At 49.1% G+C, this 57671-nt stretch carries 45 protein-coding genes and 1 tRNA gene (1 of these 46 running past the window's edge); 22 read left to right on the top strand and 24 right to left on the bottom strand.

Translation table 11 applies throughout. The features are described from left to right. The 10 genes from proA to OGY72_RS00990 all read left to right on the top strand — a co-directional run. A protein-coding gene (proA, locus tag OGY72_RS01035) for a glutamate-5-semialdehyde dehydrogenase (protein WP_279275160.1) crosses the window boundary here: on the top strand, positions 1-619 show its final stretch. The gene continues 632 nt to the left of window position 1, outside the view; only the last 619 of its 1251 coding nucleotides appear in the window; its start codon lies off the left edge, out of view; its stop codon occupies positions 617-619. 278 nt (positions 620-897) lie between these two features. Continuing rightward, positions 898-1617 (top strand): Crp/Fnr family transcriptional regulator, encoded by a 720-nt coding sequence (locus OGY72_RS01030; RefSeq protein WP_126319150.1) that lies wholly within the window; start codon positions 898-900, stop codon positions 1615-1617. A gap of 598 nt (positions 1618-2215) precedes the next feature. Continuing rightward, positions 2216-2803 carry a common pilus major fimbrillin subunit EcpA gene (ecpA, locus tag OGY72_RS01025; RefSeq protein ID WP_003830835.1) on the top strand — a complete coding sequence of 196 codons (588 nt, stop codon included), beginning with the start codon at positions 2216-2218 and terminating at the stop codon, positions 2801-2803. Positions 2804-2855: 52 nt separating this feature from the next. Beyond that, the gene (locus OGY72_RS01020) at positions 2856-3533 is read left to right on the top strand and encodes an EcpB family pilus assembly chaperone (protein WP_286546193.1); all 678 of its coding nucleotides are present in this window, start codon (positions 2856-2858) and stop codon (positions 3531-3533) included. Between the two features lie 58 nt (positions 3534-3591). Then, a complete protein-coding gene (locus OGY72_RS01015; RefSeq protein ID WP_286546191.1) occupies positions 3592-6084 on the top strand; it encodes a CS1-pili formation C-terminal domain-containing protein in 2493 nt (830 codons plus the stop codon). A 4-nt stretch (positions 6085-6088) separates the two neighbouring features. Next, positions 6089-7705 (top strand): fimbrial adhesin EcpD family protein, encoded by a 1617-nt coding sequence (locus tag OGY72_RS01010; protein ID WP_286546189.1) that lies wholly within the window; start codon positions 6089-6091, stop codon positions 7703-7705. Further along, a complete protein-coding gene (locus tag OGY72_RS01005; protein WP_286546186.1) occupies positions 7702-8397 on the top strand; it encodes a fimbrial biogenesis chaperone in 696 nt (231 codons plus the stop codon). Before OGY72_RS01010 ends, OGY72_RS01005 begins: the two co-directional genes overlap by 4 nt. 516 nt (positions 8398-8913) lie before the next feature. Next, the gene (locus OGY72_RS01000) at positions 8914-10362 is read left to right on the top strand and encodes an EAL domain-containing protein (RefSeq protein ID WP_286546185.1); all 1449 of its coding nucleotides are present in this window, start codon (positions 8914-8916) and stop codon (positions 10360-10362) included. 265 nt (positions 10363-10627) lie between these two features. Next, entirely contained in the window at positions 10628-10927 is a 300-nt protein-coding gene (locus OGY72_RS24745; protein WP_353655449.1) for a methyltransferase family protein, read from the top strand. A gap of 330 nt (positions 10928-11257) precedes the next feature. Beyond that, a tRNA-Thr gene (locus tag OGY72_RS00990) sits at positions 11258-11333 on the top strand. Positions 11334-11542: 209 nt separating this feature from the next. Here the strand turns inward: OGY72_RS00990 and OGY72_RS00985 are convergent. The 4 genes from OGY72_RS00985 to OGY72_RS00970 form a co-directional block, all read right to left on the bottom strand. After that, on the bottom strand, positions 11543-12724 hold the full coding sequence (locus tag OGY72_RS00985; protein ID WP_286546183.1) for a MalY/PatB family protein: 1182 nt from the start codon (positions 12722-12724) through the stop codon (positions 11543-11545). 12 nt (positions 12725-12736) lie between these two features. Next, positions 12737-14188, bottom strand: a complete 1452-nt coding sequence (gene nhaC, locus OGY72_RS00980; protein WP_286546181.1) for a Na+/H+ antiporter NhaC — start codon at positions 14186-14188, stop codon at positions 12737-12739. Between the two features lie 153 nt (positions 14189-14341). Further along, the gene (locus tag OGY72_RS00975; RefSeq protein WP_008783828.1) at positions 14342-15346 is read right to left on the bottom strand and encodes a LacI family DNA-binding transcriptional regulator; all 1005 of its coding nucleotides are present in this window, start codon (positions 15344-15346) and stop codon (positions 14342-14344) included. 167 nt (positions 15347-15513) lie between these two features. Further along, the gene (locus tag OGY72_RS00970; RefSeq protein WP_174785083.1) at positions 15514-15963 is read right to left on the bottom strand and encodes a GNAT family N-acetyltransferase; all 450 of its coding nucleotides are present in this window, start codon (positions 15961-15963) and stop codon (positions 15514-15516) included. A 124-nt stretch (positions 15964-16087) separates the two neighbouring features. Between OGY72_RS00970 and pdxR the strand changes: the two genes are divergently transcribed. Beyond that, positions 16088-17557 carry a MocR-like pyridoxine biosynthesis transcription factor PdxR gene (gene pdxR, locus OGY72_RS00965; protein WP_286546172.1) on the top strand — a complete coding sequence of 490 codons (1470 nt, stop codon included), beginning with the start codon at positions 16088-16090 and terminating at the stop codon, positions 17555-17557. Between the two features lie 192 nt (positions 17558-17749). Beyond that, positions 17750-18463: a GNAT family N-acetyltransferase gene (locus OGY72_RS00960; RefSeq protein WP_286546169.1), complete on the top strand. Its 714-nt coding sequence runs from the start codon at positions 17750-17752 to the stop codon at positions 18461-18463. A gap of 52 nt (positions 18464-18515) precedes the next feature. On the opposite strand, the gene cbdX is transcribed toward OGY72_RS00960, so the two are convergent. The 13 genes from cbdX to puuD form a co-directional block, all read right to left on the bottom strand. Next, complete coding sequence (gene cbdX, locus OGY72_RS00955) at positions 18516-18605, bottom strand: cytochrome bd-II oxidase subunit CbdX (RefSeq protein ID WP_003830863.1); 90 nt, start codon at positions 18603-18605, stop codon at positions 18516-18518. Between the two features lie 13 nt (positions 18606-18618). Beyond that, positions 18619-19755: a cytochrome d ubiquinol oxidase subunit II gene (gene appB, locus OGY72_RS00950; RefSeq protein WP_286546167.1), complete on the bottom strand. Its 1137-nt coding sequence runs from the start codon at positions 19753-19755 to the stop codon at positions 18619-18621. 11 nt (positions 19756-19766) lie between these two features. Continuing rightward, the gene (gene appC / locus OGY72_RS00945) at positions 19767-21311 is read right to left on the bottom strand and encodes a cytochrome bd-II oxidase subunit 1 (RefSeq protein ID WP_148362394.1); all 1545 of its coding nucleotides are present in this window, start codon (positions 21309-21311) and stop codon (positions 19767-19769) included. Between the two features lie 90 nt (positions 21312-21401). Further along, positions 21402-22259: a hydrogenase expression/formation protein gene (locus OGY72_RS00940; RefSeq protein ID WP_286546252.1), complete on the bottom strand. Its 858-nt coding sequence runs from the start codon at positions 22257-22259 to the stop codon at positions 21402-21404. Continuing rightward, positions 22259-22660 carry a hydrogenase-1 operon protein HyaE gene (gene hyaE, locus OGY72_RS00935; RefSeq protein WP_286546164.1) on the bottom strand — a complete coding sequence of 134 codons (402 nt, stop codon included), beginning with the start codon at positions 22658-22660 and terminating at the stop codon, positions 22259-22261. Before hyaE ends, OGY72_RS00940 begins: the two co-directional genes overlap by 1 nt. A gap of 5 nt (positions 22661-22665) precedes the next feature. Then, positions 22666-23247 (bottom strand): hydrogenase 1 maturation protease, encoded by a 582-nt coding sequence (gene hyaD / locus OGY72_RS00930; RefSeq protein ID WP_286546161.1) that lies wholly within the window; start codon positions 23245-23247, stop codon positions 22666-22668. Beyond that, positions 23244-23978 (bottom strand): Ni/Fe-hydrogenase b-type cytochrome subunit, encoded by a 735-nt coding sequence (hyaC, locus tag OGY72_RS00925; protein WP_032942451.1) that lies wholly within the window; start codon positions 23976-23978, stop codon positions 23244-23246. Before hyaC ends, hyaD begins: the two co-directional genes overlap by 4 nt. A gap of 18 nt (positions 23979-23996) precedes the next feature. Then, positions 23997-25790: a Ni/Fe-hydrogenase large subunit gene (gene hyaB / locus OGY72_RS00920; protein ID WP_032942453.1), complete on the bottom strand. Its 1794-nt coding sequence runs from the start codon at positions 25788-25790 to the stop codon at positions 23997-23999. After that, positions 25787-26914, bottom strand: a complete 1128-nt coding sequence (hyaA, locus tag OGY72_RS00915; RefSeq protein ID WP_174785074.1) for a hydrogenase 1 small subunit — start codon at positions 26912-26914, stop codon at positions 25787-25789. Before hyaA ends, hyaB begins: the two co-directional genes overlap by 4 nt. 208 nt (positions 26915-27122) lie before the next feature. After that, the gene (locus tag OGY72_RS00910; RefSeq protein WP_148362390.1) at positions 27123-28403 is read right to left on the bottom strand and encodes an NAD(P)/FAD-dependent oxidoreductase; all 1281 of its coding nucleotides are present in this window, start codon (positions 28401-28403) and stop codon (positions 27123-27125) included. A 2-nt stretch (positions 28404-28405) separates the two neighbouring features. Further along, positions 28406-29893 (bottom strand): aldehyde dehydrogenase PuuC, encoded by a 1488-nt coding sequence (gene puuC / locus OGY72_RS00905; protein ID WP_286546152.1) that lies wholly within the window; start codon positions 29891-29893, stop codon positions 28406-28408. Between the two features lie 138 nt (positions 29894-30031). After that, positions 30032-30589: an HTH-type transcriptional regulator PuuR gene (puuR, locus tag OGY72_RS00900; protein WP_003830877.1), complete on the bottom strand. Its 558-nt coding sequence runs from the start codon at positions 30587-30589 to the stop codon at positions 30032-30034. Positions 30590-30614: 25 nt separating this feature from the next. Beyond that, positions 30615-31379, bottom strand: coding sequence for a gamma-glutamyl-gamma-aminobutyrate hydrolase (gene puuD, locus OGY72_RS00895; protein WP_043015313.1), 765 nt, complete (start codon positions 31377-31379; stop codon positions 30615-30617). Between the two features lie 212 nt (positions 31380-31591). Between puuD and OGY72_RS00890 the strand changes: the two genes are divergently transcribed. Together OGY72_RS00890 and OGY72_RS00885 are read left to right on the top strand one after the other, a co-directional pair. After that, the gene (locus OGY72_RS00890) at positions 31592-33010 is read left to right on the top strand and encodes a glutamine synthetase family protein (protein WP_286546149.1); all 1419 of its coding nucleotides are present in this window, start codon (positions 31592-31594) and stop codon (positions 33008-33010) included. A 347-nt stretch (positions 33011-33357) separates the two neighbouring features. After that, a complete protein-coding gene (locus OGY72_RS00885) occupies positions 33358-34746 on the top strand; it encodes an APC family permease (RefSeq protein ID WP_286546147.1) in 1389 nt (462 codons plus the stop codon). Positions 34747-34907: 161 nt separating this feature from the next. Here the strand turns inward: OGY72_RS00885 and OGY72_RS00880 are convergent, their stop codons facing one another. The 4 genes from OGY72_RS00880 to OGY72_RS00865 all read right to left on the bottom strand — a co-directional run bounded on the left by OGY72_RS00880 (position 34908) and on the right by OGY72_RS00865 (position 45193). Continuing rightward, positions 34908-39236, bottom strand: a complete 4329-nt coding sequence (locus OGY72_RS00880) for an AAA family ATPase (RefSeq protein ID WP_286546145.1) — start codon at positions 39234-39236, stop codon at positions 34908-34910. Positions 39237-39242: 6 nt separating this feature from the next. Continuing rightward, entirely contained in the window at positions 39243-40832 is a 1590-nt protein-coding gene (locus OGY72_RS00875; RefSeq protein ID WP_232794624.1) for a hypothetical protein, read from the bottom strand. Between the two features lie 521 nt (positions 40833-41353). After that, on the bottom strand, positions 41354-43576 hold the full coding sequence (locus tag OGY72_RS00870; protein WP_174785069.1) for an EAL domain-containing protein: 2223 nt from the start codon (positions 43574-43576) through the stop codon (positions 41354-41356). Positions 43577-44080: 504 nt separating this feature from the next. Then, positions 44081-45193, bottom strand: a complete 1113-nt coding sequence (locus OGY72_RS00865) for an agmatine deiminase family protein (protein WP_286546133.1) — start codon at positions 45191-45193, stop codon at positions 44081-44083. 403 nt (positions 45194-45596) lie between these two features. Between OGY72_RS00865 and OGY72_RS00860 the strand changes: the two genes are divergently transcribed. Then, entirely contained in the window at positions 45597-46160 is a 564-nt protein-coding gene (locus OGY72_RS00860; RefSeq protein WP_003830885.1) for a DJ-1/PfpI family protein, read from the top strand. Positions 46161-46216: 56 nt separating this feature from the next. Here OGY72_RS00860 and OGY72_RS00855 read toward each other — a convergent pair whose 3' ends face one another. Further along, positions 46217-46963: an SAM-dependent methyltransferase gene (locus OGY72_RS00855; protein ID WP_286546130.1), complete on the bottom strand. Its 747-nt coding sequence runs from the start codon at positions 46961-46963 to the stop codon at positions 46217-46219. A gap of 12 nt (positions 46964-46975) precedes the next feature. Continuing rightward, positions 46976-47233 carry a YjhX family toxin gene (locus OGY72_RS00850; RefSeq protein WP_003021255.1) on the bottom strand — a complete coding sequence of 86 codons (258 nt, stop codon included), beginning with the start codon at positions 47231-47233 and terminating at the stop codon, positions 46976-46978. Between the two features lie 1321 nt (positions 47234-48554). Between OGY72_RS00850 and pepT the strand changes: the two genes are divergently transcribed. The 4 genes from pepT to OGY72_RS00830 all read left to right on the top strand — a co-directional run bounded on the left by pepT (position 48555) and on the right by OGY72_RS00830 (position 52456). Further along, on the top strand, positions 48555-49811 hold the full coding sequence (gene pepT, locus OGY72_RS00845) for a peptidase T (RefSeq protein ID WP_008783847.1): 1257 nt from the start codon (positions 48555-48557) through the stop codon (positions 49809-49811). After that, the gene (gene dcuC / locus OGY72_RS00840) at positions 49808-51169 is read left to right on the top strand and encodes a C4-dicarboxylate transporter DcuC (RefSeq protein WP_003830889.1); all 1362 of its coding nucleotides are present in this window, start codon (positions 49808-49810) and stop codon (positions 51167-51169) included. Before pepT ends, dcuC begins: the two co-directional genes overlap by 4 nt. Before the next feature lie 322 nt (positions 51170-51491). Next, positions 51492-52121, top strand: coding sequence for a DUF2913 family protein (locus tag OGY72_RS00835; protein WP_286546126.1), 630 nt, complete (start codon positions 51492-51494; stop codon positions 52119-52121). Between the two features lie 98 nt (positions 52122-52219). After that, positions 52220-52456, top strand: a complete 237-nt coding sequence (locus OGY72_RS00830; protein WP_003830891.1) for a hypothetical protein — start codon at positions 52220-52222, stop codon at positions 52454-52456. A gap of 101 nt (positions 52457-52557) precedes the next feature. On the opposite strand, the gene OGY72_RS00825 is transcribed toward OGY72_RS00830, so the two are convergent. Further along, the gene (locus tag OGY72_RS00825; RefSeq protein ID WP_063941265.1) at positions 52558-53187 is read right to left on the bottom strand and encodes a LysE family translocator; all 630 of its coding nucleotides are present in this window, start codon (positions 53185-53187) and stop codon (positions 52558-52560) included. Between the two features lie 109 nt (positions 53188-53296). Here OGY72_RS00825 and OGY72_RS00820 point away from each other — a divergent pair, with 109 nt between their 5' ends. The 3 genes from OGY72_RS00820 (at position 53297) to foxA (ending at position 57540) form a co-directional block, all read left to right on the top strand. Next, positions 53297-54202, top strand: a complete 906-nt coding sequence (locus OGY72_RS00820) for a LysR substrate-binding domain-containing protein (RefSeq protein WP_286546122.1) — start codon at positions 53297-53299, stop codon at positions 54200-54202. Positions 54203-54326: 124 nt separating this feature from the next. After that, positions 54327-55310 carry a helix-turn-helix transcriptional regulator gene (locus tag OGY72_RS00815; RefSeq protein WP_286546119.1) on the top strand — a complete coding sequence of 328 codons (984 nt, stop codon included), beginning with the start codon at positions 54327-54329 and terminating at the stop codon, positions 55308-55310. 121 nt (positions 55311-55431) lie between these two features. Further along, complete coding sequence (gene foxA, locus OGY72_RS00810) at positions 55432-57540, top strand: ferrioxamine B receptor FoxA (protein WP_286546117.1); 2109 nt, start codon at positions 55432-55434, stop codon at positions 57538-57540. Positions 57541-57671 lie beyond the last annotated feature (131 nt).

Here is a 57671-nt window from a genome sequence, read left to right as displayed (position 1 = left end):
GCAGTCGACTATCCCGGTCATCACCGGTGGCATTGGCGTATGCCATATTTATGTTGATGATACCGCGGAGATCGACCCGGCCCTGAAGATTATCGTTAACGCCAAAACGCAGCGTCCAAGCACCTGTAACACCGTAGAAACTCTGCTGGTGCATCAGGATATTGCTGAGCATTTTCTGCCTGCGTTAAGCCAAAAGATGGCGGATAGCGGTGTTACGCTGCACGGTGATGAAATCGTGATGCAGGTACTGCATGGCCCTGCCAAACTGGTGTCACTGAAACCGGAAGAGCTGGATAACGAGTTTCTGTCTCTGGATCTGAACGTTGTGGTGGTCGAAAATATGGATGGCGCTATCGCCCATATTCGCGAACACGGCACCCAGCACTCGGACGCCATACTGACGCGCACGCTCAGCAACGCCAACCGTTTCGTGAATGAAGTGGACTCTTCTGCCGTGTATGTAAACGCCTCTACTCGTTTTACCGATGGCGGCCAGTTCGGACTGGGTGCGGAAGTGGCGGTGAGCACGCAAAAACTGCACGCACGTGGCCCAATGGGACTGGAAGCACTGACCACATACAAGTGGGTTGGCTTCGGTGACGACACGATTCGTGCATAATTGAAACTGGGTGATGCAATAATAGCCATCTGATTTAAAAGGCTATAAAGGCATCACCCAGTTAATTCTAACCTTCATCCCGCTGCCGTATTTTTTATCCTGCGTTTTTAACATCATCCGCACCAGTCTGGTTCTGACCTATGCATTCTCTGGCGCCAGAAAGGCGGCGTATCACAGAATTTTCCCTGCCTGCATGAATTTTCCTGGTCTTCGTTTCACGTATTGTTCCTATGGCCCGATCTATTAGAATCAATCTCATTTTTATGAGGAGTTGTTGCGTGAAATCGGATATTCACAAACTTAGCATTCCTGTTGTGCCGCTTGGCAACCCGTTTCCTCCCCGTCATTGTTCGCTGTGCCCAAAGGGAGCGGCGATTGATCGTAATAATCAATACAAATTAATAGACAAAAGAAGGCGGTTTAAAGCTGGGGAGATACTCGCCCGACAGGATGAAACCGCGGATATGCTTTTTGTTATCCATGAGGGGTACTGCAAGTCCAGCGTGGAATGTGGCGATAACGTTTTTATCAGCCGCTTTTATGTTCCGGGAGATATCATGGCGCTGGATGCTGTCGAAGGGGGGAAGTACCTGACAACGATTAAGGCGGCAACGGCTGCGGAGGTTTGCCACATTGATATTGCGCGGTTGTTCAAGGTAGCAGAGAAGGAGCCTTCGGTTGCTGCCGCAGTCATCAAGTTTCTCTGCAGGGACAATGGATTCATTGTTGAAAAACTGCGGCGCTATGCGAATAAACATGCTGAGGCTAGGATCGCGGCTTTCCTGGTGGAATTTTACGAGATGCATTTGCGCATCGGCAGGCCAGAAACGACGCTTCGCTTGCCATTTTCTCGGGACGAAATTGCCAGTTATCTCGATCTTAAAATTGAAACCGTTAGCCGCTCATTAAAATCACTTGAACAGCAGAATCTGATTACCTTACATAGGGTACGTACCGTAACAATTAATAGTTATCTCGGTTTAAAACGTTTTATCTAATTTTCTATTTAACGATAATCATTATCTCTCCTGATAAGCCAGGAATATTCATTTTATATGGAAAATTCCTGGTTTTAATTTTGTCAAATAATTATCAATTAGAATGTAGTTTCTGTAGGTGAATGATTTTTTTATAAGAATATTCCCGCGCAAATGGATATATCATGAGAATTTTCTTGCGGCGTTAAAAATTTAGCATAATTGCAACAAATAATAAGCATTATAGAGAAACTATGGAGGTGTTAATTATCTTTATGTTTTGTAAGGGTTTTGCTCTCGTGGTATTTGTATGATCTTTTTGATATTTATCAAAAACATAAAAAAGATGAATTGTTTGATTTGCCTTATTTATTTGGGTGATAGTTCTGATTCACGGTGTTATTTAAGTAAATTAAACTTAGGAAACTTCTTAGATTATCGTTTTAGTGGGAAAATTCTTAGTCTTTTTGTAATTTTTGCGTTTCAGGGTTTGTTGAGATGTTACTTAATTCAAATGATAATTTTTGGGCGCGGCAATTCTGGCTCGCAATTAATGGAACCGCTGGAGTGACTTAATAATAAGACTCGGTGGTGAGTATGTTCTTAGGAGAAGATAAAAATGAAAAAATTATTATTAGTGACCTCTCTGGCGTCTGTATTTGTTGCGGCAAATGCAATGGCAGATGTCACTGCTTCTGCAACGGCCTCGTGGGACGCGACGGCAACAAAAGATACCACCAGCATGTTGGTCGTCACTCCGCTGAACTCTTTGACTTTCCAGTATGCGGAAGGTCTTAATGGCTTCAACTCCCAGGATGGCGCGTTTGATGTGACTATTCAGGGCCAGGAAACGGCAACTGATTTTGAACTGACCGCTCAGATTATTAGCAATACTCTGACCAACGCCAGTGGCGATGCGTCTACCCTGAACGTAGGGGTGGCATGGAATGGCACTGCGTTGACTAATTCATCAGATACTGTCCTGGTAAATTCCAGCTCGACTTCTGGTCTTGAAAGCCTGATGGCTGATGGCGCTTACAACGGTGCTGATCGCGTCAGCGATCAATCTAACTTCAAATTCACCATTGCGTCTGCGACTTCTGATGGTAGCACGCCGGTAACGGATTACTCTGCACTGCCAGACGGCTATTGGACTGGTGATGTAAAAGTACAGTTCAATGCAACCTGGACGACTCCGTCCGCCTAATAAATAAAGGTTCGGGTGGAGAAATTCTCCCGAATTTATCAGGAATGGTGTCATGAATAAATATTTACCGGCAGCAATGTTGGTAGGGTTGGTAATCTCTTTTTCCAGCTGGGCAATTAACGTCGGTGATATCACGTCGATAATGACTTCTACTGAGAGTTCATTATCGAAAGAAATCACTAATACGACAGATTCGGCTCGTTATGTCAGCGTATCGGTAAAACAACTGTCATCACCTTTAGCGGGCGGAGTCGAAATAAAACCCGTTAATTCCGGGGAATTACTCTCTACGCCTGCCAATCTAATTCTGCCTGGTCAGGCAAAGGATGTTTTTCGCTTCTTTTATAAAGGGCCAGTTGATGATGTCGAACGTTATTATCGTCTGCAATGGATAGATGAGCCGGTCACCGAGAGCGCGGAAACCCGGGCCAATAAATTGGCTGTTGCGACAGCGTCAGCAGAAATTGGCACGATTTTGGTCGTTGGGCCGCGAAAAGAGCGTTTTGAATATAACCGTAATGGTGATGTTATTAGCAATACTGGCAATGTTTCATTTCGAGTAATCGCCTATGGAGCTTGCAAAGATAATGCTCGCGATCAGGGACAGGGCTGTCGTGAACGTTATTACATTATGCCAGGTACAAAAATAAAACTGCAGTTCACCGACATTAGTAATAGCCGCTCACGCATCGGTATCTGGCACGGTAAGCAGTTTATTACAGTGAAGTGATGGTCAATAGCAGCCATCTGTACGGGATAAATAAAAATACCGGATTGTAAGGATGCATATGACAACAACATATATTGTTGGCGGTAGCATTTGTCTTTTTCTTGCGCTGACACCAGGAACTTCACATGCAGCCCCAGTAAAAGTGGGTAATTACGTTATTCCCAGTGCTTTCGCCCGTTCACTGGAGCAGGGAATGACGGTGCCGGTATATATACGTTACAACGAGACTGATGAGAAAAGTCAGCAAAAAATTGCCGATGCGGTGATTTCGCTTGTTGATGGCAATATTACAGTTAAAGCACTGACTCTTGCTGAATTGCCCAATAATGCTGTGTTATCCGAGAAAACCCGTGCGTTAGTGGAAAAAATCCGTGATGTAAAGTTTCACGATAATACGAATATTGAACTGTCAGATGATGCTCGACTGCAACTTAATGTCTCATCATTTCACCTGGAGATGATTGTCAGCAAAGATGCGTTAACTGAAGCGATTGTCGCGCGCAGTAGCTTGCTTGGACCTTCCAGCGTTGAAACTCTGTCTAACGTCCTGAACTACAACTTTGGTACCTACTACAACGATTACCGAAATGGCAGCAGTACCCGCAGCTATCTGACGATGGACAATACAACATCGCTGCGGGAGCACCACATTAATGTTAACGGTTCGTTTTACGGCATCGGTGACAGCAATGGTACCAGTAAACTTTATCGTGCGATGTATGAGCGCGATTATGAAGGGTATCGACTGGCGCTGGGGATGCTTGATACATGGAATGTCCAGTCTATTGCCAGCCTGAATGCGCTGAATGGTGGGAAAATTTACGGTGTGAGCTACGGGAACAAAGGAAGTACGGTTGTTGAGAATACCGCGCTTTCACTCACGCCGATTACCGTATTTTTGCCAGCCGCTGGTGAGGTTCATGTCTTCCGCGATGGACGTTTACTCAGCGTGCAGAACTTTAATATGGGCAGCTATGAAATTGATACCAGTCGCTTTCCGTATGGTGTTTACGACGTCACGGTAGATATCGTGGTCAATGGGCGGACAATTAATAGTCGTGTCAGCCGGGTTAATAAGATCTTCGCTCGCCAACAAGCTGCTGGAGTTGATCAGCTCTCGTGGCAGTTTTTTGGTGGTTCGCTGGATTATGATCGGGTGAGCTATAAGCGTAACCACTATCAGGATTTGGGTAATGAGCAGACCTGGATTGCCGGGGGGGCCGCATCGGTGACGCTGGCGATATTGTCGGGGCTGGGCCTGAAATCAACGATCTACGGTTTTGACAACAATGCGGTTAATGAAACGGATGTCACGCTGAATGTGAATGAATACGTCAGTATTGGCAATCAGATGTTGGTAGCGAACGATTCATCATGGCGAAACATCAGTAACATCAATCTCAATGTCCCTGAGGGATATGGTTCCCTTTGGGCATCTCGTGAAGACAGTAAAATTGGCGATCGCTTGCCCATGCAGGAACGTGATAACTATTCCATTGGCGGAACTCTTAACCTTGGAAAGTTTATTCCTCATGGCGGCTCGCTCACCGTGAGCCAGACGGAGAATCGTTACTCAGGCAATAAATACCGTAATCTGGATTACAACACGACCCTTTATTCAGGCAGGTATGCCACGGTTGGGTTGCGTGCAGGTATTCAGCGTTATTACTACAACAACCGAAATGACGATGGGCGACAGGAACGTTATGTCAGCCTGGACTTATCGTTGCCGTTGGCGACCTGGTTGAGCATGGGCGTCTCCCGAGATCGCTATGGTAGTACCCAGGGTAATCTCAGTGCACGAAAACAGTATGCTGAAGGGCCGATTAAATCGGTCGGATTATCGGCATCAACGCGTCTGAGCGGCGAACAGTATTATGACAATAATTATTCGGTAAACGGCAATTTGAGTTATGACACGAAATATAACGCCGGCACCGTATCGGTAACGCGTTCTGCTGACAACTCCACCAATATGAACTTCTCTTCCCAAGGTTCTCTGGCGTGGGCTGGTAAAGACTTCGGTCTGAGTAAAGAGAGGCAGCGTTCTGGCGTTATCGTAAAAACAGATTTGACCGGCGAGGGGAAACTGGCTGCGAAGATTAATAACCGCAATTATCTTCTCAGCGGTAAATCAAATTTCATTGCACTGCCACCCTATGCTCAGTACAAGCTGGAAATCCTCAATGATAAAAATTCTGAGGACAGCTTCGATATTGTTTCAGGACGCAAACAGGAGTTGACGCTATATCCGGGTAACGTGGGTGTTATCAACCCTGAAGTGAAAAGCATGGTCACCGTATTCGGTCGCATTCGTTATCCCGATGGACAATTGGCTGCAAATACCGATATCCATAACCACATCGGTAAAACGCGTACGGATGAAAAGGGTGAGTTTGCTATCGATATCGATAAAAAGTATCCGGTTATTACGTTAATTTCTGCCAACGGCAGGGTATGTGAAGCCGATCTTGATTTGGAAAAAGCACGCGGTGCAGCGTGGGTTGGTGATGTGAAATGTGCAACGCAAACCACGATGGCACAGAGGTAATAAAATGAAAGTATTGATTAAATTAGCTACTGTAATCTGTGCCGTAGGGAGTTTTTCACCTGTGCCTGCGTTGGCGTTGAATGCAATCTCTTCGGGATCAGTCAGTAATAACTATTTGTTTATCGAAAATGCCATTGATAGTGAATACTTTATTACCCCATCGGCACTTGATCCGCGTTTCAGCGGGTCAAATACGTGGATAAAATACGGTACCTCTCAGGTCAGTCTCGGGTATTTAGGTTTTGTCGGCTGGACTGCGCCTGGATATTATTATCAGGACATGTGGATTGATAACTCCCCGATTAACGGGCCTTTCCGGGGAATCCGTTGTTATAGTGGCACTCAATGCCCATCAACCGGGTTTATTGCCGGATTGGGCACTGACAAAAACGGTTTTTATCATGCGCAGGTCGGCTCTGTCGCAGGCGTTATTGGTGGCGCCTACGGATTCGCTTCCCTGACCGATACTGCTTATGAGTACTTCCGCAATGTGCCAACCGGTAGCAGCGAAACCTATGTGTTCAACCGCTGTTATACTTCTGTAAATTATGATTATTCTTCCGGGAAACGGTGCAAAGACCAATCGACAGGATCATGGAATTACGTCAATTACACGTTAACTAAACGCGGTCATCTGTCACTTGTCTCTACTAACGCATTTCAGGAGCTTTGGGTTGCCAGCGATGGTACGCCGAGCATCACCAAAGACTCTGGTTATTGTGAACTTGGCGTGGTGGGCGGTACTGACGGTGTGATTTGCAAAATGGTGAGCTATAACTTGCAACAAACGGCCAATCTGACCGCCTCCTTGACGTTTCGCGCTTTTGTCGACACGGCGATGCTTGGTTTTACGCCCGGAGCGGCCACCGTGAAATACTCTGGAAATGGTTCAAACTGGTATAACTATGGTACTTCAACTGCTTATTACAACGTTTTTACGACATCTGGAGAATACATTTATATTTTTCTGTCAAAAGCATTTTTGAAGAAGCTTGTTGATTCAGGGATCAGCATTACCAACAGTCAGCCGTTTACCTTCGGTTTTTATAATGGCTTAACACCAGAGTCAGGACACTACCAGTTTACCCCTTCGCTACAGCTCAATATTGTGCCAAAGGAATATGGGATCAGTATTATCTCATCGGATAACAGCACCTCGGCAAGCGGCAGCGGCACAATTGGCGAGACTGCTCCGATTGAGATGGATTACACCGTGACGGTTTCGGGGCCTCGTCAGGCTGATAGCATTACCGCACAAGTTATTGGGGAAAGTACGACGATAAACAATGTGCCTTATTGCCTGTTCACCTCTACGCAAGGTGGGTTAGCTGTCCCAATTCCCGCCTTTCTTCAGTACAACAGTCAGTCGGGTGGCGTGGTACAGAAACGAAATAGCTGTAGTGAAGCGGCGATCAGCATGAGAGATGCGCAATGGCAACAGACGCCCTGGGACGCAAATAATACAGATGATGGAAGCTACTTTGCGACTGATTTAAAATTGCTTTTCCCAATGAATGATTCGCGTTCGATGTTGACCGTTTCTGGTGCGGATTGGGAAGGTGTTGTCAGTGCCAGCGGAGAGATAAAAGTGACGGCGAATTGGGTGGGAGTGACGCCATGAGCCACTGTCGTTTGGCGCTAAGATGGATATTGGTCTTGCTTTCCGGGCTGACGGTGTTCTCTGCTCAGGCCGTCTACCTGGAGTCGACTATTTATGAGATGCCATCGGATAAATCATTTATCAGTAAAAGAATCTATAACGATAGCCAGAAACAGAACGTGTACAGTATTAGCGCAATTAAAATAGATAAACCGGGACCGGGAGGTGAAAACAGAAGTGCTATTGCCGAAGGCGAACTTTTGTTTACTCCGCTCAGTTTTTCACTGGCACCGCAGGCAAGTGAGTTTTTTAAGATTTTCTATCGTGGCCCGCAGGATGATAAAGAACGCTATTACCGAATACTGTTTCGTGAAATGCCGATAACGCTGTTTACCGAACGTAATCTAGGGAAAGGCGGACAGGCTCTCCCGGTGATCGCTATGGATACCATATTGGTCGTTCGTCCGAGGAAAATGAACCTGGCCTACACCATTGATGAGATAAACGGGACGTTGAAAAACACAGGGAATACTTTTTTCAAAATTATCGTACACCAGGGGTGTCACTCAACTGATGATGAAGCCACCATGCGTTATGTGTTACCGGGGGAAACCTGGCATAGTAGTGAGTTGAAAACAAAAAACCGGAAATTTATCGTAGCGTTACAGAAATATTTACCCGTGGGTCAGGGTTGCTCAAAAATTAATCATTAGAGGTGTTGGGTCTGAGCCAATATGCCCAGATTATATATTGGACCTATACTGTCACTAGCTTTATAAAACGTAGCATTAAGTTTAGAGTCGATGAAACAATATGTCGTGCATATTGCCGGAATGTTTATGAATACAAGATCTACGACATCCTCTCTTAGTTTGTCGGTCAGCATAAACTACGTTAATATGTCATTCTGTTAGTCATTGTAGTTATATGTTTTGTAAATTTTGTATTTATAGTTTTTTGTTTTGTAATGAAGTGAAAGTGAGTAAAGGGATTTGTACTGATTAAGAAATGGAGTTTTTTCTTTTTCAATTATTAAATGGAACTTACGATGTGATGGGAATACTCATATGGATAACTGTGATTATAAATTCTAAATTTACGTGATATGGCTTATGGATAAATTTATATCACGAACCGCCTTGTGATTATTGGAGGTCGAAGGTGTTGTATATTCTCTCGTGAATAGAGCGAGGGACCTGCTATGCCATAAATTTAAGTTGGTGATAACTATGAATACGAAAAAAATTTTTCTTCTCAGTTATGATACTTTCCTTTTTTCAGGATTAAAAGCATGGTTACCAAATCTGGTATTGATCGATGCACGGACATTTATTTCTGGCACGCAGTCAGTTATGTCACGATATCCGTCCTGCTTGCTGGTGATCGATAACCGGTTGCCATTATTATTGGTCAAAAAATGGCTTCAGAGAAACAGTACACAGTTCATCAACATACACTGTATTGTTCTGCGGATGTGCGAAACCCTGCCAGTTAATCGGGGATATGAAGAATATTCCTTTATCAATGGGGGGGAATTGTCGGAGCAGTTGATCGCTCAATTAAAAGAGAGTTTATTGGCACCTAACAAAGTTGTGGAAGTCAATAAAGATTCACCGATGTTTACTTTTAACTTGACTGAATTTGAAGAAGAAATGCTGTATTCATCATTCACAAAAGAAAAACTGCATGATTTCTGTATTGCTAATTCGCTAACAATTAAGTCAGTGTATCGATATCGGGATAAAATTACTGCTCGCCTCGGCTTTTCCAATTTTAATGAAACTGTTATCTTTTTAACCCGAAATAATTTATTAAATGAAGGTTCTATAATCAATAATAATGTGAATGGGGATGCGGTTTACACTGACGCATATGATGTTTCGGATACTAGTAGACTGAGTATGGCAATAAGGAATGAGGAAATCATTCCTTATTTTCAGCCCATCGTGAATATCAGGGGCGACGTTTGTGGAGTTGAGGTATTGGCTCGTTGGCCACAGGGACATAACTATGCTATTTCTCAGCGAGAGTTTATTCCATTGGCTGAAAAAAGTGGTTTAATCAAGGAGTTAACTAGCTATTTAATGACCGCTGTTGCGCGCAATCTGGTCTCTGGAGGCGCGAGTATTAATAAAACTCTGTTCGTTTCTTTTAATGTCAGTCCGTCAGGTTTAAATAATCCTGTATTCTATTGGGAATGCCTTAATTTTATGGAGATAACGCAAGGTCTTCCGATAAAATTGATGATAGAGATAACAGAGAACCAGACGTTCACGATTACTCCTGCAATCAAAGAACTTATTCGCTCGTTGCGAAATAAAGGTGTTTTGTTCGCTTTGGATGATTTTGGTACTGGATACGCTAATCTCTGCTATCTCAATGAGTTAGACCTGGATGTAATCAAAATTGATAAAAGCTTCATTAAGGAAATTAAAGAGGTTGATCAATATATCCCTATGCTCGAGTCAATTACTCACCTTTCAGGACTTCTGGGGTTACGTACGGTGGCAGAGGGTGTTGAAAATGACTATCAGCAACAATGGCTGGGAAAAAATAATGTTGACTATCTGCAGGGGTATCAGTTTCTACCCCCAGTGACATTTAATGATTTTATCCGGTATTACCAGCAGTCAGTAGATTTGTTTGAATCAGCGTCAGATTCACCTTTATCTACGTAATTCCTTTTTGACACGGTTATTACATATGAAGGGTAAAACCTTTAAACGAGTATGTGCTCTGAGCTGACATAGCCTGCAGCATGATTTTTTCCTGAACACCAGGGGCAGACGCCTCTGGTATGGGCGTCTTTGCATCGCTGCCTGTCTGTCTGATTAAGTAAAAAGTCCTATAGTGAGGTGTGCACCGTTTGTTTATGTATCATAAACGGGGTATTTATAGTGATATCAGCGTTAATCAAACAGGTACTGAGGTTTGCCCGTAGCCATGCGTCCTTTCCTGACAAAATTAAGAGTCTGGCTTCCACCACCTCTCATCCTGTTATTATTCCTCATCGCGGATGCGTTGACGGCGATACCGCGTTTCACATTTGGCGCGGTGACTATCGTGATAAGTGCATTGTTGGCTAGCGTCAGTCTGGCGATGATACTGCATACCGCGTGGAAGATGCGGAAGAAACGTACGACGCTAAACCCACTGCATGCAGAGAAATCGACCACGCTTGTTACTGACGGATGTTACGCCTGGAGCCGCAATCCAATCTATCTTGGAATGAGTGGACTTTAGTTAGCTTTTGCTCTTTACGTCGGTAGCTTGATTGGAATATTGGCTGCACCGCTGTTTATGCAGGTGGTTGCCAGATTACATATTGATTTTGAAGAGGAACAACTACGAAAACATTTCGGGCCGGAATGGATACGCTATGAGCAGCGTGTTCGCCGCTGGTTATAGAATTCCCTTGCCGCGTACCAGGAAGCCTGTGACGACACGATTTGTGCGTAATTGAATGCGGATGATGCAAAAATAGGCGTTTGATTCGCAAGGCCATTGACGCACAGTCCGGTTAGTTTTAACCTTCTACCCCGTGTTCACATTCATGGGCACGTCCTTATCAGGGCCGATATAGCTCAGTTGGTAGAGCAGCGCATTCGTAATGCGAAGGTCGTAGGTTCGACTCCTATTATCGGCACCATTTCAAACTCTTCCCAGGCCTACCGAAATCAACGCAAACCTCGTATACTGCGGTTTTCAGCGCGCATCTTATTTCCCGGGTAACCTGCACCACGTTCTCCGCATCGCCATTCTTGGTTGGTAGTTCAGAGGCCGTTCATCAGGCCTCGTCGAAATGGCTGATAATACCAGGCGGCCCTGCGCCAGGGCCGCTTCGTTTACTGAGCAGATTCAGCAGGATGTAAATGCAATTCGCTTCAACCCCTCAACCGCTTGTTCGAGGTAGGCGCGTGGACATCCCATGTTCAGGCGGATAAAACCTTTTCCAGCAGGACCAAAGCTATTTCCCATTGAAGGCGCAATACCGGCAACATCAAGCATTACCCATTTGAGCTGCTCATCATCCAGTCCAAGCACTTTGCAATCTATCCACAGTAGATACGTTGCCTGGGAAGGAACAACCCGAGCCCATGGGAGATATTCATCAATTTGTTGAATAAACCAGCGTCGATTTTCAGCCAGATAGCCAAGTAAATCGTCTAACCATGGTGCGCCATGTTGCCATGCAGCCGTACTCGCCTCGACGGATAGCGCATTGAATACATCCAGTCCATGCGCATCCAGACGGCGTAAAAAGTGTTCACGCAATGCCGGTGCCGGTATCAGAAAATTAGCAATACGCAATGTCGACAAACCAAACGTTTTACTGGCTGAAGTAGCTGAAATTACACGCGAATGCCAGCGTTCTCCCAGATGCAGAACTGAAGTAAATTGTTCTCCAGGAAGCAATAAATCTGCCCATATCTCATCAGACAGCAACGTCACATCATAGGTCTCGCATAGCGTAAGTAGCTGTTCCAGCTCTGGTGCAGTCCAACAACGACCGGTTGGATTATGCGGATTACATAAAATCATCAACGGCGGACGTTCAGTCCGGAATAACATTTCCAGGTGAGCAAAATCCATTTGATAACCGGTAGCCGGGTCCTCATTCAACGGATTTTCCAGCAGCTGTCTGCCGTTCAGAGAGATAATTTTAGCGAATGAACCATAATAAGGCCCCTGAACGACCACGCCTTCACCGGGTTGACTCAGCATTTGTACGAGTAGCGATAATCCTGGAACAACACCTTCAATACTGCAGATCCACTCTTGTTTGATTTCCAGCTGATGCCGGGTTGAGAACCATGAAATTAATGAATCAAAGTAGCTTTGTGGCCGTTCGCTGTAACCAAAAATACCGTGCCCTACGCGGTGAGTTAAAGCCTCCTGAACAGCGGGCGGGCAAGTAAAGTCAAAATCAGACACCCACATGGGCAACAGTTGATGTGTATCCTCGCCGAAATATCGCGCCATAAAGTCCCATTTCAGCGAGGCGGTATCGTGGCGATCGATAATCTTATTAAAATCCATTACATGCTCTCCCTATTCTGTTGCCGCGATATTTTTTTCTGTTTCTGTCACTGAAGGCGCCTTCGCAATACCGATTCCCGTGAAACCGTAAATCAAGGCGAAGAAGATTGCGGCATAGCACTGAATCGCCCATGGCAATAAATCCAGCGTGCTCACTCCTAATGTCGTGGCCATATAAACTCCGGCAGCTGTCCACGGCAACAACGGCTCAATAACGGTGCCAGCGTCTTCAATGGTGCGGGACAGATTTTTGGTATCCAGTCCCATACGACGGTATGCGTCTTTAAACAGTTCAGCTGGAACCAGAAGAGCCAGCTTGCCGTCGCTTGTTGCTCCGGTCACCAGAAGGGTGGTACCAATGGTTGCCGCAATTAACTGACCGACACTGTGAATGACCGTCAGTAAGCGGTTAATGATAATGTTGAGCGCGCCGGTTAACGTTAAGGCACCGGCAAAAGAGAATGCGCAAAATACCAGAAGGATAGTGCTCATCATTGAGAACATTCCGCCACGGTTCAGCAGGCGCGGAACATCAGCAATAATGCCCTCACTCCCTTGCGGGAACATAGTAATGTTGAACCCATCTATAAAGGCATCCAGTCCCTGCTTGATGCTGAGTCCTTGCATGACAACGCCCAGAATCAGGGCTAATACGCATGCACTTAGCATTAAAGGAATGACCGGTTTTTTACGAATCGCGCCCCACAACACAATAACCGGTGGCAAAATCAGAATGATATTGAAGTGGTATAGCGACTCCAGAGCGCTGACAATATCGGTAACCCGTTGCGGCGTGGCGACCTCGCCCAGCATATTGCTGTGGCCGGCAATAAGATAAACCACGGCGGCAAGCAGAAAGCTGGGAATAGTGGTCCACAACAAGTGCTGGATATGCTCGAAAAGGGTGGTATCTGCAACAATGGCCGCAAAGTTGGTGGAGTCTGACAGCGGCGATATCTTGTCACCGAAGTAAGCGCCAGAAACAACGGCACCTGCCGCTGCTGCCATCGAAACATCCAGTCCGGCGGCAACGCCCATCAATGCTACGCCAACCGTTCCGGCGGAACCCCAGGAGGTTCCGGTACACACCGATACGACGCTGGTCAAAAAGAAGGCGGCGATAAGAATGTATTCGGGGCTGATGAGTTTAAGTCCCCAGTACACCATGTAAGGGATGGTGCCGCTGAACATCCATGTACCAATCAGGCCGCCGACACAGATAAGAATCATGATCACCGGCATTGCTTTGGCGAGTTTATCAACTACCGAATTAATGATGTCTTCCCAGCAATACCCTTGCCACCAGGCCATGCCCGCGGCGACTGCAGCAGAACATAGCAACAAGGGCTCAATACGTAGCCCCATGATGCCGTAGCCAATAATTAGCAGCAGTAGCATGGCTAAAATAGGGATCACTGCCAGTCCAAATGAGAGTGTTTTTTTCTGATTTTGAGAGGCATTCATTCATGAATCTCCAGTCTGTAAGGTCGCTCAAGAGTAGAGAACACCCTTTTGCCTGACTGTGATCGCTCATTGGCCCTCATGTAAGCGATTACATGAAGACGTTAAACTTGAAGTCGGTCACAATTCAGGGGCTTGACGATTTACGCATTGATTTCAGAGAGAGGGGGGAAGAACAGAATCGCGGATCACTAAATCCGCAGTGAAACTATTCACGCTGGGACGCTGGGTTGCGCCCTTAAAAAGCTGTATCGCCAGCTGCGAAGCGCAGCGAGCCATGCGCTCAACGGGATAATGCATTGTTGTGAGTGCAGGGTAGAGATAGCGGGCCATCACCACATCATCGAACCCAACGATTGAAAGCTGTTGCGGAAGTGTAATTCCCTGCTGATGGAGGATGCGCATAATCCCGGCGGCCATCACATCATTGAACGTCACCGCTGCGGTGAAAGGAATACCGCAATTAAGCAGCTGATGTGCAGCGCGTTCGCCACCCTCTTCATTGAAGGGCACGCTAATCACCCAGTTTTTATCTGGCGTAATGCCATATTCAGCCAGCGCCTGGCGATAGCCTTCCAGCCGTTCACGGCGATCGATAATCGGTAAGTCACTTGTCACGCAGGCAATACAACGGTGCCCTTGTTCCAGGAGGTGTAACGTGGCTGTTTTAGCTGCTTGACTATTTTCCAGCCACACGCAGCGATTGGCCATCCCGGCAATATAGCGGTTCACGACCACCATGGCAGGAAAATGAGCGGCATATCGCAACAGTTCCTTTTCAGACAGCCTGCTGGCATGGACTACAATCGCTTCACAGCCCTGGTTTATCAGGAAATCGAGTCCTGATTTTTCCATTCCTTCATCGTGGCCACCGCTGCATACCATCAGGCGAAATTGCTGCTGGCGTGATACTTCTTCCACGCCCCGGGCAAGCCTGGCAAAAAAGGGATCGGCAAGATTGCCGGTCAATAACCCGAGCATGTCACCGCTGCGTTTCGCTAATGCAATAGCGGCGGCATTGCGATGATAGTTCAGTTCGCGCATGGCTTTTTCAACACGCTCACGCGTCACGGGTTCAACCCATGCAGTTTGATTAATAACACGTGAAACGGTTGCGGTGGACACTCCCGCTAACTCTGCAACATCCTTTATCGTTGCCATGCTGGCTCTTTACCTTTTTGATTCTTAAGAATTTGCTTATCGCTGGTTTTTTTCCTTATCTTATTCAGGTTGGGGAGATTTGTCACCGATGCATCCTCTGAGTATATCTACTCAGAGGTTTATTTTTAGTACTGAATAATTAAATACTATCCTGAGTATTATTATCCTTACATTTGATATTCGATCATCCCGCTCTTTTTGGCCACCCAGTCATACAGACGTTGTCCACGGAGATTGGTTTCATGCGTATGCCAGTATAATCTTGACGCGTGGTGTTTTTTGGCTTGTTGTTGGACATACTCGATAAGTTGTTTACCGATGTGTTGACCGCGTACATCTTCGCTAACAAATAAATCTTCGAGATAGCAATAATTTGATTCTGCCCAGGTTGAGCGGTGAAAGAGATAATGAACCAGCCCCACTATTTTCCCATTATATTTGGCCACAGCACAATAAACAGGTTCGCTCGGGGTAAGGAAACGCTCCCACGTTAATTTTGTTACTTTATCTGGAATTATAGTGCGGTAAAATGTTTGATAGTTTATCCATAAAGGAAGCCAGCTGGCGTAGTCTTTTTGTTCTGCACTTTCAATAGTAACGGCATTCATGTTAATCATATATATCCTGATATTTTGTGCGAGTAATGTGTTAGTATGATGATACTAAGAGCTTTATAAATTCTCGTAAAGAGACACTTTCGATATATTGATAGGATCCACTTTTAGTATAAAGGTTAATACAATGAAGAAAAACAATGCGCCTTTATTTCAAGGATTTGTTTTAGGAAAAGGCGCGGTTAAGGAGCAGGTTTACCACATCCTCCGCGATCACATCCTCGAAGGGCGATTGCCGCCAGGAACAAAAATGCCGTCAACCAGGGCATTGTCCGAGATGATGTCAATTTCACGAAACTCAGCGCTCGCCGGTTATGACAGGCTATTAGATGAAGGGTATATCCTGACCCGTAAAGGGTCTGGAACATATGTCTCACATAATATTCCGGATCGGAGTATCAGCAATATCTATCCAAAGATGGCGTCGGGGGACGTCGTCTCGCCTGGTGAACAGGTTCATAGCCGAAATAATCCTGTTCGCGATTTATGGTCAAATGAGTATGAAGGGCGCGGCATGAACCGCCTATTTGCGGTTGGTGTCGGGTGTACGGATCTCTTTCCGCATGCGTTATGGGGAAAGCTACTGCAACGTGTCTGGAGACAATCCCGGCATCAACTGGGGGCTCACACTCATCCTTGCGGGTACCTTCCTTTGAGAAAAGCGGTTTGCCGCTACATTAAAACAACGCGTGGAGTGAACTGTAACGAAGATCAAATAATCATCGTAAATGGTATTCAACAGGCACTGAACATTACTGCGCGAGCATTGCTAACGGCAGGAAGTGACGTTTGGCTGGACGACCCGGGTTACAAAGGCGCTCGCGGAGCCTTCATGTCTGTTGGCGCGATGGTGAGGCCGGTACCGGTAGATAGCGAAGGAATGAACGTCCGCTATGGTATTGATCATTTTCCTGACGCTAAGCTGGCCTATGTCGTCCCGTCGGATCAATATCCATTAAGTGGAACGTTGAGTTTATCCCGCCGTTTTGAGCTGCTGGAATGGGCGAAGTCGAATCAGGCATGGATATTTGAAGATGACTATAATAGCGAGTTCCGTTATGCCGACCGCTCTTTACAAGCCTTGCAAGGATTAGATCAGAATCAACGCGTAATCTATGCCGGAACATTTTCTAAAATGATGTACCCGGAATTTCGTTTAGGTTTTTTAGTTGTCCCGCCGGGTTTACAAGAACAGATTATGGTGACGAAATATTTTTCCGATCTTGGCACCAGTTATCTTGAGCAGGCTGTGATGGCGAGTTTTATAGAGGATGGTCACTATGCCAGTCATGTGCGCCGAATTCGTAAGGCATGCTATGAAAGAAGAACTGCGCTGGTCAACGCTATTCAAGAATACTTGGCTGATAAAATGATTGTGCAGCCTTCTGACTCTGGCGTCCATATTGTGTGCTGGCTACAAAACGGATTAACCGGAAATGAAGTTGAGGAGCAAGCCAGATTACTAGGGATGGGAATACTATCACTAAGTCGTTATTACCAGAGCGATGTCTCAAGACAGGGGATTTTGATTGGTTTTGCAAATCATCCGGTAGAGGCAATTGTTGATGGGATTCGCCGTTTGGCTCAGGTTATTTAAATTATAATTTATTCCGCTATTAGCATTAATGCAGTAAATACGTTTCTTTCGCTACGTGTAAAAATGCAGAGCCTGCTTTTTGTACAATTAAATAGTGTGGATCCGTTAAAAACACGCATTGTGGTTCTTTTGGGCCGCTCAGTTTGATCATACCCTGCGCTGGTTTAGTTCTGTTTTGTAAGGGGTACAGATATGCCGGGCGTCTTTAATCAATTCCAACAACCCGTAGGTATGACTTTGTCTGACTGGAAAGGTGCACCCTTTCCACAGGCTCAGCAAATTACAGGTCGCTATTGTAAGCTTGAACGCATTAACGCCAAACGCCATGCAAAAGAGTTGTATGAAGCGTACTGCGAAGCAAGCGATTGTCGTGACTGGACATATCTGGCGGTCGGACCTTTTGAAACTTTTGATGCCTTCCAGGTTTATTTAAAAAAGGCGGAAGAACAGACAGATCCGATGCATTTTGCCGTGATCGATTTAACCAGTATGAAACCTGTTGGTACGTTTGCTCTTATGCGGATTGATCCCGCAAATGGCGTGATCGAGGTTGGCCATGTTTCCTACTCCGTACGCATGAAACGTTCGCGAATCTCAACGGAAGTCATCTCATTGCTTTTAAAGTACGTTTTTGAGGATCTGGGCTATCGCCGTTTTGAATGGAAATGTGATGCCTTCAATGCGCCTTCCCGTGGGGCGGCGGAGCGCTTTGGCTTCAGTTTTGAAGGCATATTTCGTCAGGCTGTCGTCACGCGGGGTCGTAATCGAGATACCGCATGGTACTCAATCATTGATGGTGAGTACCCGACACTTCGACCAGCCTACGATCTGTGGCTCGATGAACGTAATTTCGATCACCAGGGGCGGCAGATTAGGCGCCTTGGCGAGCTGATGGAAAGGGGATAAAAAAGCTCCCCGAATAAACCGGGGAGCCAGAAAGCGTAGCGTACGCGCAGAATTATTTCTGCCGCGACTCCAGCCAGACCAGCGCCAGCGTGGAGAGTGCGCACATCAGCAGAATGCCGACAAACCAAAACAGATACCACATCTTACGGTCCTCCCTAGTAAAGTTCGTGATTGTGGCGGCGGATCGTTTCTACATTGATTCGTCCCAGCATTTTGTAATAACTCCACACGGTATAAAGCAGAACGATCGGTAGAAAAATCAGCACAATAACCAGCATGATACTGAGCGTCATCTGGCTGGAGGTACTGTCCCACACCGTCAGGCTGGAGAGCGGATACGCGCTTGAAGGCATCACAAACGGAAACAGGGTGATTCCGGCGGTGAAGATCACGCAGGCCAGGGTCAGTGAAGCGCACAAAAATCCCCATACGGCCCGACGTTGCCCGCAGGCATAGATCGCGAGCATCGGGAAAATCATGCCAAGCAGCGGAATAATTAACAGCAGTGGTGACTGATAAAAGTGCGCCATCCACGCGCCCGGTGAGGTAGTTACCATTTTTAATAGCGGGTTGGAGGGACCATTAGGATCCTGGCTAAGCAACACATAGCCATCGATCCCCGTCCATAGCCAGTAACCGGCTAACAGAAAGCAGAGCACGACCAGCATCGCGCTGCGACGGGTAGTAGAAAGCGCGCGTTGATGAAGAATGCCGTCGGTCTTCAACTGGAGCCACACGCCCCCTTGCAGAATAACCAGCATCAGGCTTAATGCGCCGCACAGCAGGGCAAAGGGTGAGAGTAACTGCCAGAAGGTGCCCAGGTATTGCACATGAAGCTGTGGTGTGAAGATAAAAGGCACGCCCAAGAACAGGTTGCCGATCGCGACGCCGAAGATAACAGGAGGGACCAGGCTCCCGATAACCAACCCGGTGTCCCACATAGCACGCCAGCGTGCATTGGCTATTTTGCCGCGATAATCAAAGGCCAACGGGCGAAAGAAAAGGGCGCACAGCACCAGGATCATCGCCACATAAAACCCCGAAAATGCGGCGGCATAGACCCGCGGCCAGGCCGCGAATAATGCACCGCCCGCCAGAATGAGCCACACCTGGTTACCTTCCCAGTGCGCCCCGACGCTATTGATTAACACCCGACGCTCATCATCGTTACGCGCGATCAGCGGCAACAGGCAGCCGACCCCCATATCAAACCCGTCAGTGACCATAAAGGCCACCAGAATGATGCCAATCAGCAGCCACCAAATGAGCCGCAACGTTTCATAATCCAACATGATTGTCTCCTTTATCCCTGTTGTTGCGCTGGTTGCTGGTTATGCATTGCATCTGGGCCAAGGCGCGCGTATTTCTGCATCAGGTAGACTTCAGCAATTAAAAACAGGGTGTAAAGCGTGAGAATTAGCCCCATCGAGAAGGCCAGCTGACCTGCGCTTAACGCGGAGTGGGCGTACCAGGTCGGCAAAATATCCTGAATCGCCCACGGCTGACGGCCAAACTCCGTCATAAACCAGCCCGCTTCGATGGCAATCCACGGGAGCGGCAGGCTCCACAGCGTCATGCGCAGTACCCAGCGATGCTGGTCGATACGCCAGCGTAAGGTCTGTATCAACGCAATCGCCATCACCAGTAGCAGCAGCGAACCGCATGCAATCATGATGCGAAAGCTCCAGAACACGGGGGCCACCTGCGGAATGGCGCCGCGTTGCGCGGCCTGATATTGCGCTGGTGTAACGTGGTTCATGTCAGGCGCGTAGTTCGCCAGCAGGATTCCGTAACCCAGATCTTTCTCCACAGCGTGAAAAGCGTTCAGTACCTGAGGTGTGCGGTTACCTTTGGCGATTTCCTGCATCAGCAGCCACGCCTCCCGACCCCGCTGCAGGCGGGGAAGTGCGTCCGCCATCAGGTTTTTCAGCCCTGGAACCGGCGTATCTAACGAGTGGGTCGCCAGAATACCCAGCAGGGCCGGTATTTTCACGGCAAAGGCGTTACGCTCTTGCTCCTGCTGCGGCCAGGCGATGACATGAAAGGGCGCGGGGGCTGGCTCGGTTTGCCATTCGCCCTCCATTGCCGCCAGTTTTACCGGCTGGAGCTGGGCGACCTCATAGGCTGAGCTATCACCCAGTTGTAGCGTGCCGAGGATAGCCAGCGTGCCAAAGACGGAACCCACCGCGAAGGAGCGCCGGGCGAACTCGCGATTGCGACCACGCAGCAAATACCAGGCGCTGATGGACATCACAAACATGGCGCCGGTGACATAACCGGACATCACGGTATGCACAAATTTCACTTGGCTGACGGGGTTAAAGACCAGCTCGCTAAAGCTGCTCATCTCCATGCGCAGAGTATCAATATTAAAGTGAGCGCCTGTTGGATATTGCATCCAGCCGTTGGCGTTGAGGATCCACAGGGCCGAGATATTGGAGCCAAACGCGACCAGCCAGGTCACCAGTAAATGCTGATACTTGTTTAAGCGCTGCCAGCCGAAGAAGAACAGTCCCACGAAGGTGGATTCAAGAAAGAAGGCCATCAAGGCTTCCATCGCCAGCGGGGCACCGAAAATATCACCCACATAGTTGGAATAGAGCGACCAGTTAGTACCGAACTGAAACTCCATGGTCAGGCCGGTTGCCACGCCGAGCGCAAAGTTAATACCGAATAGCTTTCCCCAGAAACGCGTCATGTCGCGGTAGACTGTTTTGCCGGTCACCACGAACAGGGTTTCCATGATAGCCAGCAAAAAAATCAGCCCCAGCGTCAGGGGAACAAACAGAAAATGGTACAGCGCGGTCAGCGCAAACTGCCAGCGCGATAGGTCAATGACGTCCCACATGCGAACTCCATCAGGCATTAGAGAGTGAATAGGTAAGGAAGAAAACGCCAGACCCGCAGTAGAAAAGTACGCGGGTCTTAAAGAGGGGGATCAGGCCGGCGGGCCGGATGCCAGCCAGCCGCAGACTTCATCCAGGCGCTCGAGCGAGTCGAGCAGATCTTCCGGCGCGGCCAACACCAGTTCCGGCAACGGACAGATCTCATAACTCTCAAGCAGAAGCCCTTTCAGGGTATCCAGACAGCGAACATGCCAGACGTGGCGCAGCGCCGTGGCGTCGATTTGGCTCTCGCCGTAGCCGATGGTGCGGATTTGAATGTGCCCTTTGCCGCACAGGCGGGCAAGAAACAGGCGATCCGCGTCGCTAATCGGCAGTTGGGTGAGGTTAATGCTATGGGGAAGTGTGGCCGGATCGCGCACGTGCGCCAGCAGTTCCTGGGCCAGCGTCAGGCCATTCATCAACCCATCTATAGGTGGAGGCAGCAGGCTATCGTCCGGCAGCGTATTGATTGTTGCCGCCTGCCACAGCGCCCGTGGTGCGCTGCCTGCTTCCAGATGTTCCTGCCATTGCCCCTTGTTATTCTGACTACGCACCCGCCAGATACCGCAGAAAATCGACTCCTGAATCTCGCTCGCCCTGCCGTCAGCATGCTGAATGCGCACGGAAACTTCGCCTTCGCCAAGTAGCGTATTCAGAAAGGTGAGATCGTCTGCATTGAGCGCGGATAAATCCCATCCCAGTACCTCCTTTTTGGTGGGAATTTTTTGGGCGAGCTGGTGGCGTACGTCGGCTAACAATGCCATCACCGCCGGGCTGTGCGGACAGTTTTCCAGTGTTGCCATGCTGGGGTCGCTGTTGACCTGGCAGGTGAGGGGCAAGGGGTTCATGCTGAAGCTGTCATCGCCCGGCTGTGTTCCCGGTCCCAGCAGATGAAAAAAGGAATCACTCATCATGCAGACTCCGGCGGTATACGTTCTTCAACGAAGGGACGCATCAGGTTGAGCAGGTCGGCCCACGGGTGGATACCGCTGAGAATGCCGCGCAGCTCACCCTGGGTAAACACCAGGGTAGCCGGAAAACGGAACACGCCAAAGCGATCGCCGATCGCCTCGCTGTGTTCAAGATCCGCCATGGCGATGTGCCAGTCAAACTGGGGAAACTCGCGGAGCAACTCGGCAATCATGACCGGGTTATCGCTGACTTCCGGTGTACGGCGAGGATCGCTACTGAGCAGGACCACGCCATCACGCACGCGGGTTATCCAGTCATCCAGTTCAGATGCGCTCAGCGGTTGCCAGCCCTTAGCCAGCATTCGCTGCCATAGCGCAGAAAACGGTTGGTCATTCAACATGTTAATTATCTCTCCAGCGTTACGCGATACTGGCGAATACGCACGCCTTCATAGTTTTCCATCGACAGACAGTCATAGTTCAGGCAACGTGTTTCATCGCTTGTTTGTGGCGCAATGCCCCACGCGGCCAGTTGCGTAAGCGCGGCCTGTTCTGCCGCCGGGAGCTGAGCGCGCGCGATGTCGGTCAGGCTGCCGCCATAGTCGTCCAGCTGTACCGGTTGTAGTCCCACCAGAGCGATGTGCGCGGGGAGATGGCCGCGAATATCCACCAGAGCCAGCACTTCAGAGAAGCTGTTCTGATGCAGACTCATTTTTTTGGCGCTGAGGTAACTCGGGACTTTGTCTCCGGCGTAAGTTTGCAGGGTGCCTGGTGCGAGCCCGTAGTCGATGGCGTCAAGCAGCAGCAAATGGCTGGCCTGCTCAACGTAGCCCAGCAGATTCAGTCCCTGCGTGCCGCCGTCAACAATCTCTACCGATTCTGGCCAGTGATAATGGGCGTACAGGCGCTCAGCGAGGCGAATACCAAACCCTTCATCTGCCCACAGCAGGTTGCCTAAGCCCATCACGATGACGTTAGGTTCGCTCATGACGCCTCCTTATCGTGCTGGCCTTTGGGAAATTTATGGCTACGAAAGCCGTTAATCATGGTTGAGATGACGGTCTCGTCAGACATGATGTCTTCACGAATCGCCATATACACATGACCTACGATGAAAGCGGCGATGAACCACATCCCCAACCGATGCCAGCTGTGGATATCGAGAGAGTTCCCGCCGGTCCAGTAGAAAAACTCCGTCACATAGCGGAAAGGGGTAAAAATGGCGTACTGGCTATGTTCGCTGTATAAGGCAAAACCGGTGAGGATCATAAAAACGGAAAGCAGGAAATAACCGCACATCGCCGCCTGCGCGATGGGGTTATGACCGATATCATCTCCCGGTTTTTTTTCCAGAAACAGATACCAACGCACCACAGAATACGCACCCTGCCACCAGCTGCGTCGCCAGACCGGCACGATAAACAGTTCGCGTGAATAGCGGTTACCGACGAAGGCCCAGTAAATGCGCATCAGCAGTATCACCGTGAATACCATGGCGGCGGCGAAATGCACCAGCCGGATGTCGCCCATGTAGAACAGATAAGTGGCCTCACCGCTGACCGACGGCAGCGGTCGGCCAATGAAGTATCCGGTCACCATCAACACCAACATGCAGCCCACCGTCAGCCAGTGCCACAAGCGTACTGGCGCTTCAAACACATAGTGGCTGGTGGCGGTATCACGCGCCTCCCCGACGCGTGGGGATGTTTTTCCAGTCATCGTTCCGTTCCTTAACGCTTAGCGAACCTGGACGGCGATAAGTTCGCTGCCGTCGTCGCCGAGTACGTGGGTTGAACATGCCAGGCAGGGGTCGAAGCTGTGCAAGGTGCGCAGGATCTCCAGCGGTTGATCCGGTATCGCCATTTGGGTGCCCATCAGCGCCGCCTCGTAAGCGCCAATTTGTCCCTTTGGATCGCGCGGGCTGGCATTCCAGGTGGTCGGCACCACGCATTGATACAGGTCGATCTTCTGGTCGCGAATCGATGCCCAGTGGCCTAATGCTCCGCGCGGCGCTTCGGTAAAACCGATCCCGCGACAGTGCTGCGGCCAGCTTTCAGGCTCCCACTTTTCGGTATTTGCGGTAGCCAGATTGCCGTTTTTCAGGTTGGTCATCAGCTTGTCGAAGAAATATTGCAGCTTGCTCACGGCCCACTGCGCTTCGTGCGCGCGACACAGAATACGTCCCAGCGTTGATTGCATACCCGACAGCGGCAGCTTGAGGGCAGACATCATGCGATCCACGGATTCAATCGTGGCGGCATCCCCTTTGTGATAGGCAATCAGCGTACGTGCCAGCGGCCCAACTTCCATAGCGTGTCCCCGCCAGCGCGGGGCTTTAATCCACGAATAGCGTTCCTGTTCGTTGAGCTGCTTGATATCGGTATCGCTGCCTTTGACATCGCCCGGGTTATACCAGGGTTCAGTAATCCCTTCGAACGGATGACGACCTAATTGATCGTCCGGATAACGATACCAGGCATGATCGACAAACTCCTGAATTTGCTGCTGATCGTCCAGGTCCACCGGCATGACGTTGTTAAAATCACCGTTAATCACCGCACCGCCAGGCATCAACAGGCTCTTCGCGCTGAAGTCATTGGCGATATCCGGGAACGCGCCGTAGCTTAAGACGCACTTATCAGAAAGCCCGGTGCCAATCTGGCTCCAGGGTTTATTGAACTGGCCGATAGCCAGCGCGTCAGGCACCATGACGTTGTTGATGAAGTCGGCGGTGCGGGTGATGATCGACTGCACCAGGTTCAGGCGTTCCATATCGACTGCGCCTACCGCGCCGCTCTGATCGATATTGATAGCGCACGGCATCCCGCCGACAATCCAGTTCGGATGCGGATTCTTACCGCCAAACACCGTATGGATTTTGATGATCTCGCGCTGAAAATCGAGCGCTTCCAGATAGTGGGCAAAGCCCATCAGGTTGGCCTCTGGCGACAGCTTGTACTGCGGATGTCCCCAATAACCGTTGCGGAAAATCCCCAACTGACCGCCTTCGACAAATTTCTTCAGGCGATTTTGAACGTCAAAGAAGTAGCCTGGAGAAGACATCGGCCAGGCTGAAAGGCTTTGTGCCAGCTGCGATGTGGCGCGCGGGTCTGCTTTCAGGGCATTCAGCACGTCAATCCAGTCCATTCCGGCTAACTGGTAAAAGTGCACCAGATGGTCGTGGCACCACAGCGTCGCCAGCATAATATTGCGAATGATGTTGGCGTTGTCGGGCACCTTGATGCCAATAGCATCTTCAATGGCATAGACCGAGGCGAGCGCATGTACGCCGGTGCACACTCCGCAAATTCGTTCGACAAATGCCCAGGCATCGCGCGGGTCGCGCCCCTGTAGAATGATCTCCAGCCCGCGGAACATGGTGCCGCAGGAAACCGCGTTGGTGATGATGTTCTGCTCATTAATGTTCACTTCACAACGCATATGGCCTTCAATGCGCGTGATGGGGTCGACAACCAGGCGGCGACCGGCATTATTGACCGTATATCCCTGGGTTTGATACGAATTGCTCATGCCTGTTTATCCTTATGGTCTGGCGACTGTTGTCCGGCGTCTTTTAATTGCTGTTTGTGGCGGTTGTGTTGATTGACGGCGCTGGCGACCGCGTGGACGCCGACACCGGCCGCCACGACGCCAAGCGCGGTGAGGCCCACGGTATCGGCGGTTGAATGCGTTCCCATCTGTGGAATATCGACCACGCGGCTGTAGAACGAACCGCGATCCCAGAAGCCGTTCTCCGAACATCCCAGACAACCGTGCCCGGACTGGATGGGGAAGGAAACGCCGCCATTCCAGCGGGTGGTGGAGCAGGCGTTATAGGTGGTTGGCCCTTTGCAGCCCATTTTGTACAGGCAATAGCCTTGGCGGGCGGCGTCATCGTCCCAACTCTCAACGAATTCCCCGGCATCAAAGTGGGCGCGGCGGTAGCATTTGTCGTGGATACGCTGACCATAGAACATCAGCGGACGCCCAAGACGGTCGAGTTCAGGCAGCCTGTCAAACGTCACCAGGTAGGTAATGATGGCGCTCATGACATCCGGAATCGGCGGGCAGCCGGGCACTTTCACGATCGGCTTATCGGTGATCACCTTATCGATTGGTGTCGCCTGGGTGGGGTTAGGCCGGGCAGCCTGCACGCAGCCCCAGGAGGCGCAGGTTCCCCAGGCGATAATCGCGCTGGCACCTGCCGCGGCTCTTTTTAGCTTTTCAATAAAAGGACGCCCGCTGCTGATGCAAAACATCCCTTGCTCGCCCAGTGGAGGATTACCTTCGACTGCCAGAATATATCGGCCGTGGTAGCGGCTCAGAATGTCTTCAAATACCTCTTCGGCCTGCGTTCCGGCGGCGGCCATCAGCGTGTCGTCGTAATCGAGGGAAATCAGGGAGAGGATGACGTCTTTGGCAAGTGGGTGAGAGGAGCGGATAAATGATTCGGTGCAGCAGGTGCATTCCAGCCCGTGGATCCAGACTACCGGGATCCGGGGTTTGTTCTCCAGCGCCCATGCAATTCTGGGCGTCATTCCGGCTCCCAACCCCAGCGATGTAGCGGCGAGGCTACAATATTTGAGAAAACTGCGTCTGCTTACGCCTTTGCGACGCATCGCCTGATAAAAGGTCTCCTCGTTATTCGTATTCATAACACGCGTTTCTTCCCCCGTTGAGTTCTGGCGCATGCCGCCAGCGATATCTAAAAAAGCGTATCCGATCGGAAGGGAGAAACAATGCAAAGAGTGTGGTTATGTCCTATTGCGGTATTTTCGTACCTGTTATCTGTTTTTCGCTTTCCAGGAATAAAAAAACGCACAGGGGGGACCGCCCTGTGCGTCGGGTTTATCGCGGAAGAACTTAAACCCCAAGGCGATCGCGTAAGCTGTAATATGCTGCCCCCATGGCGGTAAACGGAATGCGCAGGCTGCGGCCTCCCGGGAACGGGTAGTGCGGCAGTTTGGCGAACGCGTCAAAGCGCTCGGCATCTCCGCGCAGCAGTTCGGAAATCAGCCGTCCTGCCAGGTGAGTACAGGTTACGCCGTGGCCGCTGTAGCCCTGCATATAGTAAATGTTGGTATCAAGACGGCCGAACTGCGGCATGCGAGACAGCGTTAACAGGAAATTACCGGTCCAGCGGTAATCAATTTTTACCCCCTGTAATTGCGGGAAGGTCTTCAGCAGTTTCGGCATCACCAGACGCTCAATATCATCCGGATCGCGCGCGCCGTAGACCACACCACCGCCGTACAGCAGGCGGTTATCGCCGGTCAGACGGTAGTAATCCAGCAGGTAGTTACAATCTTCCACACAGTAGTTTTTCGGGAGCAGCGAGCGCGCCATCTCCGCCGACAGCGGTTCGGTGGTTAATACCTGCGTGCCGCACGGCATGCTGCTTTTTGCCAGCGCAGGTTCGAGTTTGTCTCCGAGGTAGGCATTGCCCGCGACGATCACAAAGCGGGCCGTCACCTGACCTTTTTCAGTGCTGACCACCGCCGGACTGGTGTGCTGAATACGGGTGACTGGCGATTGTTCATAGACGCGCCCGCCGTTCAGACGAATAGCGTTAGCTTCGCCAATCGCCAGGTTCAACGGATGAATATGGCCACCGCTGTGGTCGAGCAGCGCGCCGACATAACGATCGCTGCTGACTTCGCGACGAATTTCACTGCTGTCTAACAGTTCAAGCTGCGTGTTGCCGTAGCGTTCCCAGTTCGACTTCTGCTCTTCCAGCGTTTCCATCTGTTTGTGGTTCAGCGCTACAAACAGCCCGCCGGGACGATAATCGCATTCGATCTGATAACGCTTGATGCGTTCGCGGATGATATTGCCGCCTTCAAACATCATTCCACCGAGCATTTTAGCGGCGTCCGGGCCATAGGTACGTTCGATAACGTCGATATCGCGACTGTAGGAGTTCACCAACTGACCGCCGTTACGTCCGCTGGCCCCGAAACCAATACGCGCGGATTCCAGTAGCACCACGTCGTAACCCATTTCCGCTAAATGCAGGGCGGAGGAGAGTCCGGTATAACCACCGCCCACGACGCAAACATCACAGCTAACCGATTCGCTAAGGGTTGGAAACGGTTCGTACTGATTGGCGCTTGCGGCGTAATAACTGCTGGTATGTTCAGTCATGATTAAGACTCCAGGGAGATCCAGATGGTTTTCAGTTCGCTAAATTTTTCCAGCGCATGCAGGGATTTATCGCGTCCGTTACCGCTTTGCTTATAACCGCCGAACGGCACGGTCATATCACCGTCGTTGTAGTTATTCACGAAGACTGAGCCGGCTTTCAGGCGACGGCTCATACGGTGGGCGCGCGACAAATCGCGGGTCCAGACCGCGGCGCCGAGGCCGTAGTCACTGTCGTTGGCTAACGCCAGGGCTTCGGCTTCACTGTTAAAACGGGTGACGACCAGTACCGGGCCGAAGATTTCATCACGGCTAACGTGGGCCTGCGGTGCGGTATCGACAAAAATCGTCGGGCCGATAGCGGCGGGATGTACGTGGCTGCGGCCATCCAGCGCCAGCGTGCCTTGCGCTTCTCCGTCGCGAATAAAACCGTGCACGGTGTCGGCATGCGCATTGTCGATAAGCGTGCCCATCGTGGTTTCCGGATCCAATGGGTTGCCAGGCTGCCAGTTTTTCGCCTGCTCTTTCAGCAGGGCGATGAACTCGTCAGCAATACTCTCTTCCAGCAGCAGGCGCGTTCCGGCGATACAAACCTGGCCCTGGTTATAGAAGATACCTGCCGCTGCATTAGCGGCGGCTTTCGGCAGATCCTGGCAGTCGGCAAACACGATGTTGGCACTTTTACCTCCGGCCTCCAGCCAGACGCGTTTCATGTTGCTGTCGCCCGCGTCCTTGAGCAGTTGCTTGCCGGTGCGGGTCGAGCCGGTAAAGGTGATCACATCAACATCCGGATGCTGTGATAACGCCTGACCCGCTTCGTGACCATACCCGCTAACAACGCTGAGAACGCCATCGGGCAAACCTGCTTTTTTAGCCAGCGCAGCCAGGCGAATGGCGGTCAGCGGTGATTTTTCGGAAGGCTTGAGGATCACGCTGTTACCCGCCGCCAGTGCCGGGCCGAGTTTCCAGCAGGCCAGAAGCAGAGGAAAGTTCCACGGTACAATGGCCGCAATCACGCCCACCGGTTCGCGCACAATCAGTGCCAGATCGTTCACCGAAGTGGTGGCAACTTCGCCATAGACTTTATCTATAGCTTCGGCATACCAGCGGATGGCGCGTGCCGCGCCGGGAATATCATCACGCAGGCTATGGCGAATCGGTTTACCGGTATCGAGCGTTTCCAGTAGCGCCAGCTCCTCGTGATGCTGCTCCATTAAATCGGCGAGTTTGTGCAGTACCGCTTTGCGCTCTGCGGGTGATGCTTGCGACCAGTCTCCGCGTTCAAAGACGGTACGGGCTGCGGTGACCGCGCGGTCCACATCCGCTTTTTTACCGCGGGCGACTTTAGCCAGAGGACGTTGTCCTGCCGGATCCAGCGTAATAAAGGTTTCGTTATCAGCGGCGGCACAATATTCGCCGTTAATAAATAAACGGGTCTCTGGTGAATAATGGCTGGCTTTCTCACGCCAATATTTAAGATTCTGAAAGTTCATAGCTACTCCTTTTATATCAATAAGATAAAGTTCGTTGCTGATCTTTTTCAGGCAAAATCAGGCTGCACGATGCCCCAGGGATGTACCCTGTTAATGCGCGTTATTTAAGAAGGCCTGAGAAACTCAGGCCGCTACTTATTAGAAAGTGGTGGGAGTGTGGGCACTGATGATGCGGCAGATCCCTGCCGAGGTGTTGCTGAAACTGTGTGGTATGCCAGTGTTAATGGCATAGCTTTGTCCTGCAACAAGAGGATACGTTTGACCGTTGATGGTCAGTATCACTTCACCTTCCAGTATTGTGCCAATCTCTTCACCCTGGTGTTTAATTCTCTCCCCGGTTGTCGTACCTGGCTGATAGGTTTCAAACATCATTGCCAGCGTACGATTCGGATTTCCGTTGTGTACCAGCTTCATGGATACTCCCTGACTCCCGATCTCAATCAAATCATCCTGATTGATAACCACCTGCGGTTCGTCAGGCTTTTCCGGTTCCGCGAAGAACTCGGAGAGCGACAGCCCATATACTTTCAATAGCTTTTGCAGCGTACTGATGGCAGGACTGACTTTATCCTGCTCTATGGTGCTGATGGCGCTATGCGTTAACCCAGACAGTTCGGCGGCACGACGCTGCGAAAGACCCAATTGCTGGCGGATCTCTGACAAACGTTTACCCGGCGCCAGGCCGTCATCGCTCATAATTGCATTTCCTTAACTGTAGTGGTCAGAGTCGCTGTTTTTCAGCGAGGTGGTTCTGACAAGCGGTGATAAAACCTTCAAGTAACAAACGCGACAGGGCGTATTCGCTACTGTTCCATTCCGGGTGCCACTGCACGCCGAGCGCGAAAGGATGGTCATGGACGCTGGCAGCTTCCACTAATCCATCCTGCGAGCGTGCTTCCACGCGCAGCTGCGGGCCAAGGGTTTTTGCGCCCTGACCATGCAAGGAGTTAACCCAAAACGTGCTGCAACCTGGTATTAACTGAGATAGCAATCCTCCCTGTTGAACCTGGACTTCATGAGATGGCGCATATTGCTGCTCCACCGGGAGTTCCGCATCTTCACGATGTTCCAGGAACTGTGAGTGATCGCACAGGCGACGATACAGAGTCCCGCCAGTGGCGACAACTAATTCCTGCAAGCCCCGGCAGATGGCGAAAATGGGAATGCGCCTTTCGAGCCCGGCGGTAATTAGCGCCATGCTCAGAAGATCACGCCCGGGATCGGCGTCAGACTCATCGCCATTTTCACCATAGAGGTGCGGCTGCACATTGCTTGGGCTTCCTGGCAGGAAGATACCGTCCAGTTTCGGTAACAGCGCGTTCAACAATTCGGGTTCCGCGAGCGCATGGGGAAGCGCTATCGGTAATCCACCGGCATTTAATACCGCATTCAGGTACTTTTCTTGCAGAGTCTGGGTCTGGTGACCCTTAAGCCTGTTCCTACACATCACTACACCAATAACTGGCTTGTCAAATATATTGCCCATGATCGACCTCACGTTTTGGAATAAATTATTGCCAAACGGTTCCTTGTTGTGCCATTCCGTTCATTATTTTCTCAATCTAGCAGCGGAATAACCTTCTAGCAAACTTAATTTAACATTTGACAAACAATTTGTTTGCATCCAGAGTCGAAGGGTGGACATTATATTTAACATTCAAATCACAGAACAGCTTACCAGGCCAACGGCGGTGAATCATGGAAACCAATATCGTAGAAGTTGAGAATTTTGTTCAGCATTCTGAAGAGAGACGAAGTAGCGCGTTTGCGCGCGAAGTTAAGCAGTATCTGGAACGCTATCCTAATACGCAGTATGTGGATGTGTTGTTAACCGACCTTAATGGCTGTTTTCGCGGTAAGCGCCTTCCCGTTGCGGGATTGCATAAGTTAGAGAAAGGCTGCTATTTCCCGGCATCCGTTTTCGCGATGGATATTCTGGGCAATGTGGTCGAAGAGGCGGGATTAGGCCAGGAGCTTGGCGAACCGGATCGGACCTGTGTACCCGTGGCAGGTACGTTAACCCCTTCGGCTGCCGATCCGGAATTTATTGCGCAGATGATGCTGACGATGCTGGATGAAGATGGCGCTCCCTTTGACGTTGAGCCGCGGAACGTTCTTAATCGACTCTGGCAGAAACTTCGCCAGCGCGGTTTGTTCCCCGTCGTAGCGGTAGAGCTGGAGTTCTATTTACTCGATCGTAAGCGCGATCCCGAAGGTTATTTGCAGCCGCCGTGCGCGCCGGGAACGGACGACAGAAATACCCAAAGTCAGGTTTACTCGGTTGATAACCTGAACCATTTTGCTGATGTGCTGAACGATATCGATGAACTGGCCCGTTTGCAGCTGATCCCGGCTGACGGCGCGGTGGCTGAAGCCTCCCCTGGGCAGTTTGAAATCAACCTCTACCATACCGACAACGTGCTCGACGCCTGCGACGACGCACTGGCGCTGAAACGTCTGGTACGGCTGGTGGCCGAGAAACATAAGATGCATGCCACGTTTATGGCAAAGCCTTATGAGGAGCATGCCGGTAGCGGGATGCATATCCACATCAGCGTCATGAACAATAAAGGCGAGAACGTGCTGGCCGATGCGAATGGCGATGATTCCACGTTACTTAAGCGTGCGCTTGCCGGGATGATTGATCTGATGCCCGCGTCAATGGCGCTGCTGGCGCCGAATGTAAACTCCTACCGCCGCTTCCAGCCGGGGATGTATGTTCCGACTCAGGCTTCCTGGGGGCATAACAACCGTACGGTGGCGCTGCGTATTCCCTGCGGCGACCGTGATAACCATCGGGTTGAATATCGCGTAGCGGGGGCTGATGCCAACCCGTATCTGGTGATGTCGACCATCCTGGCGGGGATCCTTCACGGTCTGGATAACGAGTTGCCATTGCAGGAAGAAGTAGAAGGCAACGGACTGGAGCAGGAAGGGTTACCGTTCCCGATTCGCCAGAGCGATGCGCTGTGGGAGTTCATGCAAAACGATCATCTGCGTGAGTTGCTCGGGGAGCGGTTTAGCCATGTGTATCACGCCTGTAAAAACGATGAACTTATCCAGTTTGAACGTCTGATAACCGACACTGAAATTGAGTGGATGCTGAAAAACGCCTGACCATTCGTTTTACAGGTCATTGAAAAAGAAGTCGCATCATGCGGGCTGAGCGGAGCCAGCCCGTAAAAATTGCAGGAATACCTGCCATTTCCCGGATGTCGCGTAATGGAGCGCGGGCGACAACGGGTCTTCAGATAACCGACAGAGTTTGTGACGAGGAAATGTGATGATGCCAATGTTTAAAAACCCGCCCCGCGTGAGCATCCATGGCTCCCGCAGTAATTACGGACCGCATCTGTGCCGTACAACATTGACGCCTTTCTTATGGCTTTCCTCCCCGACACGACCCAGGTCTGCTGTACCCACGTTTCGAACGCAGATCTGGACTCGTCGCGGGGAGGAAAGCTATGTCGACTAATTCTTCTGCGGATCTCTCTGCTCAGCCGGGCAAAGCACAGCTGCGTAAATCCCTCAAGCTGTGGCAGGTGGTGGTGATGGGGCTGGCCTATCTTACACCGATGACGGTGTTTGACACCTTTGGCATTGTTTCGGGTATCAGCAATGGCCATGTTCCGGCTTCCTACCTGCTGGCCCTGGCGGGCGTTTTGTTTACCGCCATCAGTTATGGAAAGCTGGTGCGCCAGTTTCCACAGGCCGGCTCGGCCTATACCTATGCACAAAAAGCGATCAACCCACATGTCGGGTTTATGGTTGGCTGGTCGTCACTGCTTGACTACCTTTTCCTGCCGATGATTAACGTACTATTGGCGAAAATTTACCTTTCCGCGCTGTTCCCGGGGGTTGCGCCTTGGATTTGGGTGGTAATGTTCGTCGCGATCCTCACCGCGGCCAATCTGAAAAGCGTTAATCTGGTAGCGAACTTCAATGCGCTGTTTGTACTGGTGCAGGTGGCGATCATCGTGGTGTTCATTTTCCTCGTGGTGCAGGGGCTGCACAAAGGGGAAGGGGTTGGGACCGTCTGGTCGCTGCAACCGTTTATCAGCCAGAATGCGCATTTGATCCCGATTATCACCGGGGCGACCATTGTCTGCTTCTCGTTTCTCGGCTTTGACGCGGTGACGACGCTCTCTGAAGAGACGCCGGATGCTGCGCGCACCATCCCGAAAGCTATTTTTCTTACCGCGCTGTACGGTGGGCTGATCTTCATTGCCGCCTCGTTCTTTATGCAACTGTTTTTCCCGGACATTAGCCGATTCAAAGACCCGGATGCGGCGCTGCCGGAGATTGCGCTGTACGTCGGCGGCAAGCTGTTCCAGTCTATTTTCCTGTGTACCACCTTTGTGAATACGCTGGCTTCAGGTCTGGCGTCGCATGCCAGCGTTTCGCGTCTGCTGTACGTGATGGGCCGCGATAACGTCTTCCCGGAGAAGTACTTTGGTTATGTCCATCCCAAATGGCGTACTCCCGCGTTGAACGTCATCATGGTTGGGATTGTGGCGCTGTCGGCCCTGTTTTTTGACCTGGTGACTGCCACGGCGTTGATTAACTTTGGTGCGCTGGTGGCCTTTACGTTTGTTAATCTCTCGGTGTTTAACCACTTCTGGCGTCGTGAAGGACGCAAGCATACCTGGCAGGAGAAGCTGCACTATCTGGTATTGCCAATGGTCGGTGCCGCCACGGTTGCCGTACTGTGGGTGAATCTTGAGGTGACATCGTTGACGCTGGGGCTGGTATGGGCCGGCGTCGGGCTGGTGTATCTTGCCTGGCTGACCGGACGTTTTCGCAAACCGCCGCCGCAGTTTGACGCCGCGAAAACTGAACGGGTATGGGAGTGATGGATATGGAATCTGCAGAGATCTGGTAATGACGATTAATATTTAGCAGGGGGCCAGATTTACACCATCGGATGTGAAAGTCGGCCGTAGCTTTCGGCTAGTCAAATGAAAAACGGTATGCCACGGTGGAGAGTCGTGGCATACCTGCTTAGCGGTGTTGTTTACTGAACCGCAAGTCGATTTTTTTCCCTGATGAGATTGATCATTTCCATTTGCTCGTGGTTTGCCCTTACTAACAAACCGTCCAGAACGGCATCGTTATATTGTTCACTCGAATAGGTTAATTCAAATAACCCCATCTTAATAATAATATCGCGAACTGCTTCATTTGGATCGTTAGCAAGTCTCAGTCGGATTTTCTGGTTGCTTCGTGGAGCAAGGAACCCACTAAACAGGCACCGAGCCAAATCGCTTCGAATCGTGACATCAGGATCATTTGCCAGTTGCTCTTGCACCAGAAGAGAGAGCGGATTCATACGATCTGATTCTTCAATCAACTTTCTTTTAACGCTGTTATCTATATCCTTTGCCAACAATATCTGGACCTCTGGCGTTAACCTTTTATTTTTCGCCAATGCGAGCCTTATTCTGAAATCGTTATCTTTTATCAACCGATGCTGCACTTCTTCACTCAGTGGCGAATTGAAAAGTCCTTCCGAACCTTTAGCCAGTGCTTCCCTAACACAAATGGCATCATCTTCTACCAGTATGAGTTGTGCCGACGGATGCAGTTTAGGATAAGAGGCCATTTTCTGGCGAATTGACAGATCGCTATCTCTGGCAAGAAGGGTTTGTGTTAGAGGATTCAGTGTAAAGAGATAGTTTTCCTCCTCTGGTATCAGGTGGGCACGTACTCTTTGGTCTCTATCGTTTGCCAATTTCACCTGAACTGCTTTTCCTGGGCTTTGTGAGGCCGCAACTGCGCAGCGTACTTCGACAGATTTATCGTTCGCCAGTTGCCATTCGATCTCGCGATCTGTCCACCAATCACGTAACAGGGCGATGCGAACCTTGTCTTCATCATCAAGGAGCAGTTCGTGGAGAATCTTAGTATTCGTATTTTGGTTGGCCGCCAGTTTCTGACGCACATTGGCCTCTTTGTGCGTAACCAACTCTTCTTGCCCATCCCGACTCAATGCCGGGTTACTGGCCAACGCTTCGAGTATCTCTACGCTGCAGTTCTCCAGATTCAGGATTTTATTCTGTAGGGTTTCCGATAGAGCGGAATTACCAGCCAGCGCTAGCGCGATTTTTGACACACTCTTCGTTGATGGTAAACCTGAGTTTGCCCTCATGCTGGCTAAAATCGACTGTACGTTTTCCATCGCCGTGGCCAGACTGTTTACCGCCAATTCTGTTTGATAGATGCGTTCCATTAACGGTTCGCCGATTTGTGGGTTGCCCGCTAGATTCTCATGTATCGAAGCTGAGCCCGTGTCGTAAAGCTGTGTATAGTACTCTTCATTGAGATGCTGATTTAGTGCAAGCGCCAGTTGTACTTCCTCTTCATCCTTTATTAATTTACCAATGATGGGAGCGGTAAGGGCATTGTTTCTGGCCAGTTGAGCACGGATTTCGCTATCATGCATTTCAGCGAGCTGCGCCATGATTGGCCCCGTCAGGTTGCGATTACCTGCTAACGCGTAATGCACTTCCTGGTTACCGTTATCCAGCAATTGCTGTTGAGTTAATGCACTTATAGTGGAGTTACTTGCCAGCTCTTTTTGAACATCGTAGATATCATTGGCTAGTCGCTGTTGTACTTCACTCGGTAGATTTTCAGTGTAAGCCAACGATTTTCGAACCTGATGGTTTTGGTCCATCGCGAGATGATGTATAGCTTTCTCTGGCAGCGAATTGCGCCAGTGTACCAGGCGTGCACGAACATCATCGTCGCTATCATCCATTAAGGTACAGATCGTGTCGTCCGCAATGTTAGTATTGCCAGCTAATGTCTCACGTACTTCTGTGCAACTGTCTTTGGTCAGTTGTTCCTGAACCTCAGGGTGAAGAGCGTAATTGCTGGCAAGGGCAATACGAATTTTTTCTGACGGATGCTGGCTCAAATTGTTTTGCAAAAGGGCGGTATCAAAGTGTTTGCTACCGGCGAGTTCTCTAAGAACTTCATCTGTGTCCTGGAGCAAAGAGTTTAATGCGGGATTGGACAGATTGGGGTGTTCGGCAAGCTTGCGACGAACCGAGACATGCGTATCCTGAGTCAGCCGTATCTGTGCGGTTGCAGTCAGGTTGGGGTTAGACGCTAATGACTCCCTAACTTCCGTACATTCATCTTTTGCTAACGCGAGTTGTACAGCTTCCGCGAGTAATCCTTCACGGCGGCGTTTAGCCAGTGTTTCACGCACGTCCTGATCGCTGTCCAGCGTCAGGATCTGTTGTACCGTTTCGCTAAGCCCATCAAGATCTGCTAGATCTTCACGCACGGTAAAATCGCGGTCCCTTGCCAGTATTTCCTGTACCTCAGGGTGAAGATTGCTATTGCGCGCCAGACGTCGACGAATAGAGACCCTGGAATCTTTCGCAAGTTGTAATTGCATTAATTTACTGAGATTTTTATTGGTAATAAGCATCTCGCAAACGTCTAATTCTGGATCACGCATTAAATGTTGAAGCAATGTACTATCTGTGCTGTTGCTGGCGAGCTGGAGTCTATGTTGAATAGTGAGCTGAAGCCGTTCGAATTGTGTTGCCATCAGATCATGCGGTGCATTTGCATGCATACAGGCCAGATGTAAAAGATCGATTTCAAACTCAGGCTGGTCATTAACAATGTTAATACGTTGGGTGAGTACCTGCTCAGGACAGTTCGGGTTACGATATACTGCTTTGCGTACGTTCAGGTCTGCATCTGCCGCCAGTTTTTCCAGTAAATCATCCGGACAATCTTCGCTATTAGCGACCTCTGCGCGGCGCAACGAGTTTGCACTATCCGCCATCTGAATCATCTGCGCTACGCTAAGACCATCGCTGGTGGAAGCTGGTTTGAGCTTGAGTTTCTCAAACAGCTCTTCGTATTGGGCAACCTGTTCACGCAGGGTCTCACGTAACGGAACTGTAAGCTGGATAGCTGCTTCCAGATCTTTCAGCTCCAACTGGCGGTTTTCAAGGAATGCTATTTCTCTAGCTTCGTTGATAGCATTCTGAATATCTGCACCTGCATAATCACGGCACTGTGTTACCAGCTTATTGCGTTCATTCTGGGTCAGTTCAAGCGACTCACCTTTCAGATGGATGTCCAGAATAGCTGCTCGCTCTACGCCGTTGGGGAATCCGACGTAAAACACCTCATCGAATCGCCCTTTACGCAGCAACTCTGGAGGGAGCACGGTAATATTGTTAGCAGTGGCAATGACAAATACCGCACCGGTTTTTTCTTGCATCCAGGTAAGAAAATAGCCGAAAAGTCGTGAGGAAACCTCCGAACCACTGCCACTGTTCATGCCGACAAAGGCTTTTTCCAGTTCGTCGATCCACAAAATACAGGGGCTAATTGATTCTGCCATTGTTAGCGCCCGACGCATATTATGTTCACTTTCTCCGACGTACTTACCCAATAATGAGCCGATATCAAGACGTAGGAGTGGCAACTGGAATAAACCGGAGGCTGCTTTGGCCGCAAGAGACTTCCCACAACCGGGCATACCGGCGATAAGTACACCTTTAGGCGCCTGTACGCGTGAATCGCGAGCTTCACTCAGGCGGCGGAAAATCTGGGCGCGGCGAGTGAGCCAGGTTTTAAGGTTCTCAAGACCGCCGATGTCAGTTGCATTTTCGATTACGTGCAGCATCTCAAGCACGCCGCTTTTTGCGATAATCTGCTCTTTCCCATGCTGGATAAGAGCCAACGCCTCGTCATTAATTTGTTCATGCTGTTGACGAACTAGTGCTAATACTGATCGGATCTCTTCCTGGTTCAATCCGCAACACGCAGTATGCAGGCGCTGATGCATATTTTCCGGGACAAACAGATCAAGCATCTGGCAAAAACTGCTGAGCTGCTGGTTAATTTCCTCACCCTGGGGCAGTGACAGGGGGAGCAAGGTGATTTGCGACTCGATTTGTACTGGGATGTGCAAAGTTTCTGAAACAAGTACGACAACAGTTTTGCTCCGGTGGTGGCGCTGAATGCGGTTGAGCAATTGCTTTAACCGTGCAACGGCGAGTGGCTGGTTTTCCAGTGCACTGCGGGCATCTTTAATGATGAAGAGTTTTCCGTCCAAATCGTCATCGAGCAGCGAAGGTAAACTTTCTGCAAGTTCGGTGGCCTGACTCTGCGTGTTCCGAGGCTGTTTGTTACGGAAATCAACCCAGCCATATCCAAGATTCCACTCTTTTGGATACAGTGTCAGTTCTGTACTTATTTCTTGTAATAGAGTATCAACTCGGCTTTCTTCGCCGGAGTGGATGTAAAGCCCTGGATATCCAGCGAGGATATGGGATTTAATCTTGGTCTTAAGTTCGAGCAGATTCATCCGTATTTACCAGAATGAGAAAAGGTTTGAGGCAAAGTTACTGATACCCCGGCTAAAGGACTTAATGGCACGACCCGCGTTTTCAGTAACACTGGCAATGACCTTGGCAGCTGTTTTGGCAACAACCTTGCCCGCGCTATAGACGATTTCACCAATTTGCCCACCCGCTATACCACCTGCGACACCGCCAACAAACCCTCCAACGGCGGTACCAACTGGACCTAATACGGTACCAATCGCTGCGCCCAACGTGGCCCCCTCCGTTGCACCAGCAATTGCCATTGTCGTGGTTATAGTGGTGTTACCGATGGCATCGAGCGCTTCCTCTCCAGTCAGTTCACCTTTGCCCAATTTATAAAGTACCTTTGCATTCTGTATGCCCACGCAGACGATATTGGTAATTAGGCCCGCAGGAGTACTGCGTAATGCTGCGCCAAGAAAGCCGTTCTTGACAGCGACTACGACCGCTCCGGAAATAGCAACCTGTATAGCTGTTTGCGTACCGGTACGCAGCGAGCTTTCGAAAAACTCGTTGAGGTCTTCATTGGTGGATGGATTTTCACGACCGTTCAGGCGATTCCAGGCACGCCTTGCAAGGATTCTGGCTCCCTGCATACCCACCGCAATACAGGCACCGAGCATAGCCTGTTTACCAATTTGCTTGGCAATATCAATACGATTAGTGTCATTCCAGTCGTACTGACGTGCTTCGGCATCTTGTTGAGCTTTTTTCTGTAATTCTTTTGCTTCCTCTTTAGAAAGTGGCTTAGAAGACACTCCGTCAGCTTCAATAACCTCTGTGCTGTTGGCCACATCTGCGCCTTGCCCCTCGGGAACTAGCGCTTGTTGATCGTTATAGTCGCCCCGATTGAGCTGTGTATTTGTAGCGTTTGAGTCAGCACCATATTTCGACTGATATTTGCAGACCACATTGCCGTTGCCGTCAACAATCTCAATATCAACGGAGTTTAGCTCCTGTGAACCAACAACCCGTGCACGATACGGACTGCCTTTGGTGGTTGCATCAATATTAAATGTATCGACGTGATGCTGTTCCGCAACAAGACCATCTAGATTGGGGTTTTGGTTGATATTCCCGGCCTGCGTGGTGATTGTTTTGCGCGCATTTTCGTTAGCGTCTACCAAGGCGCTATCGATAAGGCTGGCGTATTGGCCTACGTGTACCGAACCGGAAACTGCTGCATTTTTTTCTATCTCGCCAGCCAACCAGGAGGCACGGCTACGACCTTTATCCATATGCTGCTGTAATGAGTCGCGAGACTGGTTAAAGGCTTCCGTAGACCGTATTATCTGCCGACGAGTGTTTAGTAACTCTTCTTCGTTTTTCCAGATCTGTGGATATTTACGAAATTCATCATCCAACCATTGCCCTAATGGCTGATCGCCGCGAGCCTGGCAGGAGGTTACAAAAGAGCTAATAATGGATGCGGTCTGCTCTGGAGCATTAATCTCCTCTACAACTTGTAATTCTACCTGTGTGATGGGGGAAAATTCATCATCGTTAATGTTCTGTGCGAGATTATTATTTTGTTGTGCCATCATTTTTACCGTTAAATCTGCTGTGTGATATATCATCAAATGACTATGATAATTGACGCAAATGATATTAGCCGTAATGCTAAATGCAGACTAGCGCAGGGATCACTAATATTGATTATGAACTCTATGACTAAGGTAGCCAAAATCTTCAGGTTGCCACCCGATTTGAAGCTTCTTGGTTAGTTTCTCATCAGGAGTTAATTTCGGGGAAATACCGCGTTTTTAAGGCTAAACCAGCCTATCATGCAGGAAAGTCCTTCTCGCCGTTTTTTTTTGCACAATACAATATCTCCATATGGGGGAGTGTTAATCTCCATATGAATTTCAAAAAATCTCTGAAAAAAAACCTTATTTTTAGGAGGGGGGAGGCTCTACAACTCATGGCTGTATGGCAATATCTGTAGACTGATTGGTAGCAACTACATAATGTTATGACGTTAAATTGCATGGTGTTTTGCTTAATTAATATGCAGTTTTCGTTAAGGGAATAAAAAAACCGGCACGGGAGCCGGTAAGTGAATCAATGTAGGAATATCATTATTATTATAATTACTGAATTATAATTCAGCCAACTCAATAGGAACGGGTTTCCCTATATGGTATCCCTGTAACCAACCAATACCCATCGTAATTAGCATCTTTTCAATTTCCTCATTTTCAACAAACTCAGCGACTACTTCCATGTTTTTGAGTTTTGCTACTTCGCAGAAGGATCTGACAGCGCATCGACTAAATTCATCGGTCAGTATGTTACGGATGAAGGAACCATCAATTTTCAGAATATCTGCGCCTAACGTTCGTAGTCGTGAATAGCTTGATGCTCCTGTGCCAAAATCATCAATAGCAATTTTAGAACCGGCTTTACGTAGTGCTCTCAGAACATCAGTGACATTTGCGTTGTCAATGATATCTGACTCAATGACTTCAAAAATTATACGTTCAGGTGCTATTGAGTATTTTCTAAACAATGTGAAAACATTATCAAGAAAATCAATTTTATTAAGTGAGTCTGGTGTCAGATTAATGGAGAAATGACTGTTCGGGTCAGATTTCTGCCGTGACTGTATAAAACGAAATGTTTGCTCTATGACAGTGATATCCAGCGCAGGAAGTAATCCTGCCTCGCGAGCAACCGGGAGGATGGTATCTGGAAAGATTAACTTACCATCAACCATTTTTATCCGAATAAGTATCTCGTGATAACGTGTCAGTCCCGTGGTTGAAACGATCGGCTGAACAACCAGCATCGTTGATACTATGGGTTGAGCCATAAGCTCAAACGACTTTCTATCAATTGCTTTTTGCAACATATGGCGAATGACCGCCTGACTGACAATTTTATCACCTGGCACTTGCGGGCTGAGTAACAACGGTTGCCCCTGCATTAACGAGATGTAGCTTTGGGTATTAAGATGCTTAATTGCTTGTGATAAATTTTTAATCAGGTGTTTCTCGGTGGTATATGCCACACCACAAGATAGTCCTAATTGGTAGTCCTTCCAGATAAAGCGAAAAGAGTTTAGGTCCTTGTAGAGATCAGAAATGTCAGGGACAGCATTAAGGCGAAGAATTATTCCATGACCTGGTGCGTAATAAATATCACCTGTACCCTTAATCAATTTACGTACATATGCGCTTAGCGCTTTTACAAATTCAAAACGGAATTCTATTCCATGAGTTTGTTCCAGCGTATTCAACTCTGTACAACGGATGTAACACAAGCACCCTGTTGCGTGTTTACGGATGTCCATTTGCAGGGCCTGAAAGTTAGGCAGTCCAGTGTTAGGCTCTGATCTAAAAAGTTGTTTGAGGCGGCGGAGATATTTTCGGTTATGAACCACAAGTACACCGGTAACAACAATCGTAAGAGAAAAGACAAACACTATCGTGGAGGAAATCACGAGACTATGTAAATAATTATCATAGTTAGCAGGCGGAATATAGCTGTTTATATAATATCCCAACAGGATGAGCATTGTTACCCATACAGGGGATATCAAAGCATGGCCAATGCAGATCACTCCCCATAGCATTACTGGAAGTAACCACAGTAATGAATAGTCTGTAAATATAAGAATATCTTCTCTGATGACGATCAAAGCGGACATAATGCAGAGTAACAGCACCAGCCATAATACTTGATACAGAATAGGAGGGCCGGATTTTATCAGCGCCTTTACTTGTCTAATGTATAGAATGCACCATGCAGGATTTTGAACGCTTCTAAGCAACAGATAACAAAAAGGGATGCCAGTCAGGCAAGAGTTCATCAGCCACTGTAAGTTAATTAATGTTTGTAGTGTAAAAAGGTTTGCGATCGGTGCAGAGGCTGTGTTCGATTGGAACCAGTGATCAATTGAGATGAATAGTAAGGCGTTGCAACACACGAGCCAGACAATACGCTGGGTTGTAAGCTGGCTACGACCAAAGCTAACCGCGCCTCGTTTGCCTGTCGAGAAAAAGTAGAGTGTCTGGCTAATGAGAGCAGCCAGTAGCTGAGCCGTTAGTGTGAATACCGAAGATAAAGAGTAAGAGTAAAGCGCATACAAGAAAAAGGTAGCCAAAATTGGCAGTGCCTTTTGCCGGTATAAAACCAGCAGTGCAGAAATGAGAGGTAAAGTGAGATCGTAAAAATGCAGTGTTATACCCGCAACATCCTCTTGCTTACTGAGATGACCTGCGACCAGCTGTAATGCAAAAAACGCGATGCCGACACAAAAATAGTCTCTAAATGTATTAATGAAATTTATACTTTCCGTTTTTCTTAGCAATATCATCATTCGCAATTCTCAGTGAGTTATCACCGTTCTCGATTTAAGTCATCTACTTAAAACAGGTTAGACTAGAGGTTTGAAATGTGTATTTTTGGATGTTTTCGCTAATTGAAAACTATTCTAAAATATGTTATATGGATTTTTTAAATGTAACCCTCGATAATTTCACTGTGTTTCACAACGCAGGGGAGAACAATCTTTGTGGCTGTACTGATAATAAAAGTTGCGTCAGAAGTCATTATTTAAGACAGAATATACGATCGATAATAACGATCAATATAAATCTTTTGATAGATTTTATCGATAGGTTTAGCAGATCATAAATACCATGAAAGATCGATGAAAGCTATTAAAGTGTTATCTTTTAATGGTATTTATTTCATAAATGTTAATTAGGTGCTTTGTTTATTAAAATTTAACCTACGGAGGCATCTTTCTAAGGGAATCATTTTTTTATTGCCAGGAAAGTGAGTTTCCCCACCTTCCCACAACACACTCAATTATTAATCATTAACGAGGCTGCTGCTGTGTCGCGCAGTGAATACCGCCGCCACCGGCAGCGATACCGTCGATATTCAACTGAATAATTTCACGATCGGCAAACAGATCCTGCAAAATAGTATGGGTATTACGATCGGTGCGCTTATCGCCAAATTGCGGTGCAATGACGGCATCATTACACAGATAAAAATTGATATACCCCGCGGCGAAATCATCGCTCGCATAAGTCTGGCGGATGGTAGAAGGTCCTTCCAGCGTGACTACCTCCAACCGTCGGCCTTTGGCATCCGTGGCGGCCCGTAATATGTCCAGATGACGTCGGGTGATCGCGTAATCAAAGGATGACGGATCCTGCTCAAGACCCGCCACCACCGTACCCGGATGCGTGAATCGGGCGTAAAAATCTGTATGGCCGTCGGTAATATCCTTGCCGGCAATACCCGGCAACCAGATGATTTTCTCCAGACCTAGCAGTCGCTTAAGTTCTTCTTCGCATTCGGCTTTGCTGACGCTAGGATTACGGTTGGAGTTAAGCACGCAGCTCTCGGTAATAATCGCCGTGCCTTCACCATCTACCTCAATACCGCCACCTTCCAGTGTTAGCGCCGAGCGAATAAACTCGGCATGAATGTAATCAGTAACAAATTCAGCCACATCGGCATCTCGTTCGTGCTCTTGCTTATTGCCCCAGCCGTTGAAATTAAATCCCACTCCGCCGAGCGCGCCGCTGGCGCTTTTCACAAATACCGGCCCGGTGTCGCGGATCCATAGATCGTCTATTGGGTGCACCAGAAGATTGACCGACGGCCCGCACAGACGCGCGGCGAGTTCGCTGTCTTCTTCGCGTACTAACATATTCACGGGTTCAAATGCGGCGATGGTTTTGGCAACTAACGCTAGGTTTTCCTGCACCACCGGTAGCAGATGAGGCTCCCAGATCTCCGCACTGGCACCAAACGCCATCCAGGTTGCCGCATGCGGTGCGCCTTCATCAGGCATTTGCCAGCGGCGGTTCTCTGTCGCGCGGGCAAATTGGCTAAAGCTGAAGCCCGTCATACCAGCGAGTAGCATACTCGTTGAAGTCACCAGGCCTTGTCTGACGAATGAACGTCTTGTCATCATAGGATTAACCTTTGCGTATTTTTACCTGATATCAGGTGATTAAAATAATAATAGATAATAAATATTCTGCGTATTTTAAATATTGAATAATAAATAAAGTGAACTCGGGTAAATTTCACGCGAAATATAACATAAGAGATATACGTTGCAATCTCTTAGTTTTATATAATGAGTGAAACTGGCTACTATTAAAATTTCTCAACTATATATTTATATATAATTTATATTCATCAGCATGAACATATGTCACGCCGTTGGCTCTGAGGCCTCGTCTGACGGGCCTTGCCGTGGATTGTGATCTGGCCGATTGTTCTGTTGTATTTATTAATGCCATGAACCGTGTGGACTATAGTAAAGATGGCCGTTATTTTTCATCATTAATAACCGTGAGTGGGGGATGTGAATGAAGAAGATACTGATGCTGGTCGGAGATTATGTCGAAGATTATGAAACGATGGTGCCTTTTCAGGCTTTGCAAATGCTTGGGCATCGTGTGGATGCCGTCTGTCCGGATAAAAGTCAGGGTGACTACGTTCAAACCGCCATTCACGATTTTGATGGGGCGCAGACATACAGTGAAAAGCCGGGGCATCGTTTTACGTTAAATGCGAATTTTGCCGAGGCGCGGGCTGCGGATTACGACGCACTGTTGATCCCCGGCGGGCGTGCTCCGGAATATCTTCGACTGAATCCGGATGTCATTAAGCTGGTGCAAGATTTCAACACTGCCGGTAAACCTATCGCCGCAGTTTGTCATGGGCCCCAACTGTTAGCGGCGGCGGGGGTGTTAGAAAACCGGACCTGTAGCGCTTATCCGGCCTGTGCGCCCGAGGTTCGTCTGAGCGGTGGACATTATGCCGATATTGGCATTGATCAGGCCCACGTTGATGGCAATCTGGTGACGGCACCAGCATGGCCCGCGCATCCGCAATGGTTAGCTAAATTTGTTGAAGTATTAATGAAGTAAGCGATGATGCGATGAAAAAGTCGGTATAACCTGCCAGGCTATACCGACTGCATTTATTACCTCTGCATGAGTGCGAACACGCCCCACCCGATATATTCCCGGGTGAATGCAACGTGGCGGACTGGTGAACTTCTCAGTTGCTCTCTGACTTCGGCGGCAAACTCATCGTCCGGATTTGCCTCCAGCCACCGGCGCATTGTCAACCATTTTGCCGCCTCGTATCTGTCCCAACCTTCCTGGTCAGCCAGTACCATTTCCACCACGTCATAACCGAGCAGGTCGAAAGACGAAACGCGTTCTGGCAGAGAAAGAAAATCGGCTACTGAAGTCGCGCCGCAAGCCATAGCGATCTCCTCCGTTGCGGGCATCTGATGCCAGTACGGTTCGCCGATGAGCAGGATCCCGCCTGGTTTGAGACTTTGTTCCAGCTGTTTGATCGTTCCGGCAACGCCGCCGGCAATCCAGGTTGCACCAACGCAGGCGGCAATATCGAATTTTTCTTCGGCGATATAACCTGTTGCATCGGCATGAATAAAACGCACGTGCTCAGTGACGCCCAATTCACTTGCCCGCAGGGTGGCTTGCTCACTGAATAACTGGCTCATATCGATACCAACGCCGGAAATTCCATGATCGCGTGCCCAGGTGCACAACATCTCGCCCGAGCCGCTGCCGAGATCCAGGATGCGGGTTCCTGGGGGCATCCGTAAAACCTGACCTAACGTCGCATATTTTTGCGCGGTGAACGGATTATGAATGCGATGTGCGCTTTCGCTGATCGTAAAAATCTTCGGGATATCCATCTCTCTCTCTCCTTAGCGATTATCCAGTTGGGCGCGAACGTTGTTCAGCCCGGTGGTATTGATGCGGTAGGGCTGACCATTAACGGATTTGATCAGTTTTTTCGTTCTGAGTTTTTTGAATACGTCGAGCGTGCAGTCGCAGAGCAGTAACCCTTCGCGGCTATAGCATTCGACGGAAGTGACGCGACCAGATGCATCGCGGACGTGAGCAATACGGCCACCTTTGGCGAGAACGTGTAAGGTACGTTGTTCCTGACGGGATAAATTCATACTGGAAAACCTGTTTAATCATCATGTGCAAAACGTGCAAACACACAGCGGTGTCCGCATTCGATTTCGGCGCATTGATAACCAGTCCGGCCTGAAAAGGTCGGTAAGCTGATTATCTGATGATTACATTCTCCAGCATCAAAGCCTCGGGTTGAGTTGATAGGTATTTACCTGCTGAATCATACCAGTATGGGCAAGTAGGGGAATCGTCCTGTCGGGAAAATGTGATCTATGACGAAAAATTGCGTTTAGCTTATTTTATAATTTTTTAACTCTCGTTAGCTGAACGGTGTATGAATATATTAAATTTATTGAACATTCAGACATCGTCAGTAGTGGTATTGGCCGTAATGATGTGTTGTTAGTCCCAGTTGCGTAATACTATAGATTAGTGATGTTTAATTTTCCCCTATCCTAATTTTGTTTTATTTGATAAACATGTCTTTATTATAAAAAGGATTTTTAATGGTGTTTTCTTTTAATTTTTTTTAAGAATTTTCTTAACGTCATGAAGTGTGTATACTCAATCCAGCAAGAAGCTCTTCTGTTATCATCAAAACTATAAAAATGTCCTTAACACCCGTATTACCTCTGCCCTGAATCTCTTCTCAGGGGAGAGGTTTTTTTTTGCCTGTGTATAATTTTGATAATCGTCATAAATAGATAATTTAATATTATTGTTCTTGTTGTTTTGCATTAGTGATGACGAAAGATTTTGTTCTGTGAACCATACGGTAATGTTGAAATAGTATCGCTATGAATCTATTTCATGATGAATAGTGTGATTTCATCTTTATTTGTAGGGGTATTATATAGTTTTTCTTATAACTGTCTGTTTTTAAGCGTTATGTTAATTCTCGCTTTTGAAGTAATTGTGATTTTGTTCACGGATTTTATTGCGTTAAGTGGCTATTTGTAGAGAGGTGCAAACGGTTGCATGTTGCTGTTACAGCATTCGTTCATTAAAAAAATATAGCGATGGTATGTCTTGTGTCGGTGTCGGGGGCAAGAATCTAAATGATTTTTATTATCCCTTAGGCATACGAATGCCGTTTATGACTTCTGTTAGCTTAACACCATGGAAAATGTAGTAAAAACAGACAGGGAATATGATTTTATCAATCAAATGGAGTTTTTAATTACTGGTATAATTACTGGCCTTTTTTATCTTCCTTTATATAAATCGTTGTCGTAACACCCATAAAATCAGCGTTCTGGGATGAGCGCTGATTTTATTTTGTTCTCAGATTATTCAACCCACGCTGTATGCAGGTCTTCTCTTGCAGTACCTCGTAAATGATACATTAAAGGATCTCCTGGAATGGATATTGTTGAACGCTTTATTAACTACACGAAAATCAATACCACGACCTCAAGGGAAAATGGTGCTAATGGGATAATGCCTTCTTCACCTGGTCAAATGGAACTGGCAAAACTACTTGCAGTAGAACTTGAAGCATTAGGAATGGAAAACATTGAGGTCAGGGATACCGCTATTGTGACCGCGACCTTACCTGGAAATACCGATGACACGATCCCTGTCGTTTCCTTTTTTGGTCATCTGGATACCAGCGCGGAACAGACCGCGGACACAAATGCGCAACGTCTTCACTACAGCGGTGGGGATTTGTGTCTGAATCAAGAGCTGAATATTTATCTGCGTGAAAGTGAATTTCCGGAACTGAAAAATTATGTCGGCGATGACCTGCTGGTGACGGATGGTACCAGTCTGCTAGGGGCTGATGATAAAGCCGCCATCGCCGCGATTATGAATGCTCTGGAGTACCTTGTCGCGCATCCGGAGATTAAGCATGGGCCGGTGAAGGTCGGTTTTGTTCCTGATGAAGAGCAGGGATTACGGGGAGCAAAAGCGTTTGATGTTGCTGCGTTTGGCGCTGATTTTGGCTATACCCTGGACTGCTGCGGCATTGGAGAGTTTGTCTATGAGAACTGGAACGCGGGTGATGCGGAAATCATCTTTACCGGCCAGTCCGCGCACCCTATGTCGGCCAAAGGTAAGCTGAAGAACTCTCTGCTGATGGCGCATAAGTTTATTGCGATGCTGCCCGGAGGAGAGGCGCCTGAGTATACGGAAGGACGCGAAGGGTATTACTGGGTAAAACAGCTTCAGGGTAACAGCGCCCGTACGGTACTTAAGCTGGATATCCGGGATTTTACCGAAGAAGGGTATAAGGCGCGTATGGCATATATCCGCCAGCTTGCCGTCAGCACCTGCGCGCTGTGGGGAGAAAACAGCGTGGTCTGTCATTTAACCGATCGCTATGCCAATGTGTTCAATAGCTTGCAGGGCGATGCACACTACCCGATTGATATTGCGTTACGCGCGTATCAGAAGTGTGGCATTACCCCGCAACCTGTCGCCATGCGTGGTGGGTATGATGGCGCAGTGCTATCGCAGAAAGGACTGCCTTGCCCGAATATTTTTACCGGTGCTCATAACTTTCATTCAATTTATGAATATCTACCGGTGCGTTCACTGCGAGCCGCCAGCGATGTGGTGGTAGCGGTCATTGAGGAAACCTTTGCTGAGTTCGCGCAGAGGAGAGCTCAGTCATGATTCAGGTGTTAATTGCCCTACTGGTTATCGTGGTGGTCGCGCGTCTGATACTGAAAGGTTATCGCGCTGAACCCGTGCTGTTCATTGCGGGCCTGGTGTTGATGATTTGTACGGCGTTAACCGGATGGGGTTCTGTATTACCGAAGGGCGTCGCCAGTACGGGGATTTCATTTCTCGATCCTTTCGAGGTGATGCGCGATCTCTTTAGTACGCGTGCTGCCGATCTCGGCCTGATGATTATGGCGCTTATGGGATTTGCGCATTACATGGATCATATCGGGGCAAATGAAGCGGTTGTGCGGGTCGTGACGAAACCTTTGCGCGCGCTGCGTTCGCCCTATGTGCTTCTATTTTTCTCCTATCTGCTCGCCAGCCTCCTGCAGTTGGCTATTCCATCCGCTACCGGGCTTGCCGTATTGCTGATGGGGACGATGTTCCCCATTATGCTGGGGTTAGGGCTTTCTGCGGCCTCGGCTGCTGGGGTTATTGCCACCTCGCTTGGTGTGGCGTATACCCCGACGGCCATCGATGCTATCAGGGGATCTAAAGCGGTCAATATGGATGTGGTGGAATACGTTGTTTACCACCAGGGACCCGCAGCTCTGGCAACCGTGCTGGTCGTCGGCGTCTGCCATTTCTTCTGGCAGCGGCATTGCGACCGTAAAGCGGGGACGCTTCCACGGGAAATCGGTAGCGCTGAGGTGACTGATTCAGGAAAAGCCCCGGCTTTTTATGCGCTTCTCCCGATGCTTCCGATACTGATGGCGGTGGGATCATCGGAAATGTTCGTCAGTGGTATTAACTTGAATATTATCACCATTGTGCTCATTTCGATGGCTGTCTGCATGTTGATTGAGTGGCTGCGGGTGCGTGATTTAAAGTCAGTATGCGAAGGATTCAGCCATTTCCTTAAAGGCATGGGCACCGCCTTTACCGGGGTGGTTGGGCTACTGGTTGCGGCAGGTGTTTTTGCTCACGGGATTAAAGTTATTGGTGCCATTGATCAATTAATCCTGATGGCGGAGCACGTGGGATTACCTCCATTTGCTATGGCGGTGGTATTTGCGCTGGTGACACTGGCGGCAGCAATTATTATGGGATCGGGTAATGCGCCATTCCTTGCTTTCGTTGAGCTGATCCCGCAAATCGCGGCAAGTATGGGCGCTAACGCTGTTGCCATGATCCTGCCGATGCAGCAGGCATCACATATGGGGCGGGCAATTTCACCGGTTTCCGGCGTGGTGATTGCCGTTTCCAGTGGGGCGAAAATAACGCCATTTGATGTGGTTAAACGTACCGCCGTACCGTTGATTGTGGGCTTTGTAACGCATACCCTGATCATCGGTATTTTCTATTAACTTCGTCTGTAATAAGCAAACTTCCGGCTTGCTGAATGCCCGGTAGTTTGCTTTTTCTGTTTACAGATCTCATCACAGAAGGTGATATTGATTACTGGTGATTATTATTAACCTTTATCTTTATCGCATTATTCTTATTAGTCATTGTTGAGCTACCCCGGATTAATGATTAATAAGTATGATGTATTATATTTGCACGTTTATTACATAGGGATAAGTTAATCTGGATCATATTTTGGCGATTTTAGTTGTAGTAATTTTTTAATAGAGTAATACAAGAATGACGTGGAATAACAATGATGATTTATTTGGGCAGGTTTAAGTGGTAAGGGATTCTGGAAGAGTTAGTACGTTACGACATCATTATCAGGATGATCTTGAAGCCTTTACCTGGAGTGCGTTAGTCGCAATTGGTATTGCAATAAAGGATCATAAAATCTACTCTAAAATGTCAGAGCATCTATTCATTATGCATTGGCTGGCTATTGCCAAAAAAAGAAAAATCTTTTCGAAGAGCATTGTCAGTGAGCTTCAGTGGTTAATTGATGAGGGGAAGAAAAAAAGCCTCAATGCACAACTTAAATTTAAAATAGAATATTTGTACGCCACATCGAGTGGTGATGTGACAATGCAAAACGACTATTTTAAATTTACTCACACGATTGAAGTGTTGAGAAATAATGGATGGGAGAGCTTTCTGCTCACTCCGGAGAAGTGGCAAAGCCTTCATGAAAGTATTAAGGTCAGAAAAGGTGACTTTATTTTTATGGATGACACCCGGCTTCAGGAGTGCTTTGGCGTGCAGGGCGAGATAGTCAAACCTTTCTGTATTCGAGTGTACGGCGATACTGAGTTTGCAAAGTTAACGTTCATCAAACATAACCTGCCGGTTGAATTTGTGAAACATATTTCGAATGAGTTTTATTACTTCAATTTTCTTTCTGTTAAGTAATGCTTAACTGATATGGGGGACAAATTTCTGTTTGTTCAAAGAGTGTATTGATCTACCTGTGAAATTATCGGATATATACCACACGCAAAGGACAGCGAATGTTTACTCGAAAGTTAGTGATTACAACCGAATGGATAAGGTTGTCGGATACGCCAGACAATGTGTCCATTTCTTTTCGGGGCGTTCTTGAGATCGGTGAAAGCACGGTTGTGCCAGATGGCAACACACCTCTACTTCGCTTAGAAAATGAAATGGCACCTGTCGCCGTTGATGCATTGTCATGGGTGAGGGTGCCAGTTGAACGCCGGGAAAATGTTATCGTCTATATTTTCTGAATCCTGGTTTATAAATCCATTAATAATGTTAATGTCGATTTGTTCTTATTTTATTCCTCCCGGTGCAAGATGAGATGTCTGGCTGAACAATTCGTTGGGGATCACATCGCGGGTGAGAGCATTTGTAGCGCGTGTACATTATAAATAATGCCAAACACTGCCACCGCGAGCAGAAACAGGGAGGAGATAAAAACGCTGCGTCTGGCAAACCGCTCTGGCATCCAGCGTTTGAAAACTATGATGTAAAAAGACAGCACCGTAACATCAAAAATAACCCACACCAGCGTTAGCGTCAGAATGCTGGTGGTGAAATCTTGCGTAATGGCAATGAACTGGGGAAAAAACGCTACGAAAAACAAAATGTCCTTTGGGTTAGCGACCCCTGTCAGAAATCCATGGATAAGCCCGCTGTTATCGCGTTTTGGCGCACACAGTCCGGGGTTTGAGTCCCTGGCCCGCAGGCCGTTAATCGCCATCACACCGATATACAACGATCCCACAAGACCCAGTACGCCAAGCCATATCGCAGAGATTGAAACCACACCAGCTAACATCAGTGCAGCCAGAGCAATCAATACTAAAGAAGCGCCGTTAGTGCCAATCAGCGTGAGAAAGGCCCGGCGATAGCCGTGCTGCGACGCGGTGGTGGTAATCAGCGCCACGACAGGACCCGGAGTTAACAGCAGGGTTACTACGCTGAGGCTATAGGCAGCCAGTAAAGTGAAATTCATACCTGATTATCCTGATGATATTTTCCATCAGTATTCCGCCTGCGTGGCGCATTGAAAAACGAATAAAACTGCGCTCTACTGTGAGTAAAACTCAACATAGAAGCTGAGAATGACGCTACCTCCGTTGTATGCCCTGAGGGCTTTTGAAGCCGCAGCCCGTCTGGGATCGTTCAGTAAAGCCGCTATTCAACTTAACGTGACGCCGGGCGCGGTAAGCCGTCATATTCGCACGCTGGAGGCATGGTTTGGTTGTGAGCTATTTGTCCGCAGCGGCCCGCGTATCGAGATAACGCCTTCTGGCCAAGGGCTGGCGCAGCAGTTGACGGCTGGGTTTCAGAGTCTGGAACACGCGTGTCATGCCTTTCGCAGCAGCAGTCATGAGCTACGGCTGAAAGCGCCGTCTACGTTGACGATGCGTTGGCTTCTGGACGTGCTGCGTCATTTCCGTGAAGCGCATCCGACCCCGGTTGTCGAAATTTCCAGCGTCTGGATGGATACCGATTCGGTATCCTTCGGTCGTGAACCGTATGACTGTGCGATCCTGTTAGGGAATGGCCATTTTGGTGACGATACCGACAGCCGGTTGCTGTTTCAGGAGTGGCTTATCCCGGTGTGCTCAACCGCACTGCTGGTGCAGGCGCAGTGCGATCTTTCTGCCTGTGAACTGATTCATCCCTCAGCGGATCGCCGTGACTGGCGTCGGTGGCTGCAACGCACCGGGAAGTTTCCGGCGTTGAATCTTGCGCGAGGCAAAGTGTTCGACACCCTGGAGCAGGGCAGTCTTGCCGCGATGAGCGGTCATGGCGTGTCCGTTGCCGACCTGCTGTTAAGCCTGGCGGTCATTCAGGCAGGGATGTTGGCGTTACCGTTTAAAGATGCGGTAGCGACTGGCGAGGGCTATTACCTTGTCTGGCCAAAGACTTCAACACGGCTTAGAAATATTGAGCTGCTGTATCGCTGGTTAAAAGAGGCTGCGCCGTGTGTCTCATCGACAGATCTAAACTGGCTGGATTAATCTGTTTATTCTGCTAATTATCCATATTGATAATAGTTCTCATTATTATTGTCGTGATGCGCAGGTAATGGTAATGTTGCTTCAGTTATAAACCGTTAATCCCATTTCCTGTGCAGAAGACAGCATGAACAATACCACCGCCCTGAATGCCTCCGGACGCGTCGCTCGCACTTTCTCCGTCAGCGAGTTTATGGATTTTGGTGAGCGCTACGGGATCGATTACCGTTTTCCCCAGTTGGCACAAAGGCCGGATTTACCGTCTGGCAGCCCTGTTCTGCAAGGTGAAATTGAGGAGATGACTCTCCCATGTGGGATGTGCGTGACGCACTCCGACGTACAGGTATTGCAACCCTACGAAACCACCTCTCGTCACGACAGCCCTCTGTATATGCTGGTGGTACTGGAAGGCTGCGTGATCCTGACGCTTAACGGACAGGAGCACGTGGTGCGCTCCGGCATGGCGTTTAGCTCACGCCTGAGTGAGCACCAGACGATGCGTGCCCGTCATCATGCTGATTGTAAACTGCGGACATTATCGCTTGGTTTGTATCCCGACGGCGCGTGTCGCACGGGGTTGCTCGAATCGTTGATGCGTGAGTGGGAAAGATGCCAGACGCCAACGCTTATCTGGCAGGTGCCGGGGTTTTTACTCAGCGGACTGCAGTACGTGCAGCAGAGCACGATTAGCCATGTTTCTCGTCAGCTGATGCTGGAAGGGCTGATATTACAACTGTTCGGTCATGGCCTCAGCGTGTGTCAGGTCGAGAGCGGTAAACGTCTTGCGGCGAGCGGGGAGCAGCAGCGGCTGGAGGTCGTTCGCCGACTGCTGGAGCAGAGTCCCGAAAATGACTACACCCTTAATGACCTGGCCCAACGCGCAGCGATGAGTCCCAGTAGCCTACGCAGTAAGTTTCGCGCAGCCTATGGCTGTTCGGTATTCGACTACCTGCGCGATTGCCGTCTGGAACGTGCGCGCGGCTATCTACTGGAAGGATATAGCGTACAACAGGCGGCCTGGATGTCGGGTTATCAGCACGCCACCAACTTTTCTACCGCTTTTCGTCGCCGTTACGGCTTTTCGCCCGGCGATTTGCTCAAACTTTGCTAATCCATATTTGCGTTTTACGCACGTGATTTCCTGACAATTTGGCACTGCGCATAGGCAACCTGGCATTCGGCATAGCTATCTCCGTCAGCAAAAAGGTAATAATTCTCACTTACAATTAGACATGCCTTTGGAGATATTCATGTTCGCGAAGACTCGCTTGGCGCTGCTGGTGGGATGGGTGACCGGCAGTGTGGCTTTTCCTCTGCTGGCGCAGGAAACAACAAAAAACGATACGGTGGTTGTCACCTCGCAGATGCAGAGCGGGGCCACGAAGCTTGCCACGCCGGATATTGAAACGCCGCAGTCGGTATCGATCGTTACCCGTGAGCAGTTTGAAGAGCAGGGCGCAACCAGCGTGCGCCAGGCCGTCAGCTATACGCCGGGGGTGTACAGCAATCAGATTGGCGCCTCCAATCGCTTTGACTACATCGTGCTACGTGGCTTTTCTGACGGTAGCCTGGATAACGTCTATCTCGATGGTCTGAAGATGATGGGCGACACCAACTCACACAGCTCGCTGGTGGTCGATCCGTGGTTCCTCGAAGATATCGAAGTCGTACGTGGCCCGGCTTCCGTACTGTATGGTCGTTCCTCTCCGGGCGGTATTGTGGCGTTGACCTCACGTAAGCCGTCGTTTGATGCGGGCGGCGAAGTGAAGCTGTTTGCTAGCAACAATAACCAGCGCGGCGCGGCGTTTGACGTTACCGGGGCACTGGATGATAACGATCGCGTGGCGGCGCGACTGAGCGGGATGACGCGTTACGCGGACTCGCAGTTTGGTCCATTGAAGGAAGAGCGTTACGCACTGATGCCCAGCCTGACCTGGCGCATCACCGACCAGACGCGTCTGGATCTGATGGCCTATCTGCACCGTGACCCGGAAGGCGGTAGCCACTCCGGTCTGCCGTATGACGGCACCGTGGTTCCGCATTACGGGCAGAAAATCTCCAACACCTTTTACGAAGGCGAGGATGATTATGATAAATACGATCGCCGTGAAAACATGGTGGGCTACAACATTGAGCATATGTTTGATAGCGGTTGGTCGGTGCGGCAAAAGCTGCGCTATCTGCATACCGACGTTGAGCTGAACCAGGTGTATGCGGCGGGCTGGCTGAATGAAACCGAGCTTAATCGCGGCTACTCCGGCTCCGATGAAAAAATGTCGGCGATTACGCTGGATAACCAGCTCGACGGCAGCTTTGATACCTGGCAGATTAACCACCGTCTGCTGGTGGGGATCGACTATCAGGATCGCAGCAACAATACTACCGGTTACTACGGCGCTTTCCCGCCGATTGACGCCTTTAACCCGGTGTACGGCGCGAAGCCTGATTACATCGACATGTATGCGCGTGAGAAACACAAGCTGCGACAGACGGGTTACTATTTGCAGGATCAGATGTCATGGGATCGCTGGCGTTTTACGCTCGGTGGTCGCTACGATCAGGTCAGCGTTTCTAACATTGATAAGATCAACGATACTCGCAGCGATCTGGATAAAAACAACTTCAGCACCCGCGCCGCGTTGCTCTATTTATTCGATAACGGCTTTGCGCCGTACGTGAGTTATTCCACTGCCTTTACGCCAACCAGCTTTGCCGATGAGAACGGCAATCTGCTGGATCCGATGAAAGGCAAGCAGTGGGAAGCCGGGCTGAAATATGAGCCGGAAGGACTCAACAGCCAGTTCAGCGCATCGGTATTCCGTATCAATCAGACGAATATCGCCACCAAAGAAGAGCCGACCGATCCGTACCGCTCGATTGGGGAAATTGAATCTGAAGGGGTGGAGCTGGAGGCAATTAGCCAACTGACGGATAGCTTCCGTTTGCAGGCGGCGTATACCTATACCGACATTCGCTATAAGAAAAGCAGCCCGGAAGAGCAGGGCAAGCGCGCAGTGTACGCCCCGCGTAATCAGGCCAGTACCTGGCTGAGCTACGATGTGAAAAGCGGTCCGCTGGACGGTCTGACGTTGGGTTCAGGCGTGCGCTACGTTAACGGTATTACCAGCGATCGCCTGAATACTCACACCCTGCCGTCCTACACGCTGGTGGATATGGTGATTGGTTACGACTTAACGAATATCGGCATTAAAGGGTTGAGCGCGCAGTTGAACGTTAACAACCTGACCGACAAGCGCTACGTTGCGGCCTGTAACTCGCTCTCATACTGCTACTTCGGCGCCGAGCGCAGTATTGTCGGCAGCGTTTCGTGGAAATTCTGATGTTTTAACCGGATGCGGCGCTGGCGCCTTATCCGGCCTACGGCAGCGTGCAAATCGTAGGCCTGATAAGCGCAGCGCAACAGGCATAGTGGATTGCGGTTATTGTGTAAAACCGTTCTGCAGACAAATCT

This window comes from Citrobacter sp. Cpo221, assembly GCF_030332345.1.
GTDB classification, from domain to species: Bacteria; Pseudomonadota; Gammaproteobacteria; order Enterobacterales; family Enterobacteriaceae; genus Citrobacter; species Citrobacter portucalensis.
The sequence above is the reverse complement of the archived record's forward strand: the minus strand, read 5'-3'. Positions and strand labels throughout refer to the sequence as shown.

What these genes read in the sequence shown, in the direction of transcription:
- OGY72_RS00815 (WP_286546119.1), top strand. Translation starts at nt 54,327, where the DNA reads ATGAACAATACCACCGCCCTGAATGCCTCCGGACGCGTCGCTCGCACT.
- OGY72_RS01000 (WP_286546185.1), top strand. Translation starts at nt 8,914, where the DNA reads ATGAATACGAAAAAAATTTTTCTTCTCAGTTATGATACTTTCCTTTTT.
- OGY72_RS00820 (WP_286546122.1), top strand. Translation starts at nt 53,297, where the DNA reads ATGACGCTACCTCCGTTGTATGCCCTGAGGGCTTTTGAAGCCGCAGCC.
- pdxR (WP_286546172.1), top strand. Translation starts at nt 16,088, where the DNA reads ATGAAGAAAAACAATGCGCCTTTATTTCAAGGATTTGTTTTAGGAAAA.
- pepT (WP_008783847.1), top strand. Translation starts at nt 48,555, where the DNA reads ATGGATATTGTTGAACGCTTTATTAACTACACGAAAATCAATACCACG.
- puuD (WP_043015313.1), bottom strand. Translation starts at nt 31,379, where the DNA reads ATGGGCAATATATTTGACAAGCCAGTTATTGGTGTAGTGATGTGTAGG.
- hyaE (WP_286546164.1), bottom strand. Translation starts at nt 22,660, where the DNA reads ATGTTGAATGACCAACCGTTTTCTGCGCTATGGCAGCGAATGCTGGCT.
- OGY72_RS24745 (WP_353655449.1), top strand. Translation starts at nt 10,628, where the DNA reads ATGCGTCCTTTCCTGACAAAATTAAGAGTCTGGCTTCCACCACCTCTC.
- cbdX (WP_003830863.1), bottom strand. Translation starts at nt 18,605, where the DNA reads ATGTGGTATCTGTTTTGGTTTGTCGGCATTCTGCTGATGTGCGCACTC.
- OGY72_RS01015 (WP_286546191.1), top strand. Translation starts at nt 3,592, where the DNA reads ATGACAACAACATATATTGTTGGCGGTAGCATTTGTCTTTTTCTTGCG.
- OGY72_RS01020 (WP_286546193.1), top strand. Translation starts at nt 2,856, where the DNA reads ATGAATAAATATTTACCGGCAGCAATGTTGGTAGGGTTGGTAATCTCT.
- hyaC (WP_032942451.1), bottom strand. Translation starts at nt 23,978, where the DNA reads ATGACTGGAAAAACATCCCCACGCGTCGGGGAGGCGCGTGATACCGCC.
- OGY72_RS00850 (WP_003021255.1), bottom strand. Translation starts at nt 47,233, where the DNA reads ATGAATTTATCCCGTCAGGAACAACGTACCTTACACGTTCTCGCCAAA.
- OGY72_RS00860 (WP_003830885.1), top strand. Translation starts at nt 45,597, where the DNA reads ATGAAGAAGATACTGATGCTGGTCGGAGATTATGTCGAAGATTATGAA.
- OGY72_RS00870 (WP_174785069.1), bottom strand. Translation starts at nt 43,576, where the DNA reads ATGATGATATTGCTAAGAAAAACGGAAAGTATAAATTTCATTAATACA.
- OGY72_RS00940 (WP_286546252.1), bottom strand. Translation starts at nt 22,259, where the DNA reads ATGAGTGATTCCTTTTTTCATCTGCTGGGACCGGGAACACAGCCGGGC.
- OGY72_RS00825 (WP_063941265.1), bottom strand. Translation starts at nt 53,187, where the DNA reads ATGAATTTCACTTTACTGGCTGCCTATAGCCTCAGCGTAGTAACCCTG.
- OGY72_RS00975 (WP_008783828.1), bottom strand. Translation starts at nt 15,346, where the DNA reads ATGGCAACGATAAAGGATGTTGCAGAGTTAGCGGGAGTGTCCACCGCA.
- appC (WP_148362394.1), bottom strand. Translation starts at nt 21,311, where the DNA reads ATGTGGGACGTCATTGACCTATCGCGCTGGCAGTTTGCGCTGACCGCG.
- OGY72_RS01005 (WP_286546186.1), top strand. Translation starts at nt 7,702, where the DNA reads ATGAGCCACTGTCGTTTGGCGCTAAGATGGATATTGGTCTTGCTTTCC.
- OGY72_RS00960 (WP_286546169.1), top strand. Translation starts at nt 17,750, where the DNA reads ATGCCGGGCGTCTTTAATCAATTCCAACAACCCGTAGGTATGACTTTG.
- dcuC (WP_003830889.1), top strand. Translation starts at nt 49,808, where the DNA reads ATGATTCAGGTGTTAATTGCCCTACTGGTTATCGTGGTGGTCGCGCGT.
- puuR (WP_003830877.1), bottom strand. Translation starts at nt 30,589, where the DNA reads ATGAGCGATGACGGCCTGGCGCCGGGTAAACGTTTGTCAGAGATCCGC.
- OGY72_RS00855 (WP_286546130.1), bottom strand. Translation starts at nt 46,963, where the DNA reads ATGGATATCCCGAAGATTTTTACGATCAGCGAAAGCGCACATCGCATT.
- OGY72_RS00865 (WP_286546133.1), bottom strand. Translation starts at nt 45,193, where the DNA reads ATGATGACAAGACGTTCATTCGTCAGACAAGGCCTGGTGACTTCAACG.
- OGY72_RS00880 (WP_286546145.1), bottom strand. Translation starts at nt 39,236, where the DNA reads ATGAATCTGCTCGAACTTAAGACCAAGATTAAATCCCATATCCTCGCT.
- OGY72_RS00970 (WP_174785083.1), bottom strand. Translation starts at nt 15,963, where the DNA reads ATGATTAACATGAATGCCGTTACTATTGAAAGTGCAGAACAAAAAGAC.
- nhaC (WP_286546181.1), bottom strand. Translation starts at nt 14,188, where the DNA reads ATGAATGCCTCTCAAAATCAGAAAAAAACACTCTCATTTGGACTGGCA.
- OGY72_RS01010 (WP_286546189.1), top strand. Translation starts at nt 6,089, where the DNA reads ATGAAAGTATTGATTAAATTAGCTACTGTAATCTGTGCCGTAGGGAGT.
- foxA (WP_286546117.1), top strand. Translation starts at nt 55,432, where the DNA reads ATGCCTTTGGAGATATTCATGTTCGCGAAGACTCGCTTGGCGCTGCTG.
- hyaD (WP_286546161.1), bottom strand. Translation starts at nt 23,247, where the DNA reads ATGAGCGAACCTAACGTCATCGTGATGGGCTTAGGCAACCTGCTGTGG.
- OGY72_RS00985 (WP_286546183.1), bottom strand. Translation starts at nt 12,724, where the DNA reads ATGGATTTTAATAAGATTATCGATCGCCACGATACCGCCTCGCTGAAA.
- OGY72_RS00830 (WP_003830891.1), top strand. Translation starts at nt 52,220, where the DNA reads ATGTTTACTCGAAAGTTAGTGATTACAACCGAATGGATAAGGTTGTCG.
- OGY72_RS00890 (WP_286546149.1), top strand. Translation starts at nt 31,592, where the DNA reads ATGGAAACCAATATCGTAGAAGTTGAGAATTTTGTTCAGCATTCTGAA.
- hyaA (WP_174785074.1), bottom strand. Translation starts at nt 26,914, where the DNA reads ATGAATACGAATAACGAGGAGACCTTTTATCAGGCGATGCGTCGCAAA.
- appB (WP_286546167.1), bottom strand. Translation starts at nt 19,755, where the DNA reads ATGTTGGATTATGAAACGTTGCGGCTCATTTGGTGGCTGCTGATTGGC.
- hyaB (WP_032942453.1), bottom strand. Translation starts at nt 25,790, where the DNA reads ATGAGCAATTCGTATCAAACCCAGGGATATACGGTCAATAATGCCGGT.
- OGY72_RS00875 (WP_232794624.1), bottom strand. Translation starts at nt 40,832, where the DNA reads ATGATATATCACACAGCAGATTTAACGGTAAAAATGATGGCACAACAA.
- OGY72_RS00885 (WP_286546147.1), top strand. Translation starts at nt 33,358, where the DNA reads ATGTCGACTAATTCTTCTGCGGATCTCTCTGCTCAGCCGGGCAAAGCA.
- puuC (WP_286546152.1), bottom strand. Translation starts at nt 29,893, where the DNA reads ATGAACTTTCAGAATCTTAAATATTGGCGTGAGAAAGCCAGCCATTAT.
- ecpA (WP_003830835.1), top strand. Translation starts at nt 2,216, where the DNA reads ATGAAAAAATTATTATTAGTGACCTCTCTGGCGTCTGTATTTGTTGCG.
- OGY72_RS00910 (WP_148362390.1), bottom strand. Translation starts at nt 28,403, where the DNA reads ATGACTGAACATACCAGCAGTTATTACGCCGCAAGCGCCAATCAGTAC.